The 57,671-nt window shown below is 41.4% G+C and carries 50 protein-coding genes; 36 read left to right on the forward strand and 14 right to left on the reverse strand.

What is annotated here, in order from left to right:
• Nucleotides 1-53: 53 nt before the first annotated feature.
• Complete coding sequence (locus Q0785_RS03165; protein ID WP_298825333.1) at nt 54-326, reverse strand: hypothetical protein; 273 nt, start codon at nt 324-326, stop codon at nt 54-56.
• Nucleotides 327-493: 167 nt separating this feature from the next.
• Here Q0785_RS03165 and Q0785_RS03170 point away from each other — a divergent pair, with 167 nt between their 5' ends.
• The 5 genes from Q0785_RS03170 to Q0785_RS03190 are packed head-to-tail and all read left to right on the forward strand — an operon-like array spanning nt 494 to nt 7,530.
• Entirely contained in the window at nt 494-3,253 is a 2,760-nt protein-coding gene (locus Q0785_RS03170; protein WP_298825336.1) for a type I restriction endonuclease subunit R, read from the forward strand.
• An 18-nt stretch (nt 3,254-3,271) separates the two neighbouring features.
• Nucleotides 3,272-4,855, forward strand: coding sequence for a type I restriction-modification system subunit M (locus tag Q0785_RS03175; RefSeq protein WP_298825338.1), 1,584 nt, complete (start codon nt 3,272-3,274; stop codon nt 4,853-4,855).
• A complete protein-coding gene (locus tag Q0785_RS03180; protein ID WP_298825341.1) occupies nt 4,830-5,987 on the forward strand; it encodes a restriction endonuclease subunit S in 1,158 nt (385 codons plus the stop codon). The genes Q0785_RS03175 and Q0785_RS03180 overlap by 26 nt, the downstream gene beginning before the upstream one ends.
• 35 nt (nt 5,988-6,022) lie before the next feature.
• Nucleotides 6,023-6,928, forward strand: a complete 906-nt coding sequence (locus Q0785_RS03185) for a nucleotidyltransferase (RefSeq protein ID WP_298825344.1) — start codon at nt 6,023-6,025, stop codon at nt 6,926-6,928.
• Nucleotides 6,928-7,530, forward strand: coding sequence for a hypothetical protein (locus tag Q0785_RS03190; RefSeq protein ID WP_298825346.1), 603 nt, complete (start codon nt 6,928-6,930; stop codon nt 7,528-7,530). The genes Q0785_RS03185 and Q0785_RS03190 overlap by 1 nt, the downstream gene beginning before the upstream one ends.
• A 358-nt stretch (nt 7,531-7,888) precedes the next feature.
• Here Q0785_RS03190 and Q0785_RS03195 read toward each other — a convergent pair whose 3' ends face one another.
• Complete coding sequence (locus Q0785_RS03195) at nt 7,889-8,620, reverse strand: hypothetical protein (RefSeq protein ID WP_298825348.1); 732 nt, start codon at nt 8,618-8,620, stop codon at nt 7,889-7,891.
• A gap of 658 nt (nt 8,621-9,278) precedes the next feature.
• Between Q0785_RS03195 and Q0785_RS03200 the strand changes: the two genes are divergently transcribed.
• From Q0785_RS03200 to Q0785_RS03230, 7 genes are all read left to right on the forward strand, one after another.
• The gene (locus Q0785_RS03200) at nt 9,279-10,277 is read left to right on the forward strand and encodes a macro domain-containing protein (protein ID WP_298825350.1); all 999 of its coding nucleotides are present in this window, start codon (nt 9,279-9,281) and stop codon (nt 10,275-10,277) included.
• Nucleotides 10,278-10,528: 251 nt separating this feature from the next.
• Nucleotides 10,529-11,650, forward strand: a complete 1,122-nt coding sequence (locus tag Q0785_RS03205) for a hypothetical protein (RefSeq protein WP_298825353.1) — start codon at nt 10,529-10,531, stop codon at nt 11,648-11,650.
• Nucleotides 11,651-11,800: 150 nt separating this feature from the next.
• Complete coding sequence (locus Q0785_RS03210) at nt 11,801-12,640, forward strand: DUF4839 domain-containing protein (protein ID WP_298825356.1); 840 nt, start codon at nt 11,801-11,803, stop codon at nt 12,638-12,640.
• Between the two features lie 651 nt (nt 12,641-13,291).
• Nucleotides 13,292-14,959, forward strand: coding sequence for an endonuclease NucS domain-containing protein (locus Q0785_RS03215; RefSeq protein ID WP_298825359.1), 1,668 nt, complete (start codon nt 13,292-13,294; stop codon nt 14,957-14,959).
• 132 nt (nt 14,960-15,091) lie between these two features.
• Nucleotides 15,092-16,630 (forward strand): DarT ssDNA thymidine ADP-ribosyltransferase family protein, encoded by a 1,539-nt coding sequence (locus Q0785_RS03220; RefSeq protein WP_298825362.1) that lies wholly within the window; start codon nt 15,092-15,094, stop codon nt 16,628-16,630.
• Nucleotides 16,631-16,654: 24 nt separating this feature from the next.
• Nucleotides 16,655-17,350: a hypothetical protein gene (locus tag Q0785_RS03225; protein ID WP_298825364.1), complete on the forward strand. Its 696-nt coding sequence runs from the start codon at nt 16,655-16,657 to the stop codon at nt 17,348-17,350.
• 865 nt (nt 17,351-18,215) lie between these two features.
• Nucleotides 18,216-18,542, forward strand: a complete 327-nt coding sequence (locus Q0785_RS03230) for a hypothetical protein (RefSeq protein WP_298825367.1) — start codon at nt 18,216-18,218, stop codon at nt 18,540-18,542.
• A gap of 76 nt (nt 18,543-18,618) precedes the next feature.
• Here the strand turns inward: Q0785_RS03230 and Q0785_RS03235 are convergent, their stop codons facing one another.
• Nucleotides 18,619-20,148 carry an FAD-dependent monooxygenase gene (locus tag Q0785_RS03235; RefSeq protein ID WP_298825372.1) on the reverse strand — a complete coding sequence of 510 codons (1,530 nt, stop codon included), beginning with the start codon at nt 20,146-20,148 and terminating at the stop codon, nt 18,619-18,621.
• A 330-nt stretch (nt 20,149-20,478) separates the two neighbouring features.
• On the opposite strand from Q0785_RS03235, the gene Q0785_RS03240 reads away from it, so the two are divergent.
• The 7 genes from Q0785_RS03240 to Q0785_RS03270 all read left to right on the forward strand — a co-directional run bounded on the left by Q0785_RS03240 (nt 20,479) and on the right by Q0785_RS03270 (nt 29,277).
• Complete coding sequence (locus Q0785_RS03240; RefSeq protein WP_298825375.1) at nt 20,479-20,934, forward strand: hypothetical protein; 456 nt, start codon at nt 20,479-20,481, stop codon at nt 20,932-20,934.
• A 609-nt stretch (nt 20,935-21,543) separates the two neighbouring features.
• Nucleotides 21,544-24,081, forward strand: a complete 2,538-nt coding sequence (locus Q0785_RS03245; RefSeq protein ID WP_298825378.1) for a dynamin family protein — start codon at nt 21,544-21,546, stop codon at nt 24,079-24,081.
• Complete coding sequence (locus Q0785_RS03250; protein WP_298825381.1) at nt 24,078-24,938, forward strand: hypothetical protein; 861 nt, start codon at nt 24,078-24,080, stop codon at nt 24,936-24,938. The genes Q0785_RS03245 and Q0785_RS03250 overlap by 4 nt, the downstream gene beginning before the upstream one ends.
• Nucleotides 24,935-26,719 carry a dynamin family protein gene (locus tag Q0785_RS03255; RefSeq protein WP_298825384.1) on the forward strand — a complete coding sequence of 595 codons (1,785 nt, stop codon included), beginning with the start codon at nt 24,935-24,937 and terminating at the stop codon, nt 26,717-26,719. Before Q0785_RS03250 ends, Q0785_RS03255 begins: the two co-directional genes overlap by 4 nt.
• Entirely contained in the window at nt 26,716-28,524 is a 1,809-nt protein-coding gene (locus tag Q0785_RS03260) for a dynamin family protein (RefSeq protein ID WP_298825387.1), read from the forward strand. The genes Q0785_RS03255 and Q0785_RS03260 overlap by 4 nt, the downstream gene beginning before the upstream one ends.
• The gene (locus Q0785_RS03265) at nt 28,521-28,961 is read left to right on the forward strand and encodes a hypothetical protein (RefSeq protein WP_298825390.1); all 441 of its coding nucleotides are present in this window, start codon (nt 28,521-28,523) and stop codon (nt 28,959-28,961) included. Before Q0785_RS03260 ends, Q0785_RS03265 begins: the two co-directional genes overlap by 4 nt.
• A complete protein-coding gene (locus Q0785_RS03270; protein ID WP_298825394.1) occupies nt 28,954-29,277 on the forward strand; it encodes a hypothetical protein in 324 nt (107 codons plus the stop codon). Before Q0785_RS03265 ends, Q0785_RS03270 begins: the two co-directional genes overlap by 8 nt.
• Nucleotides 29,278-29,517: 240 nt before the next feature.
• Here Q0785_RS03270 and Q0785_RS03275 read toward each other — a convergent pair whose 3' ends face one another.
• From Q0785_RS03275 to Q0785_RS03285, 3 genes are all read right to left on the reverse strand, one after another.
• Nucleotides 29,518-30,384, reverse strand: coding sequence for an alpha/beta hydrolase (locus tag Q0785_RS03275; RefSeq protein WP_298825397.1), 867 nt, complete (start codon nt 30,382-30,384; stop codon nt 29,518-29,520).
• 25 nt (nt 30,385-30,409) lie between these two features.
• Nucleotides 30,410-30,802 carry a hypothetical protein gene (locus Q0785_RS03280; protein WP_298825400.1) on the reverse strand — a complete coding sequence of 131 codons (393 nt, stop codon included), beginning with the start codon at nt 30,800-30,802 and terminating at the stop codon, nt 30,410-30,412.
• Between the two features lie 324 nt (nt 30,803-31,126).
• A complete protein-coding gene (locus Q0785_RS03285) occupies nt 31,127-32,170 on the reverse strand; it encodes an aromatic acid exporter family protein (RefSeq protein WP_298825405.1) in 1,044 nt (347 codons plus the stop codon).
• Between the two features lie 426 nt (nt 32,171-32,596).
• Here Q0785_RS03285 and Q0785_RS03290 point away from each other — a divergent pair, with 426 nt between their 5' ends.
• On the forward strand, nt 32,597-33,355 hold the full coding sequence (locus Q0785_RS03290) for a polysaccharide deacetylase family protein (RefSeq protein WP_298825407.1): 759 nt from the start codon (nt 32,597-32,599) through the stop codon (nt 33,353-33,355).
• Nucleotides 33,356-33,416: 61 nt separating this feature from the next.
• Here Q0785_RS03290 and Q0785_RS03295 read toward each other — a convergent pair whose 3' ends face one another.
• Nucleotides 33,417-34,898, reverse strand: coding sequence for an amidase family protein (locus Q0785_RS03295; RefSeq protein ID WP_298825409.1), 1,482 nt, complete (start codon nt 34,896-34,898; stop codon nt 33,417-33,419).
• 195 nt (nt 34,899-35,093) lie between these two features.
• On the opposite strand from Q0785_RS03295, the gene Q0785_RS03300 reads away from it, so the two are divergent.
• From Q0785_RS03300 to glpK, 3 genes are all read left to right on the forward strand, one after another.
• Nucleotides 35,094-35,936 carry an aldo/keto reductase gene (locus Q0785_RS03300; RefSeq protein ID WP_298825411.1) on the forward strand — a complete coding sequence of 281 codons (843 nt, stop codon included), beginning with the start codon at nt 35,094-35,096 and terminating at the stop codon, nt 35,934-35,936.
• A gap of 333 nt (nt 35,937-36,269) precedes the next feature.
• The gene (locus Q0785_RS03305; protein ID WP_298825413.1) at nt 36,270-37,130 is read left to right on the forward strand and encodes an MIP/aquaporin family protein; all 861 of its coding nucleotides are present in this window, start codon (nt 36,270-36,272) and stop codon (nt 37,128-37,130) included.
• 24 nt (nt 37,131-37,154) lie between these two features.
• Nucleotides 37,155-38,678, forward strand: a complete 1,524-nt coding sequence (glpK, locus tag Q0785_RS03310) for a glycerol kinase GlpK (protein ID WP_298825414.1) — start codon at nt 37,155-37,157, stop codon at nt 38,676-38,678.
• Nucleotides 38,679-38,837: 159 nt separating this feature from the next.
• Here the strand turns inward: glpK and Q0785_RS03315 are convergent, their stop codons facing one another.
• Nucleotides 38,838-39,479, reverse strand: coding sequence for a peptidoglycan-binding protein (locus Q0785_RS03315; protein ID WP_298825416.1), 642 nt, complete (start codon nt 39,477-39,479; stop codon nt 38,838-38,840).
• Nucleotides 39,480-39,618: 139 nt separating this feature from the next.
• Nucleotides 39,619-40,527 carry a DNA/RNA non-specific endonuclease gene (locus Q0785_RS03320; RefSeq protein WP_238943267.1) on the reverse strand — a complete coding sequence of 303 codons (909 nt, stop codon included), beginning with the start codon at nt 40,525-40,527 and terminating at the stop codon, nt 39,619-39,621.
• A gap of 842 nt (nt 40,528-41,369) precedes the next feature.
• Here Q0785_RS03320 and Q0785_RS03325 point away from each other — a divergent pair.
• The 5 genes from Q0785_RS03325 (at nt 41,370) to Q0785_RS03345 (ending at nt 47,219) form a co-directional block, all read left to right on the forward strand.
• The gene (locus tag Q0785_RS03325; protein WP_298825419.1) at nt 41,370-42,305 is read left to right on the forward strand and encodes a LytTR family transcriptional regulator DNA-binding domain-containing protein; all 936 of its coding nucleotides are present in this window, start codon (nt 41,370-41,372) and stop codon (nt 42,303-42,305) included.
• 139 nt (nt 42,306-42,444) lie between these two features.
• Entirely contained in the window at nt 42,445-43,290 is an 846-nt protein-coding gene (locus tag Q0785_RS03330; RefSeq protein WP_290215325.1) for an ABC transporter ATP-binding protein, read from the forward strand.
• Nucleotides 43,287-43,997, forward strand: a complete 711-nt coding sequence (locus Q0785_RS03335) for an ABC transporter permease (protein WP_298825435.1) — start codon at nt 43,287-43,289, stop codon at nt 43,995-43,997. Before Q0785_RS03330 ends, Q0785_RS03335 begins: the two co-directional genes overlap by 4 nt.
• Before the next feature lie 192 nt (nt 43,998-44,189).
• The gene (locus tag Q0785_RS03340; RefSeq protein WP_298825437.1) at nt 44,190-46,460 is read left to right on the forward strand and encodes an ATP-binding cassette domain-containing protein; all 2,271 of its coding nucleotides are present in this window, start codon (nt 44,190-44,192) and stop codon (nt 46,458-46,460) included.
• 90 nt (nt 46,461-46,550) lie between these two features.
• A complete protein-coding gene (locus Q0785_RS03345; RefSeq protein WP_298825439.1) occupies nt 46,551-47,219 on the forward strand; it encodes a type 1 glutamine amidotransferase domain-containing protein in 669 nt (222 codons plus the stop codon).
• Nucleotides 47,220-47,367: 148 nt separating this feature from the next.
• Here the strand turns inward: Q0785_RS03345 and Q0785_RS03350 are convergent, their stop codons facing one another.
• Genes Q0785_RS03350 through Q0785_RS03360 form a run of 3 tightly spaced genes read right to left on the reverse strand, consistent with a single transcriptional unit; the run spans nt 47,368 to nt 49,890 of the window.
• On the reverse strand, nt 47,368-47,817 hold the full coding sequence (locus tag Q0785_RS03350; RefSeq protein ID WP_298825441.1) for a biotin/lipoyl-containing protein: 450 nt from the start codon (nt 47,815-47,817) through the stop codon (nt 47,368-47,370).
• A 19-nt stretch (nt 47,818-47,836) separates the two neighbouring features.
• Nucleotides 47,837-48,859: an alpha-ketoacid dehydrogenase subunit beta gene (locus tag Q0785_RS03355; RefSeq protein ID WP_298825444.1), complete on the reverse strand. Its 1,023-nt coding sequence runs from the start codon at nt 48,857-48,859 to the stop codon at nt 47,837-47,839.
• 23 nt (nt 48,860-48,882) lie between these two features.
• Entirely contained in the window at nt 48,883-49,890 is a 1,008-nt protein-coding gene (locus Q0785_RS03360) for a thiamine pyrophosphate-dependent dehydrogenase E1 component subunit alpha (protein ID WP_298826128.1), read from the reverse strand.
• A gap of 294 nt (nt 49,891-50,184) precedes the next feature.
• On the opposite strand from Q0785_RS03360, the gene Q0785_RS03365 reads away from it, so the two are divergent.
• The 3 genes from Q0785_RS03365 to Q0785_RS03375 all read left to right on the forward strand — a co-directional run bounded on the left by Q0785_RS03365 (nt 50,185) and on the right by Q0785_RS03375 (nt 53,253).
• Nucleotides 50,185-50,499 (forward strand): hypothetical protein, encoded by a 315-nt coding sequence (locus tag Q0785_RS03365; RefSeq protein ID WP_298825447.1) that lies wholly within the window; start codon nt 50,185-50,187, stop codon nt 50,497-50,499.
• A 459-nt stretch (nt 50,500-50,958) separates the two neighbouring features.
• On the forward strand, nt 50,959-51,753 hold the full coding sequence (locus Q0785_RS03370) for a hypothetical protein (protein WP_298825450.1): 795 nt from the start codon (nt 50,959-50,961) through the stop codon (nt 51,751-51,753).
• Nucleotides 51,754-52,023: 270 nt separating this feature from the next.
• On the forward strand, nt 52,024-53,253 hold the full coding sequence (locus Q0785_RS03375) for a DUF1572 domain-containing protein (protein ID WP_298825453.1): 1,230 nt from the start codon (nt 52,024-52,026) through the stop codon (nt 53,251-53,253).
• A gap of 231 nt (nt 53,254-53,484) precedes the next feature.
• On the opposite strand, the gene Q0785_RS03380 is transcribed toward Q0785_RS03375, so the two are convergent.
• On the reverse strand, nt 53,485-53,874 hold the full coding sequence (locus Q0785_RS03380; protein ID WP_298825456.1) for a VOC family protein: 390 nt from the start codon (nt 53,872-53,874) through the stop codon (nt 53,485-53,487).
• 224 nt (nt 53,875-54,098) lie between these two features.
• On the opposite strand from Q0785_RS03380, the gene Q0785_RS03385 reads away from it, so the two are divergent.
• The 5 genes from Q0785_RS03385 (at nt 54,099) to Q0785_RS03400 (ending at nt 56,457) form a co-directional block, all read left to right on the forward strand.
• Entirely contained in the window at nt 54,099-54,608 is a 510-nt protein-coding gene (locus tag Q0785_RS03385; protein ID WP_298825458.1) for a YfiT family bacillithiol transferase, read from the forward strand.
• A 340-nt stretch (nt 54,609-54,948) separates the two neighbouring features.
• Nucleotides 54,949-55,617 (forward strand): DUF1643 domain-containing protein, encoded by a 669-nt coding sequence (locus Q0785_RS03390; protein WP_298825461.1) that lies wholly within the window; start codon nt 54,949-54,951, stop codon nt 55,615-55,617.
• 125 nt (nt 55,618-55,742) lie between these two features.
• Nucleotides 55,743-56,000 carry an AbrB/MazE/SpoVT family DNA-binding domain-containing protein gene (locus Q0785_RS03395; protein ID WP_298825464.1) on the forward strand — a complete coding sequence of 86 codons (258 nt, stop codon included), beginning with the start codon at nt 55,743-55,745 and terminating at the stop codon, nt 55,998-56,000.
• A gap of 11 nt (nt 56,001-56,011) precedes the next feature.
• Nucleotides 56,012-56,233: a type II toxin-antitoxin system PemK/MazF family toxin gene (locus Q0785_RS20360; protein WP_366522824.1), complete on the forward strand. Its 222-nt coding sequence runs from the start codon at nt 56,012-56,014 to the stop codon at nt 56,231-56,233.
• A complete protein-coding gene (locus Q0785_RS03400; protein ID WP_366522825.1) occupies nt 56,131-56,457 on the forward strand; it encodes a hypothetical protein in 327 nt (108 codons plus the stop codon). Before Q0785_RS20360 ends, Q0785_RS03400 begins: the two co-directional genes overlap by 103 nt.
• Nucleotides 56,458-56,601: 144 nt before the next feature.
• Here the strand turns inward: Q0785_RS03400 and Q0785_RS03405 are convergent, their stop codons facing one another.
• Nucleotides 56,602-57,423, reverse strand: coding sequence for a type II CAAX endopeptidase family protein (locus tag Q0785_RS03405; protein ID WP_298825470.1), 822 nt, complete (start codon nt 57,421-57,423; stop codon nt 56,602-56,604).
• Nucleotides 57,424-57,671 lie beyond the last annotated feature (248 nt).

Here is a 57,671-nt window from a genome sequence, read left to right on the forward strand (position 1 = left end):
CCTTTAAGCAGATTGAATGCTTGGAGGTTTCTTTAGTTTGAAGACGGAAACCATCAGCAAATCGTCCTCTCACCCATTTCAATCTCACCACTCTGTCCATCCACGTAATCAACGCCCCATTCGCAATTCCCTTCGTTCTCCCATTCAACCACATACCGGCCGCGCTCATAGCTGATCGAAATGATTTCTACTGTTCCAAACGAATTCGTATGGCGTTGCTCGACAATCGTTTCTGCCTCTGATTCTGTAATCTCCGGCTCGGCGTTAGAGCAGCCGCTGAAGAGGAGAAAGAATATAAGTAGGATGCCGATAGTAGCTTTTTTCATGTGGTTCACCTCTTGTTAGGTAGACGGGCATCAATAGAGAAAGTTACTTAAATAAAGCGAAATAGAAACGAATCTAAATTCTCACTTATTCTTTTACTCAGTTACATACACCCTGAATTGTGGTAAAATTATGTAAATTACTGCGGAAATTTGAAAGGGGCAGGCACATGGTTTATCAATCCCAAACACAGTCCGAAGCACAGCTGGAAAAAGAGATGATTGAGCAGCTTGCTCAAATGGGATACGAGAAAGTCCCGATTCCTTCCATCAAAAAACTACAAGAAAACTTCCGTGTACAAATGAACCGGTTAAACAAAGAAAACCTCAAAGGCATCAATTTATCCGATAAGGAATTCGAACGCCTGCTCCTAACTATCGAAGGAAAGAGCGTATACGAATCCGCGAAGCTACTGCGTGATAAACAGACGATAGCACGAGATGACGACAGCACGCTTTATCTCCAATTGATGGATACGCAAAACTATAAAAACAACCACCTTCAAGTCACTCACCAAACCACGGTCGTCGGCCGCTACACCAACCGCTACGACGTGACGTTGCTGGTCAATGGCTTGCCGCTCGTGCAGGTCGAATTGAAGAAACGTGGCCTCCATTTCGAAGAGAGCTTCAACCAGATCATGCGCTACCGTAAAGATTCATACGGTGGTCTATTTAACTTTCTTCAGGTTTTCGTTGCATCCAACGGTGTGGACAGCAAGTACTTTGCCAACTCCGACCGGGAACCGATGAAGAGCCTGATGTTCTTCTGGTCGGATGATGCCAATAAGCGAATCACCAAGCTGGATGCTTTTACGGCGTCGTTCCTGGAACCGCAGATGATCCAAAACGTCATCACCAAATACATGGTCATCAACGATACCGACAAGCACCTGATGGTCATGCGCCCTTACCAGATTTTCGCCGTGGAGCGGATCTTGAAGCAAGTGATCCACAGCAGCGACAACGGTTATGTCTGGCACACGACCGGGAGTGGCAAGACGCTGACTTCCTTTAAGGCCAGTGAACTGCTGACGCAGGAACAAGACATCAAGAAAGTTATTTTCCTCGTCGATCGGGTGGACCTGGATGACCAAACGATGAAAGAATTCAATAAATTCCAGGAAGGCTCAGTCGACCGGACCACGAAAACCAGCGTCTTAGTCGAGCAGCTGAAGAACACCCAACAGAAGCTGATCATCACCACCATCCAAAAGATGGCGTATGCCGTGAAGAATGAGCGCTACAAAGACATCATGGCGCTTTATGAAAATGAAAAAGTCGTTTTCGTCATCGATGAATGCCATCGTTCCCAATTCGGCGACATGAACCTGCTCATCAAAAAACATTTTAAGAAAGCCCAATACATCGGCTTTACCGGAACACCGCTATTTGTCGCGAACAAAAGCCAGGATGGCCGCACGACTTCCGACTTGTTCCAGGAATGCCTGCATTCCTATTTGATCAAAGACGCTATCCATGACGGCAACGTCCTTGGCTTCTCCGTCGAATACATCAGCACCATCAAAGAAAAAGAGCTGGGTGATGATGTCACGAAAGTACCGGGCATCGACCGGCAGGAACTTTGGATGGCGGACGAACGGATCGGTATGATTGCCGGACATATCGCAAGCATCCATCACAATAAAACCCATAACAGGAAATACACAGGCATGCTGGCAGTGGAAAGCATCCCGGCAGCCATCAAGTATTACGACGCTTTCAAGAAGCTCGATACCGGCTTGAAAATCACCACCATCTACAGCTATGGCACGAATGAAGACAGCGACGATAACCAGGAACATTCCCGCCATGCACTCGAACGCGTCATGGGCGATTTCAATAAAGAATTCGGTACCAACCATAAGACCGATAACACGTCATCTTATTTTGCCGATGTATCGAAAAAAGTGAAGGCTGCACAAATCGATCTGCTCATCGTCGTCAATATGTTCCTAACCGGTTTTGACGCCAAAACCTTGAGTACGCTATATGTCGATCGGCCCTTGCAGTATCATGGATTGATCCAAGCCTATTCCCGGACCAACCGTGTCGAAGGGCCGAAAAAAATGTACGGCAATATTGTCTGTTACCGCAATTTGAAAGACAAAACAGATGAAGCAGTCCGGCTATTTTCTCAGACGGGCGACACTGGCGCCGTGCTGATGAAAGAGTATAATGAGTACTTGGCGGACTTTAAAGATCAGCTCGGTGCTTTACTGGAAATTGCGGCTACACCGGAAGCAGTCGATGAGCTGGAAGGCGAGACGAAAGAGAAAGAATTCGTCATCGCATTCCGAGATCTGACAAAAGTGCTGACCAAGCTGAAAACATTCGTTGAATATGAGTTCAATCTCGAAGACATGGGGATGGATGAACAAACCTATAACGATTTCAAAAGCAAGTTCCTTCATTTATACGACAACACCCGAGAAGATAAAGAAAAAGTCTCTGTCATCCACGACGTCGACTTCGAAATCGAATTGATTCAGACCGACCGTATCAATGTCGATTATATACTGGAACTGCTGCGCAATATCAATTACGAAAATAAGCAGGAACGCGATACTGCCGTACGCCGTGCCATCAAAGAAGTTAATGAAGCTTCAAGTGATGACATGCGCCTGAAACGGGAACTGTTGCTTGAGTTCCTGAAAGGAGTCGCACCGACATTGACGAATAGTGATTCGGTCGACCAGAAATACCGCGACTTTGAAAGTGAGCGGCGCAAAAATGAAATCCAGGCGATGTCTGAGAAGGTGCAAGTCGCTGAAGAAAAGCTGGAGTATTTCATGAAGGAATACGAGTTCAGCGGTGTGTCACCTGACCAGGAGATTAATGATGCCATCAAAGCGCCTTTCAAAGAAAAGCGCAAACGTGTCCAGGCATTAAAGGATTTCATCTATGACAACGTAAGGAAATATTCATAACAAGAGGAGCAAGATAAAATGACAACTTCAGAAAAACAACGTCAGCAACAGGCTGAATTGCATAAGAAACTATGGACGATGGCTAATGACCTGCGTGGCCAGATGGAAGCGTATGATTTCAAGAACTATATCTTGGGCTTGATCTTTTACCGCTACCTATCAGAGAAGACAGAAGCACGGATTGCGAAGCTATTGGAAGAAGACAATATCTCGTATGAAGACGCGTGGAAAGACGAAGAGTACCGTGAAGGCTTGATTGAAACTTTGCTTGAAGAAATCGGCTTTGTCATCGAACCGGAATACCTATTTTCGTCGATGGTGACGGAAATTCCAAAAGGCGATAAAGGGACGTTTGATGTAGAGCTTTTGCATAAAGCCATCAAGGCGATTGAAGAATCGACATTGGGCACGAACAGCCAGCAGGACTTTGAGCATCTTTTTGATGATATGGACCTGACGTCTACGAAACTTGGCCGTGATGTGAAATCACGTTCGAAGCTAATCGCTAAAATCATTCTCAGCATTAACGATATTCCGTTCCTGCATGATGATGTGGATATCGATGTATTGGGCGATGCCTATGAATACTTGATTTCGCAATTTGCAGCAAATGCCGGCAAAAAAGCGGGCGAGTTCTATACGCCGCAGCAAGTATCTAAAATCCTGGCAAAAATCGTCACACACGACAAGCCAAACTTAAAGAATGTGTATGATCCAACTTGTGGGTCAGGTTCATTGATGCTGCGCGTTGCTAAAGAATCGAATGTTCGCTTGTTCTACGGACAGGAGCTGACAACGACAACGTTCAACTTGGCACGCATGAACATGCTGCTGCATGACTTGCGCTATACCGATTTTGATATCAAGAATGACAATACATTGGAAAACCCGAAACATGTGGATATGCGTTTTGAAGCAGTCGTAGCCAATCCACCATACTCCGCCAACTGGAGTGCAGATGCCAAGTACTTGGACGACGAACGCTTCAGCGATTATGGCCGTCTGGCACCGAAATCCAAAGCTGATTTTGCCTTTGTCCAGCATATGATTCATCAACTAGATGACAACGGCACGATGGCAGTTGTCTTGCCACATGGTGTGTTGTTCCGTGGAGCGGCAGAGGGGATCATCCGCCAGTTCCTAATTGAAGAAAAGAACTATTTGGATGCAGTCATCGGCTTGCCGGCCAATGTCTTTTTCGGTACGTCTATTCCAACTTGTGTCCTGGTCTTCAAAAAGACTCGCAAAGCAGACGATAATGTCATCTTTATCGATGCTTCAAACGAGTTCGAAAAAGGCAAGAATCAGAACAACTTAACTGATGAAAATGTCGATAAGATTGTTGATACGTATAAATCACGCGTAACGATTGAGCGGTATTCATATGCTGCGAATTTGGAAGAAATCAAAGAGAATGATTTTAACCTGAACATCCCGCGTTATGTTGATACTTTCATTGAAGAAGAGCCAGTGGATCTGGAAGCTGTGCAGGTGAGATTGACTGAAATTGACCAGGAGATTGAAGAAATCGATCGGGAACTGGAGAAGTATTTTAAGGAATTGGGGGTTGGTTTAGGTGAACGTACCTCACTTGAGATTTGATGGGTTTGATGGGGAGTGGGAAAAGAAAAAAGTGAAAGAGATTGCTCCTCTACAAAGAGGTTTTGATTTAGTGAAAGACGCCATTATACCTGGCGAATACCCGATTGGTTATTCAAACGGTATTTTAGGATTCCATAATGAGTTTAAAGCTAAAGGGCCAGGAGTTTTTACAGGACGCTCTGGTACTATTGGGAATATTCATTTTACTGAATCAGATTATTGGCCGCATAATACTTCTTTATGGGTAACTGACTTTAAAGGGAATAACGAAAAATTCATTTATTATTTTTATAAGAAGTTAGACTTAAAAAAATACAATGCAGGTTCTACAGTACCTACTTTAAATAGAAATGATGTGCATGACCTAGTCCGCTTTGTGCCAAAACAAAAAGAACAAGATAAGATTGCTTCATTCCTTACTTTATTAGACAAAAAGATTGAAAAACAGCAAGAGAAAATTGAGAAGTTGGAGCAGTTTAAAAAAGGAATGATGCAGAAGATTTTCTCGCAGGAGTTGCGGTTTAAGGATGAGGATGGTAAGGAGTTTGAGGAGTGGAAGAAATTTAGGCTAGGCGATATAGCGATTATAAAAGGAAGACTTGGTTGGAAAGGTTTAAAGCAAGAAGAGTATGTAGAAAATGGCGCCTATTTAGTAGCAGGAAAACACATAAAAAAAGGGATTATTCAATGGGGAAAATGTGATCAAATTACAGATTTCCGCTATAGAGAATCTATTGAAATTGCATTAGAAGAAAATGATATTATTTTCTCGAAAGACGGTTCTTTAGGAAATCCTGCATTAATTAAAAAATTACCAAAAGAAGCCACAATTAATTCAACTATGATGCTTGTAAGAATGACTGATTCTATTCTTCCAGATTACCTATATCAAGTAATGCTTGGACGGGAATTTAAGCAACTTATACATTTGAAAGTTTCAGGAAGTTCAATTCCACACCTTTTTCAAGCAGATATGAAAGAATTTGAGTTTTTAGCGCCTATGTCAGTTATAGAGCAGAGGAAAATTAGCTGCATTTTAAATAATTTGGATACAAAGTTAAGAAAAGAAAATGAAAAGTTATTAGCTTTAGAAGAACAGAAGAAAGGGTTTATGCAGGGGATGTTTGTATAAGCATATACAAGAAGAAAAAGAAAGTAGGCATATAAATGACCATTGCGAGAAGTATATTAGAAAGCTGGGCTAAGCAAGGGGCAATTGCAACTCCTAAAGCATTAAGAGAGAAAATAGAGCGGAAACTAATTGGTGAAAATTCAAAAGTGCGAAATACGTATGGTTTAGAGATATATTTGCAAGGCTCATATAGAAACAATACTAATATCTACGGAAGCAGCGATGTAGATATTGTGGTACAGCATGATTCTACGTTTTTTAGTGATGTATCAGATTTAAATGTTTTTGAAAAAAGTATTTATAATAATACCTTCTCAGATTCTACCTATACTTGGTCTACATTTAAAAATGAAGTAGTTGAAACATTAAAAGAAGCTTTTGGACATAATAAAATTGAGATTGGCAACAAGTCCATTAGAATCAACGATGGCAATTATGAGGCGGATGTAATTCCATGCTTTCAGTATAGAAAGTATGTCAATTTCGGGCATAGTGAAAATGAAAGAGAATATATACCAGGGATTAAATTCTATACAACTAACGAAAACAGATCAGTTGTTAATTTTCCAAAAGAACATTATAAAAATGGAGCAGCGAAAAATCAAAGGACATCTGGATATTTCAAACCTAATGTTCGAGTCTTTAAAAATATGAAAAAGAGAATGATAGAAAAAGGCATGATATCAAAAGAAGAGGTTCCTTCATATTTTTTAGAGAACTTGCTTTATAATGTGCCTGATAGTCTATTTGATGAAAATTACTTAGAAAAGAGAGTATTTAATGTTTTAAAATGGATGGGGGACAATCGACATTCTTTATCAGAATTGATTTGTCAAAATGAACAGATAATGTTATTTGGCTACAGTCAAGAACAGTGGAATGAAACCGATGCTCGTAAATTCATTAATCAAATAATAAACTTTTGGAATGAGTGGGAATAATGCATGAATATAGTATAGATGTCGACCAAAAAAATATAATCTTTTATATTGCGGCTTTTTCAATAGCATTGTCATCATTATTGACAGCTTTAATTGGCTATCTTACTGAAAGTTTTCCTATCGTTAGTTTTTGGGGACCTGTGACTGCTATTTCTATTTTCGGTCTGCTTTATACAGTTTTTGATAAAAAGATGTGGCGATGGAAGGCATTGAAAAAGATAGGTCTAGTTAAAGTGCCAGATTTAGATGGAGAATGGGAGGGGACTTTTAACTCGTCATTTCACGAATTTAATGAATCATTTCCTGCACAATTTAAAATTGAACAAACTTGGACAAGAATATGTATCATGGGAAGATTTAACGACTCTAAGTCAAGTAGTTATACCTCTGCAATTAAAGTGAACGCAGGTGGTGGGATACAAGTTTTTTATTCCTATCAAAATGAAAAAAATGCTGAAAAAGCTGATGAACCTTTTTCAGATCATAAAGGGTACGGGTCGTTATTATTGAATAAGGAAGAAAATAAAATAGAAGGGACATATTTCAATAATCCTTCTAATAATAGGAATCATGGGAGGTTGAAACTGCAAAGAAAGCCATAATTTTTTATATAAAGAACAAAAAGGGGTGTTTATATGGAACAATTTATTTCTTTAATCATCTTTACTTTATATCAGTTGGTAGCTTGGTTGTCACATTTTAAACATATACATCCCAAAACCAATTGGCCAGTTAAAAAACGCGCCCCTGTGCAAGACTCAATTTAAGACATACAGTAATACTGCATACGAAAACTGACAAACTCAGCAGTAGATATAATTCCCGTTGGATTTATATTATGACGGATAAATATTCATAATTGAGCGGCGCACAGGGACCAAATGGGAACTGCTGGAAAAAATAATAAAAAACTCTTGCACGTACCTTCCGAAGTCTTGCTTATTCGTTCCAGTTACTCCCTCACCATTCAAAGTCTTCCGGGTATTCTTCTTTAAAACGGATTTCCGATTCATGCACATTTAATTCAGCGGCGGCATTTCGAATAGCTTCTCTGGCCTCCATATAATTGTGGTCCAGTTGGCCGAGGCGCTTTGCCATGATGCTGATATTGGTTAGCCGCTTTTCAGGTTTCATTTTCAGGAACTTGATATTCAGTTGATCCACATATTGGGTGGGGTAGTTGTTGTACAATCCGTAGCTATAATTCATCCAGGGGCGGATGTATTTTTTGATATGGCCGAATTTTGATTCGGACAGGGTTTCCTGCAGACATCGGACAACGGCACCCTGGAATTTGCGGACGGCAATAATGGTCGGGTCCCAAGGGTGTGTATTGGTCCGCTTTTCATAGAGCTGGATAAAATCGTTCAGTGAAAAGGAAACGAATAATAATTCGGGCCACATCACTTCGAACGTCAGATAAATATTGGTTTCAGGACCGATAATCGGCATGGAGCGTGCCCGTTCCCTGTCGAAACCGTTCGGTACAACTATTGCGCCGCGGCCGCCCATCAGCGAGTGGCGAATATCGTAACAGACGCCAAGCACACGCAGCCTGACTGAATCGTAAGAAGGCAATTCACCTTCTTCTCCAACAATCAGGTGCAGCGCTTCGTATAATTCGTCAAGATCCTGGTAGTCTCCGGCAACGGTAACGCCAGCGTAATGTGGGGTGTTGTTGATTTTCAGCATGTTGGATCTCCTTTAAGTTTTCTTTAATTGTAGCAAAAACCATATATTATTGCTGCAGCAGCAATATATCTTAGGACATTACGTATCTGAGAATGCATTCATCCAAAGTGAAACAAACAGATGTAAACACAAACCGCCATTCCTTTTTCAGAATAAAACCGAGTCCCTGTGTTGAACACAATTCAAGATATACATTAGTACTGCATACGAAAATCGACAAACTCAGCATTAGGAATAATCCCCTTGGATTTATATGGTAATAGGTAATTATTCATAATTGAGCGGCGCACAGGGACCAAATGGGAACCGTTGGTGAAATGTTAAATGATGTAACTTGGCTTGTAGGGTGAGCGGGGAAAATCGGCTCAACTCCTTTGTTTAAAATAAACAGGATCACTTCCCAGGTGATGACACAATCCTAAGCGATTTTGTCAGTACACAATAATTTATACTGCACGCATCGCCGCTCTGAGAAAATCAACTTTCCTCAAGCGGTTTTCTTGTTCTTATGAGTGGTTCTCTGCTGTCCGATATGGCTCTAATACATGTCCGCACTGGTTCAATTTTATGGCACGACTGGTTCTCGAATTTGTCCTTCTTCAGCCAAAAAATGAATGAATTCATAAACGATCAAAACCAACAAAAAGGGGATAGCCACATGCCGCTGGAAATCGTACGAAATGACATCACAAAAATGAAAAGCGATGCCATTGTTAATGCTGCGAACTCCAGCTTGAAAATGGGTGGCGGTGTCTGCGGTGCCATATTCCACGCAGCGGGACCTCAAGCATTACAAGAGGCATGCGACCGCATCGGCCATTGTGCTGTTGGTGAAGCGGTGTATACGGAGGCGTTTTCGCTGGCTGCTGACTTCATCATCCACACGGTTGGACCTGTCTGGGAAGGTAAGTTCAATAATGAAGAAGCCCTGTTGCGGAACTGTTACCGCAACTCCCTGGAACTTACACATCGCCTCGAATGTGAATCGATCGCGTTTCCGCTTATCTCGACCGGAATCTTCGGCTATCCGAAAGAAGCGGCTTTGCGGATTGCCATCTCAGAAATCGAAGCCTTTCTGATCGATCACGAAATGCATGTTTATCTGGTCGTATTCGACAAGCAGTCTTTCGGAATCAGTGAAAAGCTCTACCAGTCGATTTCCGCTTTTATTGATGAAAACGAAGTAACGGAACTGGAGAAAAGGGACAGCCGGTATCGCAAGGAAGCCAAGACAGAAATCATATCGGAGTATCAAGAAGAGGAATTCATGGTGGAAGCGCCAATCGATATCAGTCTGGAAGATTTCTTTGAAGATATGGATGAATCGTTTTCAGAACGCCTGCTCCGTTTTATTGACGAAAAAGGCATGACCGACACAGAAACGTATAAAAAAGCGAATATCGACCGGAAGTTGTTTTCTAAGATTCGCACTTCCCCTGGATACATGCCTATGAAAAAGACCGTTGTCGCTTTTGCAGTGGCGCTTGAACTGGATCTTCACGAAACGGATGAACTGCTTGGAAATGCGGGGTATAAATTATCGCGGAGCCACAAATTTGATTTGATTATAATCTATTTTATTAAGCGGAAGAATTACAATGTCCATGAAATCAACGAGGCATTGTTCGCGTTTAACCAAATGCTCTTGGGTGCTTGAAAGTTTACTTTTATAGCGGCTATCTCTTTTTAAAAAAAAGATGAAGATTTAAAAAAAATCGCAATTTATTAATGCGCTGAAAGCTATTGAACAAGAAAAACATGTGAAGAAACTTAATAAAAGAAGCTATAGTACTTTATAAATTAGTGCTTGTTGAATTGAAGCTTAAGCGGATCCGCCCTTTATGGACTTATGCTATTATCAAGTTGGTTGTATAATATATCCATTTAAGTGCAGAGAGGAACGTTGTTATGGATTTTAAATCAAAAATCATAAAAACTGTTATTGCAGCAGAAGCAGAAATTAATCGGTTAATATCCAATTACGAAGCAACCATTAAAAACCAACAAAAAGAGATAGCAGAGCTTCAAAAATATAAAAATCAAAAAGAAGAAATAGAGAAGCAGCAAAAAGAAATTAATGAGTTAAAAGAAAAGCTCAATTTAAGTGAGACAGAAAGGTTATTGCTTCAAGGTCGATTAGATTTAGAGGTATCAAAAAATAACAAACAATCCTCGTTTAAGACTAAGGTGGACGCAAAACCTTTAGCTAGCAGTTCGTTGAATTTAAATAAAGATGGTATTGAAGAAAATGAATGGGAAAAGACATTGATGCAAGTCAGAAATGATTTGAAAGCGGCAACTGAAAAGAAAAAACGAGAAAAGTCTTATTATGAAAATTCAACTTATCCTATTCCATCAGCTATCACTGACCTTGCTACTTTAAACGATTCTTTAAAACCGTCTATTTATCGATACAAAGTAAATGTTGTGGATCGATCAAATCTTGAACAATTTATCAGTAAATATAATTTGGTCGAGCGAGAAGCTATATTGCCTCTTTATGAAACGAAACACTCACGGGAGATTTATTTGTATACTGAGGTGGAAACAATCTTTGTTGATTTATTGAATAAAGAAATATATATGGTTAATGAAGAATTTGAAAAGTTGCTGAAAAGATATTCTCCACTGGTAATTAAGTATCGACAGTTTTCGAATATCATCCATAATGATCTCAAAAAGAAAAATGTTGAAAAAGCTAATGTTCAAAGCAATTCAGACGATGTGAAGCAACCATCTTTATATGCCCCGACCAAGGATACTTTATTTAGTGAACAAAGTGAATTGAATAAAATGGGCTACCGAATCAGTGGTTCTACGAGAGGTGAAAGGTGGAAAGTGCTTGAAAGAGCAGTTCCGGAGCTAGGACTCAGGAAAGTAGTCACTATTATCAGCGCGAATATAAGAATAAGAAAAAGACAATTATCCGATGAACAAAAATATCAACATGCTATTACAGAATGGGAATATGACCTTAACCGACTCAATGAAAAATATTACCGTGGAGAATTCAAATGGCCCAAAACCTAAATTGCAAAAGAATAACACTAAGTAAATAATTCTGGATTATAAAAGTCTAGAGCTGTTCTGCTAGTAAATATTTAATAAATAAGTAAATAAATATGTTATAGTAGTTCGAAATTTAAATGTTAATTTTATACATATTATTTGGAGGTTATTATGAAAAAAATATTAGTAATCCTGTGCTCAATAGTTGCAATTACTAGCATTTCAGCTTGTTCTGACGAAAAGGATCCTAATGTGCTAAAAGTGAGCAAATCTTCAGATGAAATAGTTGGAGAAAATTATCAGACAGTCGTTTCAGAATTAGAAGAAAGTGGGTTTACCGATATAGAAACAAAGGTACTGGACGATTTGATTACTGGTTGGCTAACAAAAGATGGAGAAATTGAAAAAGTAGAGATTAATGGAGCTACAGATTTTAGCGCAAATGATAGCTTCCAAAAAGATTCTGAAATAGTCATTACATATCATACATTTCTAGAAGAAAAGAAAAGTGATACTGAAACTACTAATGAAAAGAATTCTGATGCAGTTGAAAAATCAACTGAAGAAGAGAGTTCTGAGGCAGTTGATCAATCAACAAATGATACATCTGTGGAAAACGATCAAGAAATATTAACGGAGAAAAATAATGAAGATCTTGCAGCTGTCTTGGCCGTTAACGATACTAACGATCCAAGTGTCGATGAATTTACAAAGAAATATGCGGGTAGAACCATTAAATTTGATGGATATATTGCACACATGATGCCACATGATAAATATACAACAAGATACGACATTTTAATTAATACTGGTGACTATGGGGAAACAACTTTTAATGGCCCTGATTTTAAGTTCGAAGACGTTAGTGTTTTTGATTTAAATCTCACTGGTTCTGAAATACCTGAAACTATTGGTATGGGACAAAATCTACGTATTACCGCTGTAGTTGAAGAATACAACGAAAATCCCGGACTATTCTTTCTCGAGCCAATTTCTTCTGAAATAAGATAAAAGTCGTTGCTCTTATGTGGGAATTAACCGAATCACAAATAGGGAAAGGTGAGGGGAAACTAACAACTAGTTTTTATCTTATAAAGTCCTGAACGTTATCAAATCGGTACATGCGGTGTCACGAAGCAACAACTTTTATAGCAATCATCTTTGAGCGGGGCACAGGGACCAAGTGGGATCTGCTAGTAATTGACGTATGAACCATGTGCTGAAAATGGTATCGGAAGAAGTCGGGAATGAAGAGGTATACAGCACCCCCGATTTACCGCTGCCGGATAGGTTGATGGAGGGTATACTGCGATTTTTAGAATAAAATAGCTATCCTCTGTCAAATCCAATTCAGTTTAATAACATTAATAATTGTGTCATTCCTTGGTAAACATAGTTACTGAAAAGACATATAAATTCTTAAAAAGCCGTATACCACTTTCATAGGGTATACGGCTTTTTGGTGAGCTAAAAATAATTTGGAAAATTGATTATCAAAATCACTTTCAATAAATGAGAATTATTACTTAGAACTGGAAAATTTATGTATTTCAAACTACCTTTTATGATAAGATTTACTCATAGAAAAGAGAAAGAAAATTCTTACAAAATTAGGCGTATATTGTCTGGCTTTTATTAAAATAAAGGAACGGAGGAACAAACGTGGTTAATTATCTAATACCTTATGTAGATCCCAAGCGAAACGATGGCGAGGAAGATCCGATGTTCCGTGAGTTTACTTATGGAGACAAAGGATTTAGAGGGCTTAAGTTGCTTGAATCAGTTAATAAAGATGATTACTTATTTTTTCATACAAGTATCAATTGGAAGCGATATATTACTGCGTTTTATAAAGTGGTGAGAGTTATGCCAATTAATGAGGCACGTGCTAACCCCTTAATTATGCAAAAATATCAGAATCCTCATTTAGCCAACAAGCACTCGCATGTAAATGAGGTAATTGTTTTCGGACATCCTATTGAATCCTTTGAGTTAGTAAACTCAATAGAAATGAATGAGGAACTTCTCGGTCAATTAGGAATCACCTTTGATCCTTATACAAATTTTACGGTATTTGGATCACTCACATCCAAGTTTCGAAACTGGTATACGCTTAATGATGAACAAGTTCAGTTATTGATGAAACTTATTTTCGATAAAACGCAACAAAAAATGTCTTCTCCCAACTTACAACTTTCAAGTAATGAAATTCCTCAATTGCTTGAGCGTGATATTGAAAATCTCATTGCCAATTCACCGCACTTGATTGGGCAAAACCTGTTTTTAAAAGAACAGCAGTATGTGTTCGAAACTACCAATAAACGCTTGGATCTTTTATTGGAGAATAAGGTGACTGGGGAACTGACCATAGTTGAAATAAAAAAAGACGCTATTGATCTTAAAGCTCTCACTCAATTAGGGGAGTACATAGAAGAGTATAAGAAATTAGAAGGAAATAAAACTATTAATGGAGTGCTAATTGGTAATGGGGTACTTCCATATTTTGAAGAACAAATTATTGAGAAGCTCCGGGCAAAAAATTGGAGATTACTGAATTATGGATGGCTATTCTCACTACAAGAGCCTTATGAAAGCTATCTTTCCGGGAAAACTGAAGAAAGCAGTGGCTTTAAACTTCTGATTGCTGAGTCATCGGAAAACAATTTTCAACTCCTAATTTCCAATGACACTGACCAGGATTTCAGTAAAGTGCATATTAATATTAGTGAATTTATGAGCGAAGACGAAGAAGTTTTTACTTATCAAGATACCCATTATATAAAGAATGTTTCAAAGCATAACTCCTTTAAAGTGATGGATATGACCCCCGCTGATTTAGATTTTATTACAGAATATAAAATAACGGGATATACGGCGAAATCTGTAGTCTGTATAAAATTTGAAAATAGAAAATTGAGGAATGTTTTGGATTTTATTGATCCTTACAGCAATAAAAAGAGCTGGTTAATACCTTTAATCAAAAGCAATACAATTCCGATTGAAAAAATTGTGCGTGTGATTTTTAAAGGTCAGTTCGAGACGACTCCATCAAGTCAAAACAAATATTATATGGCACTGATAAAAGGTCATCCGCAAATTAAAGGGGTAATGGAGGACTTATACAAGTTGGTGGAGACGTATTATCGGGGGAGCAAAAGTGAAAGTAGAGATAAGTGGGAAATAGCGAGTGAGTTGGAAAGGAATCATCATGTACAGTTTCAACAGTCAGAAGGAACTGAGATTTTGCTATCCTACTGTGTAGCTTGTCAAGAATTCTTCAATCTATCACAAGAGGATATTATTAAATTATTTTTGAAGTATGCTCTATAAGATTTCTTAAGAATCACTTTCTGGAAAAAAAACGCTTGTTATTTATGCTGAAACCGAAATTTACATTAATTGCAAAGCTTCTAGGCAAGTAGAATAGAGGGGTATTTATTAACTTCTAGGTAGGAGGGAATTATGAAATTATGGGAAAAAGTAAAGAACATCTTTTTTACTCATAAAAAAGGAAAATATTCTTCAGAACGCGAGGAGAATATCGTTTCAGAAGAATTACAAGTACAAGCAAAAATAAGAGAAACTAAATTAAAAGAGCCTAGTGATATTATAAGTATAGAAACAAAGGAATTATCAATTCTCAAAAAACTTCATAATGTTCCTCAAGAAATCAGAAGTAGTACTGAAGAAGTTTATAAATTAAGTGACCAGAATAAAACTGTATCCGAGGTTGAAGATTTAAATATAATAAATATGGTAGATAAATTAGTAATAATAGAAAACAATATGCGATTAGATATTTCCAATGAAGTTACAAGAAATTATGGGAAGAAAAGTATTGGCATAAAGAACTTTAAAAAACCTTCAACCCATTTGCCAAATCATAATGTGAAAGTAGATTTTAAAAGATATAAAGAGCATTATCAGTATTATTTGGTTAAGGGTTCAGAATATGAACAAATTAGAGCAATACAAAGCATTAAGAAAGCAGTTAGAGAAGAAGACAGCAACCATGAAGAATGGTTAGATATTTTATTATATGTTTATCTACTATCTACTGAAAAAATTCAAAAATATATTCTGGATACTCTTAAATCTTTTTCTCTTAATACTGAGGAAAGAAATAGAATCAATGAACTTAACCCTCCAGAAAAACCTGTGGAAGATATAAAAAAGTCAGATTATAAATTAGATAAGCCACGAATTGTAGGGAGTAGAACAGTAGAAGAAAAAGTCACAGAGCTAATTCAATCTGTTGTCAATACAGAGGAAAAGAAACCTTTTTTTGAAAAATCGAAAAATATTAGTGTGGATGAGAGTATTAACAAGAAAGAAAAGGTAAGTGGTCATCAGAATACTCTTAGTCTACAAGATAATTTACCTAAAAAAGTAAACCAATTGAAGCTTTCCGAGAAAGAGTATATAAAAGAAGAGTGTTTAAAAAGAAATATTACATCAATCTATCACTTTACGAATGCGAGAAACGTAAAGAAAATTCTTCAATATGGAATCTTGTCTGTAGATGAGTTGAGAAAAAAGAATATAGATTTTGAATCAAATGATAATGAACGAAGAGATGGAATGGAAAATTCTACTTGTTGGTCAGTTAGTTTTCCCAACAATAAATATTTCTATAGAGTCAGGGAAAGACATCCGGAAATGAAATGGTGTGTTATTGAAGCCGATGCCTCACTACTATTTGACCTGGATTGCTATTTCTATGAGACTAACGCAGCTTCAAATGCGGTTAGAATGCAATCAACTAGCCGTAAAGGACATGCCTCTTTCATGAAAATGTTTGTAAGAAGAAGTTTTGAAGATGAGATATTGCCATCTAAATACCCTACGGACGTCCAAGCAGAAGTAATGATAACTGAAACTATAAAACCTAGTAGAATTAAGGCTATCCATACAAAAGATGTAAAAGTGTTCGATTACTACTATAATAATTATCCCCATTTAGTAAAAAGTACACCCTCATTATTTAGAATTCGACAATAAATACAATGAGAAAGGAGGTAAGATATGGCGAAACGTCCTGTTTTCATATCTGGAAAAAATAAAGTTCTTTTAAAAGAAGTTGAATTTAATTGGCATGCAGGTTTTGCTCCTTCACAGAAGAAAAAGTCTATAAAAGAATTGCATAAAAATTTTTTAGAAGTAGCTCCGTCTAGAAAAGTATTAGAAATATCAAGTAAAAGTGATATAGCGATAGGTGTATCCTTAAGTGCATTTAATTTATTAATCGAAGATAATGGAGAAATGACCTCATTCGAGTCGATCTTTCAAGGGAGTAAAAGATTTGAAAATGGCGGTCCTTATTCAGATTTGATAGAAGTTTCTCCAAGGCTAGCTAAGAGGGATCCACGACTTAAAAATTCTGGTGACATTATTGGCTTTTCTTATAAGAAAGAAGAGTGGCCAAATGAACCTAAAACATTTTTTTATGATTATATGTATATCAAGGCAGTTGCCGCTCAGCCCCAGCTTTTAGAAGAGTTAGTAACCTATGATGCATTTACAGATATTGAATTTAATCCTAAGAAATCGATAAATTGTCAGGCAAAAGCCGCTGCTTTGTTAGTGACTTTATATCGGAAGGAAATATTATATGAAATAATAGAAAATCGTGAGATGTTACTTAGCTTTTATGAAGTGGAAAATACAAAAGTGAATAATATAAAAGAAGAGGACAGTTCTGAGCAGATGAAATTATTTTGATTTAAACCGCCTCCCTGTGTTGAGCGCAATTCAAGACATGCAACAATTCTGCATAAGAGAAATAACAAAATCAGCAGTAGAAAGAATCTCATTTAAAATTGCGCCCCTGTGTCAAATCCAATTCAGTTTATTAACTACAACTGCATAAAGAATAAGCCGTATCTCGTAGCCTTAAAGGTTAACAGATACGGCTTTAGTATTTTTATCTAAGAAGTAATTGACTTTGATGAAGAACTTAATGCTGTTGAGACTTTCATAAGCAGTATATCTGGGATTATAGATAAGGTTTCCGCCGACTCATATAAACAGGATAGACATTATTCAATCGTGGATTAACTATACCTAATTCTTTAATACCTTCAAACTCATAGTGTATAGAACGAAGTCTCAACAAATAATAGACCAGTAATTGCAGCGTATTTTTTTAGTTGGTGGTGATTTAGAAACTTTTAAATCCCACATTCCTGTTTCGGTTAAAAAATCACCGTCGCATGAGGTAATGATGTAAGGGCTGGTTTTAACGCTGGAGAAGTTGCCTCACAGGGAAAGAAATTATTTTAAACGATTTTAACAAAGCACGACAATTTATAACATATACACCGACTGATCAATAAAATTAGCGTATCTCTCGGCGCTTGTTGCGCTTTATTCAAGCTCATATTTTGTTTGGGAGTTGTGTCGTCTCGTTCCCTTAGAAGTGGGATTTTCAAGTACTAACATGCAAAAAAGTATGTGAGCTATCCTAAATCATCACCTTAGTCACTAGACAAACTAAATATTCTAATATTTTTAATCTTTTGACTGGAAATCGAACGTAAGTTCTGTTATATTAAATGCATACCACTATGGAATGAGGTGTATTTCGATGGTGCTTGCAATCAAAGAAGTGAACGGATTTGAAAAAGGAAAGAAATATACTAAGGAACTTGAGTTTGTTTCTTGCTTTGAAAACGACGAATATCGAGTAATCGCTTTAATAGATAGAGATGACCATGTTTTTTATTGGACAACTACAGAAGATTCGCTTGAATATCGAAACTTCCGCAAAAAAGCTACTTACACATTTAAAGTTAGCTATATTTCTACAATAGTCGGTCCTTCCAGACCTAAAGTCATTATTGCAGAATTGAATGATGTAACAGCTGAAAACGGCATGTATGGTAAGGCAGAGCAATATAAATTAAATGCTTAATATATATTTGTAAGAAGAGGCTAGAAGAATGATCCCATCACGGATCTATTCCTCCAGCCTCCTTTTTATTTCTACCTCACTCCGCTCCAAAAGCCACAATCCCATAAGTCTCCAAATACATTTTCAACACACGCAGCCACTGCTTTTCAGTCGCAAGCCCTACATGCCCATCCGGTCGAATCAGGTACAGCGCATCCTGCTTGAATCCTGCGTCTTTCATCCGCGCTTCCCATGCAAACTCATGGATCTGGAGCGACTGCGAACGGGCAAAGTCGATCAGCTCCGGCTGCGCTTTGCCGTATATGTGAATTTGCCAATCGACTGAGCGCAGCGGCGTGAAATTATCGCCCATGTCAGTTTCGATCCACGGCAAGCGCATGCCGCCGTAGACTTTGCCGGCTTTGCCTTTGCTCAAGAGGCTGTTGCGGTAATTGATATGGATTTGAGACAAGATCTTAAACGCATTTTTTGAGGGGAAGGAAAATTTGAATACCGACGGCAAGACGTAAGGTACGGCATACTCCCGCAGCAACGTGCCGGGCAGTTTTTGATTGACAATCGTTTGGAACGCTTTGTCGGTCGTCGCAATCAACCGGCGCGCAAAGGCGATGCGCTCTTGTTCGTAGGTGCTCAATATTTTAGGAGCGGCTTTTCCTTGAACCACCGCTGCGAGTTTCCACCCCAAATTGATGGCGTCCCCAATGCCGGTGTTCATGCCTTGTCCGCCGGTCGGACTGTGCAGGTGGCCGGCATCGCCCAGGATAAAGACGCGCCCTTTGGCAAATCGCTCGCTGACGCGGTTATGGACGCGATAGGTCGAAAACCAATTGACCTTGGCCGCGCTCACGCGGATTTTGTTTTCAATGTAATTGGTGATTTCATGGTACTCGACATCGGTGCGCTCGTTGAATTCCTCGGGCACAATGCCAAGGATTCGTTTAGTGTTGGCGTTGCGGACGTTCATATACAGCATAAAGCCGTCATTGTCCATGTACATGTCCATCTTTTCCATATCGTCTACCGGCTGCTCCGTTTCGATATCAGCGACAAAGAATAATTGCTTGTACGTACCGCCGGGAAAGTCGAATCCCAGTCCTTTTCGGACCATGCTGCCGGCCCCGTCGCATCCGCATAAATAGGCGAATTCCGCTGTTTCTTCTGGCTGTCCTTGTTGCTGCATCACGGCGTTCACGCCAACTCCTGTGTCTTCAAACGAAAGCAACGAGGTGTTCCATTCGACTTCGATGCCGATTTTACTTAATTCGTCCACGAGAATTTCTTCGTGCTCGTCCTGCGGCAAACTCAAGATAAACGGAAACGGGCTCAGCCCTTTGCCCAACTCATGGAATTTCACTGTGGCTCTCACTCGTTTGCCGTCGCTGACATCCAGCGACAAAATCGGATGCCCCCGCTTGATGTTGCGTTCGGCCAGGCCCAGTTGCTCGTACTGCTCCAATATGCGCGCATGCACGGCGAGCGCCCGTGACGCTGTGCCGGTTCCTGCGTTTTTATCGATGATCCGAAACGGCACGCCTTGACGCGCCAGGCTATAGGCAAGAGCCAGTCCAGTGGGGCCAGCTCCGACGATTAAGATTTGTGGGTTCATCCTAGAGACCTCCTAATGAATAACACGCCTGCTGATCGATTCAGTTTCAAGTGTCGTGTAAAGCTAAAAAATCGAGTATAGGAAAAGTTCTTATAAGAAAAAAGCAGGTGATACCGAATCGAAAAGATCTTGTACAGCTACTATATCCTTAATCGACCCATTTCAAGCAAGGGACACTTAAAAATAATCGTGCCCTTTAAACACAGAGCAATCAGCGGGACGTGATAGAATAACAGGTAGTGGAACAGAAAAATAAACGGTATGGCCTTGTCTAGCAGAAAGTGCAGCATTCATGGTTGATAGATGAGTTGAAAGGAATGGGATAGCAAAATGAACAAAATGGTAGAACAAAAAATGAACGAGATGACAGAAGTGTTTAACAGTTTGCCGAATTGCCGGATTGAAACCGATGAGGCCGGCCGGATTTTGATCGTGAGCGACAACCCGGTTCCGTGGAGTGAGACGCTTGAGAAGAAGGACGCGCACTCGGCGTATAAAATTGGGTCCATTACGCCTCATAAAGCGGCGCTCGGACTGTATATTGATTTCCCGCATAATTATATAGAGATTGATCGGCTAGATGATATCATCGATCCCGAATTCACATTGACTTATTATGAGCCAGGCACCAAGACGTCAACAGTGAAAAGCTGGTGGCGGTTCCGGTCGGACGAGAAATTCGACAGCATCCACCTGGTTCTGAGAAAAACAGAGCTGGAATTGTATGATTTCAAGAGAGAAGAATGGGTTCGATTGATGGAAGAGATCACTAATGTTCATGCATAATTGGTAACATAGTCGAATGGCGGGACTTGCGGGAACTGAATCGGCTCTCTGTATCAAACACAATTCGATTTCTTAACTACGATTGCATCAATAAAAAGCCGTATCCACTAACCTCAAGGGTTAATGGGTACGGCTTTTGTATTTTTATCTAAAACAGCTTCCCTGTGTTGAATACAATTCAATACATACAACAATACTGTATAAGAAAGCCGAGAAAATCAGTAGTAAAAAAATTCGCATTGGATTTATATAGTCATGGGTATGTATTCATAATTAAGCGACGCACAGGGATCAAAAACTAATGCGTTCCTGAAAACTTAGAGCATCTCACAAATATCCTACAAAACAAAAAAGTTATTATTATAAGGTTGGAAGAAATATTTAGAAAACCAATATATTTCCACTAAGAGGAAATGATATGATATGAAAGATACTATAAAACAAAATAATAAGTCTAACAGTCTTTTATATTCAAAAAATGTAATTGTATTTACCGGTATATGATATAGAAAACTAGGTAATCACATTTTTGTCCTCTATAAAATTTAGAATACTCAATAAACAAAAATGGTCTTTATGAAACAACATATCAATAAAGTGGGGATAAATATGAATGAACTTGAATACGGGCAACAAATTCAAGAGTTACTGAATTTTGATTCAGTTTCAAAAAAATACTTTAAGAAAAATAATTTAAAAATCGAATCCATGTTGAAACGTTGGAATGATAAAACAATTCGAATTGGTCTAGTCGGAGTAACTAGTAGTGGCAAGTCTACGTTATTAAATGCTCTATTAGGAGAAAACATACTACCAACGGCCGTTCGACCAAGTTCAGGTTCGATTATTATTTGTTCCAAAGGCGAAACTACTCGAGCAGAAATTATTTTTGAAGATGGCACATCTGAGCTGATTGATGAAAAAAATATTGTCGCAGCTTTAGAAAAATATGGAGACGAAGAAAACAATGCTAATAATCAATTTGGTGTAAAAGAAATTCATTTGCAATCAAAGAATTTTTTGTTAGCGAAAAATATTCAAATTATTGATAGTCCCGGATTAGACGCATATGGATTAGAACGTCATGAAGAACTTACTTTATCCACGTTACTACCCACAATTGATTTGTGTTTATACGTAGTCACCTTTAAAACAAACTCAGATGAAACCACGAAACGTATTTTGGAACAAGTATACCAGTACAATAAACCAATGATTATTGTACAAAATATGTTGGATTCAATTGTCCCGAAGCTAGGAAAAAATGGTCATGTGGAGAAATCTCGTGAAGTCATTGCTTCAGAACATTTCCAACGAACGAAAAGAATTTTAGATGCAATCAATCCAAAGCTGCATGAAATTGTTCAAGTGGTGCAATTATCAGCAAAACGAGCGGTAGATGGACGACGAGAAGCGGATAATGAAAAGTTGATTATGTCGCAAATAAACGATTTATTAAATTTAATTAGTGCTTACAATCAAAAAATGGGACCGCAATTATTCCGTACACGGGGAAGTCAATTGCAAAACGAATTAACCGACATTCTTGAAGAAGAAGGAAAGCTTCGCGGAAACAAAAAAACCTTTGACCGAGAAATTCGAATGATTGAAGAAGAATTAAAACGACAAATAACTAGTACTGAGACTGCCCAACAACAGATAAGAGATAGGAAAGAAGAACTGGAACAAATGTTAAATCAATTTGAAAGAGAAATGGCTAGTTATCAACTTGTTATTTTTAATTTATCGATTAGAGATTTGGCATCGGCGAAAGAAATATTACTTCGCATGAAAAAATCATCAAGAGAAATAGAAAAAAAGTTTTTAGATCAAATTAAAATTTCTACTGTGGAAGTAAACGATTTCTTCAAAACACTTGGTTATGATCTTTCAGAAATAATCCGTTCTACATCATTAGAGGTAAAGCGTAGTTCTACAAAGGACTATTTTGAATTGAAATCTGCTTCAAGAACTTTGTCAAAACAAGTAGAATCACCTGGTGTTATGAATAAGGCCAAAAGAATTCTAGGTTCACTCTTCGATAGTGGGTGGGGATATGAATCTATTGAAGAAAATATTGAAGAACTTGATAAACAAGCTATATGCCATAATATTGAGCATTTCGAACGAAATTTTAACGGTATTATGTCCAATAAAGTTAACGAGTGGGAACAACAATTACAACTCGCTATGACAAATGTATACGACATGCAGGAGCAGCAAATGATTGCCTTGGATGAAAAGAAAACTACTCGCAATGAAATGAAACATGTATTTACCATTACGTCTCAACTAGCCAATATAGAACAAGCGTTAGACAAAGATATTCTAGCTAACGAAAAAACTATTTATAAAGAAGCAATTAAAATGAAACATGAAAAGTCTATTGTCTTATCTGGTAAAACAACAAATATATCTATCCAGACATCTACTTTCCATCTGTATGAACTAAGTAGGCAGATTTCGCAAACTATTTTTTTAAAATGCATCCAACACATTGAACAGAGGAATGCAGACCTAAGAGTACATAATAAAACGATTATTGTAGGTTGGGATGATTTAAGTTTGGTCCAGTTTGCATATCGCTATTTTAATGTACATATTTCGAACGAAGACCAGAAGAAATTATCTGAAATCGGATTAATCGTCGAAAATAATGTCTTTATTGTTAATGATTTAGTCTTCAATCACGATCATCCTGAATTTGAAAAAGCAATAAAGTCAGAGGATTTTAATACGTATATATTGGCAGACGTTGCGCAATCTGGACAAGCGAAAAAACAGATTGTACGAAGCCGCTTTCTCCAACATCCTGTTTTCAATCAAGTTGTATGTAACATTGTAATGCAGTCCTTTAAAGAATTCACAGAAAATGGAGCATATCGCGAAGCTTTAGAAATGCTAGACGACTTAAAGACGCTTCCTATTTTCGACAAAGGGGAAATACTTATTAATGATGCAAGCCCATTATTCACTCTCATGCATATTGAGTTAGACCAGTCACGCACAATTATTTATGACGCAACCCAGTTGACGCAGTTTATTCAAGGGAAAATGTCTTATCTTATCAATTCAGGTTTGATGCACCGGGCATTTCATGAGTACTTACATGCATTAACTAATAGAAATGGCGGGAGACACCTATGACAAATTCAATAATGATTGAAATTGATGAAGCAACAAAGGGAATTATGGAAGATCTTCAATCCAGTCTTACTACTAATATTGAAGATAGCATTTCTGCTGGACTCCAGCAAAAAAATGATGAACAGTCTGGCTACTTAACTAGTTTACAAACAACACTTACAAATAAAATTAATCAAATTGAGTCAGACATAGCTTCGTCAAAGAAGCCTATCAGTCGTATCGCTCGCGATTTAGAAGATATGTTGATTTTGATTAATAAATTAGAAAATGGGTTAAACGAAAAAATTAGAAATGCTGAACAAGTTCAAACCGAAATTGCATTGCAGTTAAGTAGAAACTTAACAAACAGTATAGAAGAATTCGGAAATAATCAGCAAAAAGGGTTAAATGAATCGATACAGCAATTTTCTTCTTATGCAGATACTAGAATACTCGAAATTTTAAAAGAAGTTAACGAGTGCAAGCATTCACTCACTCAATATTTAAATGAAGCGAAGGAAAAACTAGATGGACAATGCACAATGGTGGAAAAAATCCAGGTAGAAATAAACGCAAATGCGAAAGAAATATCGATTATTAAAGGGAATATTGATGAGGGTATGAAAAATATCACCCAAGTATTGAGACAAGTTATGGATGAAGCTAAAAGCGTTCACGCTGAGGATATCAATAGAATGAGCACATTACAGCAACAAAACGCCGAAAATATTGTTGCTAGATTACTCGAAGCAAATGCCACATTATCAGAGCAACTTTTAAAAACAAATAATAGATTAGAAGCACTGCAGGAAGAAGTTGAGTACAGCAATTTACCATTCTATAAAAAATGGTTTACACAAAAGGGAAGTGCACAATGACATTGACGTTGATGAGCCAAGAGCGGACAATCGATATTTTTAATCGGTATTTAGGAAACAAAGATCCGGTAACGAACTTATCTTATATAGAAACTCTGCAACATAAAGTGAAAAATAGTACTCATGCAGAGTTTTACATCCCTGTACTCGGTATTCAAGGGACGGGAAAAAGTAGTTTTTTAAATGCCTTACTTATGGACGATCTTATTTTGCCTGTAGATGCTGACGAAACAACATGTGTTCCAGTTGAAATTCGTTATGGAAAGAAGGATACAGCTTTTATTGTAAACTTCGACGATCAAGCGCCATTGTCTATTAAGAACCCAAAAGATTTGGAGCAATACATCCATAACACTTACAACCCTGGAAACGAAAAAAAGGTATCATTTATTCAAGCATTTAAAGAACATCCTTTATTAGAAAACGGTGTAGTATTTGTTGATTTACCTGGTGTAGGAAGTTTAACTACAGGCAATGTAAAAACAACTCTAAAATACATTCAGAAATTATCTGCAGCCATATTTATGTTACGCACAGTACCGCCCATCACCCGCCAAGAAGCTGCATTCATTAAAAGTGTTTGGTCTAAGTTATCGAAAGCTTGGTTTATTCAAAATCAATGGAACGAAGAATCTATTACAGAAGTTCAAGACGGGAAAGAGCATAATATTAACGTATTAGAAAAAATTCGTGATGCTAATCAGACCAGCGATCCAATTGATCTCCGGGTTATTAATGTATATGAAGCGTTAAATGGCCAACTGCAAAATAATGATGAAATGAAGGAAAAGGCGGGAATGACAGATTTTGTGCAATTTTTACAATCTGTCACAAATTCGTGGTCAATAATGTTAGAAGATGAAATTACTCACTTACAAGGTCAAGCGTATAAAGACATCACCGATGTTTTACTTAGAGAAATCACACTTTATAAAAAAGGACCTGCAGAACATTATGAGCAGTTGCGAGTGGAAGAGGAAAAGTTGAACAACGTAATTGAAGAGAACAATAGAATCTTACGCTCTATTGAAGATTTTTTGACGGAAAAACAAGTTGAAATCCATTACAAACTTCGTAATGAAGTTACCCGTGGAAAAAAGAATTTACGCACTGATATGCAGCGCATAGTAAAATCTGATGTAGTTGACGGCGATAATTTAACAAGAGCTTTCAAGGAATGTCAGGAAGATGTAGCCAACACAATTGTAGAGGTATTTATTGAGTCATTAACAGATACAAAAATTGAGTTGGAACAATTATCAAATCAATTGATAATGCGTAATCCAAACGGTTCCTTCTCATCATATGAAGAATTTTCAAAAACTGCATCATTTAAATTTGAGAAAGCTTTACCAAACGTTTTATCGGTTGGCGGAGGGTTTGCAGCGGCTGCTGCACTGACCTTTTTAGTATCAAATCCAGCAGGATGGGTGGTTTCTGGAGTATTTATAGTCGGTGGTCTTATTGGTAATTTCTTAGGTTCAGCAACGAAAAAACTTACGCAAGAAAGCCGCCAACGTAGCACATTAAACCAATTGGAACAATCAATTGATGAATTTACAAAAACACTTGAACATTCATTATCTAAACAAGTCGATGATTTTATTATGTCGGTACGCTCAAGTGCTCAGAAAGTAAAAGAAGAGCAAGTTGCATTACAAGAAGTTGAGTATGACAAACAGCGAAAAATTCGTTTTGTTGAAATTGAAGAGTACAATAAGCAACTTCAGCAATTACAAGATGATTTACAATACATTCAATCACTGAGGAGTATAAAATGAACATCCAACATACAATGGATCGGATAAAACCTGTCATCCATCAACTCGGTAGTGAAGAGTTACATTCAGTCTTCACGCTACTTCAAGAGCGTATCGACTATCCAGAGAGTTTTGTCACATTACTAGGGGAAACAAGTTCCGGGAAATCATCTTTAGTGAACGGTTTACTTGGACAAGACGTCTTACATGTATCTTCTAAACCTACAACAGGCACAATAGTGGAGCTGAATGAATTTGATGGTGAAACAGCTATTACCCCTTATGCCTTATTAAAAAATGCGAAATTACGCCGTTTATCACCAGAAGCTTTTTTACAAGAAACGATACAACCTTCTGAAGGTGTTTTACGTGTTCGTTTAAACATTCCTAAAATGCCCCTTGGACTTCAAGGAATGCGTTTATTCGATACTCCAGGCTACGGCTCGATTCATCAAGAACATGAAGAAGTCTTAAAAGAGTTTATTCCGAATAGTGATGTCATTATTTATGTCGTCAATTACCGTGTGGGTATTGGCAATAATGATGCCGAGTTTCTACAGTATATTGAACGGTTTTTACAAGACAATATTAAATTCTTTTTAGTAATTAATCGTGTGCCCTCTGATTTAAATTCAAGTGATGTTCGTATTAAAGAAATTTTGAACTATGCACAGGATCTATTGCATTCAGAAATAGAGCATTTTATTGTTTCTGCTATCACAGGGGATGGTTTGAAAATGCCCCAAGCAGATGATTTGTGGGCGGCTGTCCGTCATGAAGTGCAATCAGAATCACGTAAAAAGCATATAGAAGAAGTCTTACAAGATTATCAAGTTCAATTGCTTCAAGAAGCAATTATTCCTTGGCAAAAGCAATTGACACTAATGAAAGTTAGTGAAGAAGAAGTTGCTTTATTACAACAAACAATCTTTGAGTTTAAAAATAAAAAAATTAAAGCAAATGACTTAATTGATCAAACATTTGAACGTTTAAATCGTCAGGTCCCCCAAATGTTTGAACAAGCAAAAGAGAATATGGATAGTTTTCTAGAAACAGAAATATTGGAAACGAATAAATGGACTTCTTCTCAAGAAACTGTAGGGTTAATTCATTCGCATATACTTCCACGTCGGGAACGAATTCAACGTGAAGTCATAACGGATTTCCTAGAAGTTGAACTTGATAAGCTGAATAACCAACTAGAAGAATTAGTCAATGAAGCAATTATTGACTTCCAAACTAAGATTGTAAGTATTAGTGGCCAATTCAATCCCATTATGAAAAATATATCAAAACTCGTCCTTCAAAAAACAACAGATGGCGCGCTCCAAACATTTTTATCCATATATGGTGGTCGAGGTGGGGCTGGTGCTGGTGTAGCGAATCTCGCGAAAAAGGGCTTAAAAAAAGCTGGAGAAGTAGTTGGTAAAAAGTTTTCTAGAGAAACTCATAATGCTCTTGCTTCATTTTTAAAGCGGATTGGCGCTACATCGACACGTAACATTACTATCGTGGCAACAATCTTGATAGATAGTATATTTTATGTTATCGAAGCAAAGCGTTGGCAAGGACGCCTTATTAAAGAAACGAAAAAAGGAACAAATCAATGGCAACAAGATACTTGTGCATTTGTAATAGCCAATTTAGAAACATTAAAGAAAACTAATAATGAAAATATGGATAATTACTTTGATGATTTTATTAATATCATCAATACAGAAGATTTTAATCCGGCGTCTAAATTAGAAATTGGTGAAATAGAACATCGTATATCCGAAATCGAAGAACTTATTTTACAAATAAAAAAAGATAAGGTGAGCATATGACAAGAAAAAAATCTTTAGAATTTGAAGATATCATTTATACAGGTGAAGTAATTGATGGAACAAATCAAACAAAAAACTATGAAGTACAGGGACAAGACAATGAGCACACAATTGCATTAAGAAAAATGGATGCTGTAAGTGAAGTTCTCCAAATTGGACAGAAAATTCTCGATATTGTTGAAATCCGTGCTAATAGTGAAACGAAAATAAATGAAATCGATGCCCAAATCCGTGTACTAGAAGCTATGACAGAACGCGAAGTCCAGGCGAGGCAACAAGCTACTGTGCAGTTACAAGAAAAAGGGAAGGTTATAAGAGATATTTTAAGAGAGCTGACCCCAGTTTTAATTAGCAGCAACCTGAAAACAGAAGAGCGGACAGCGGCAATGCAATTATATAACGATGTCATCAATCAGGTTTTAAAGAATAATGAATAAGTTTGAAGTTATTAATCACATTCTTCAATATATCGAAATAGAAGAACTTGAAAAAGCAAATGATGTAATAAAGACCAAACAAAGAGAACTTGCAACAAGCGAGTTGAACTCTCGTCGCTTAGAAATAAATGAAATTATTAAAATGATGCAGCAAATTGACATTGAACTGATGCGGTTTGAGCTAAAAAAAATGCAGTTAACACGACTTTGTCCGGACTCAATAATGACAAGTCTTGAGAACTATATGCTGGACCTGATAAACCAACGTAAACAGTTAGCGGAAGAGAAAAAGATGTTTTCAAAGTTAGTAAAATAATCACGTGTGGTGATTAGCCAGAATCATTCAAACCAATACAAAAAGAGACACTTTTCTAAAAAACGTGTCCTTGTGTCAAACTCAAATCAGTTTATTAACTACAATTATATCTAGAAGAAGCCGTATCCACTAACCTCGAAGGTTAGCGGGTACGGCATTTTTATTTTATATGGAAAGCTCTTTTCACATTTAAGTGATTAGGAGTAACGGGAGTGTGAACCTGACATTTAAAACACATTGTTAAGCTTTTGAAGTAGTGGATTCCCCTATATAGCTCAGGGCTTCTTTTAAGTAGTTTCGGAACACTTCATGGTTTTCACTCATTGGGAAATGTCCGATGTCGGTCATCTCAATGAATTTCGCATTTTTTATTTGATCAGCTGTACGTTTTCCATCTTCAGGGGTGGTCAAGTAGTCGTACGTTCCTGTCATCATGACGACTTTGATTTTATCGCCTTGGATTTGGTCAAGTTTTCCACGCAAGTCATGATCGACAGAATAGAAGTAAAGGTCTCCTTTGAATGCTTCAGACCCTTGAGTGTAATAAAACCATGTGGCCCAGCGGTATTTGTCCGGCGATTGGGGAGCCATCAAATCCCATACTCCACTTGCGCAGACTTGTGCTGCGTTTGCATGTGGATGGTGCCACCAGTCCAGATAAAAGCCAGGCGCATAATCAGCAGCTTCTACGGGGATGACGGCTTCAAAGCGATCTGGGTAGTGAAGAGCCAGCTGCAATGCTACATTTCCTCCGAAAGATGATCCCATAAAAATCGGTTTCTCCAGCTCAAGCGCATCGCAAAAGGCTACGATGAATTTTGTGAAAAAGTCCGCAGTTAGTTTATATTCTTCCTTCCACCACTCACTATTCAGCGGAGGATCTGATTTCCCATGACGCGGCAGGTCATAGGCAATAATACGGTAGTTTTGTGTGAATTCTTCATCTTCAAGAAGTCCTGTCCACTGATGATTGTGGCATCCTGCTGTGTGTTGGCATACTATTGGTTGTCCCGTTCCATTCTCTAAGTAAAAGACTCTGTATTCTTCTCCTTCAACTTCAAAGGTGACATAACGACCCGTTACTGGTGAAATCTTCGAATTAGCCACTAGTATTTCCTCCTCTTGATTTAGTTTAAACTGGTGATCCGACTTCTCTAAGCAACTCTAACTGCGTCGTGATGCAACGAAGATTTTGCATTAACACAATCAAATCTCCTTCAAGTTTCATGTCGCCTTGAAAGCTGGCTGCCCAAATCCCATGATACATAGGAGGTGGTGTAGGCATGGAGAATTTCTTCCATGTATCTGCACTGGCACGGATGGCAAATTGATACGAGTCGAGAGGACCTGGGTCCACTGTGATTTTTTCAACCTTTCCAGCGTGCATTTGAAGAAGAATCTTTTTGGTTTCCATGTCCAATAAATACGTACAAGTGAAAAACTTTCCATGCGCAGATAATTCTTCATTAGTGTCATTAACTTCTTGAAAACTAGTTGCCCATTGTTGTTCTTTAGCGACTGCCATAAGTTATTTCCTCCTTATATTTTTAGTAACACCTCTTTGTCACCAGTTCCAAAGCTAGTAAAGTCATCGTTTCATGTAATGGTTTAAGAATAAGGAGCATATAAAACCTCCCCTCAAATAGATATAGTATATTTAAATCTGAATATTCAGTTTATATTGTAACATATGCTTTCAATAAATTGGAGTGAGGAACGTTAATATAGTCAAGTTCTTTATCGAGCTGGAATTTGCTTTTTCATTTCGCAAAACTCACAGTTTATCCGCCAACAAAAAAAGGCCGTACCAGAAACAATTCAGTTTCCGGCACGGCCTTTTTTAAATCAATCACTTCTCCGCCTCCCGCGCAGCCTTCACACTATTCGGGTCAAAGAAATTATCGACCAAATCATAAATGGTGATGAGTTCGTAAAGGATCTTGAACTCTGGCGGAAATAGAGTAGGGTGCATGGCGTCGCTTGTCGAGATGCCTTTGCTGTCTTCCCAAAAGAAGTCGGTGATGATTTTTAGTTGGTGCTGATGCTTTTCGTGATCGTATTCATTGGAATGCTGCAAGTCGTCCGCAAGCTCTGCAACGGCACGCATGATGACATTCCGCTCAGCTGGTGACCACTTAATGCTATGCAGCGGAATGCGGAGCAGCGCGTTTAAATGGAATTCCAGGTTATGCAAAAACAGCAATTGCCTTTCCGCCATGCGAAGCTCGGCTTCCCGATTCCGGACCCGGGGGTATAAACTGAAATCATCCCGGTGGAAATGGATTAATTTCTCCGTCTTTCTGATTTCCGTCGTTAGCCGTTTCACTAGATCCTTATCTTGCTGGAGGTTCGCATCTCCCTCGAAGAGAATCGTATGGAAGGTGTGTTCCAGCATCGTTCCTGCACGTTCACTGATGTTTTGAATGCTCTTTAGAATTTCTGTCCGGTAGTTTGGCGGGAAAACGAGCATGTTTACCGCGACGGACACAAGCAAACCAACAGTCGTTGTACCGAGTCGGATGAAAAACGAGATCAGGAAGTGATCATGGATGACTTCGACCATCGCGACAGATGTCAGTGTGGCAACGAGCAGGCCGGCATGCAGATTAAGCTTATAACAGACTAAAATAGTAAAAACAGCAGCGAATGTATAGGTGATCGGGGCATTGCCGAAGAGTGTAATAAACAGAACAGCGAATGCCGAACCGATCGCAGATGCCGGGAACCGTACAAGTCCCTTTTTAATCGAATCGCTGACTGTCGGCTCAATCGACACAATGGCCGTGATGACCGCAAAGACAGGGGGCCAGTCGAACCATAAGCAAATAGTGGCTGTTATAAAGATCGCTATACCTGTTTTTAAAATTCGGCTGCCCTGGAAGGATCGCTTCATGTGTTAGCACCACTCTTTTATGTAGTATTTTTTCTGTAATTCAGTATATCATTCCTGTCTATAGGTACTCCAAGGCAATTATCATCTATAAACACTAATCTAGCCCTTTTCAAAATCAGTTGATTTTATTGAAGAGGAAATTTTTTCTTTGTGCATTTCTTTAATCAATTAAATTTTTCCAGACACAGTGCCTCCACAAGACGCTCTTTAACTTAATTGATTAGAAAAATCAGAAAATTATCATTTTTAACGTTAAATCACCTATTAAAGATGATATAATGAACGCGCATAAAGACTCAATGTAGTTTGTATTCTTTTTACTTCTCCGAACAGGTCTGCAGATGAGAGTGGGAAAGGAGGCAAAGCAAAAGGAAGTTTATCTCTATTTACAGTGAAAACAACATCAAATTGGAAAGGATGATTTTTGTGAAAAAATTACTGATAGTTTCCCTGTTTCTTGTTTCCCTGATCTTAATGGGGTTCAGCATTCACCCGTCCGCAGCTGAAAGATCAACTGACATTGAAATTCCCGTCGTGAATTATCATGTTATTTCTCATAATCCCGATCCGAATAACCTTTATCAGTACAGCGTAGAAGATTTTGAGGAACAAATGGTTTATTTGAAGGAAAACGGCTATCGTTCATTGACCCTCAGACAATACTTCAGAATTTTGGATGGAAAAGCGCCTATGCCGGCTAAACCGATCCTGATTACATTTGATGACAGTACCAGCGATTTTTATCCGAACGCCTACCCAATCCTGGATAAATACGATTTGAAAGCAACTCAGTTTGTGGTTTCTGATTGGGTAAACGACAGATGGAGCATGACTGCAGAAGAAATCACAACGGTCATGAAGAATGGCATCGATATCCAAAACCATACAGTCAGTCATCCGTCTCTCGACGCACTGAGCTACGACCAGCAATATGACGAAATTTATGATGCGTCGGTGGCACTCAATTCTCTTACCGGCAAAAGGATCAATGTTTTCGCTTATCCATATGGAGCTTACAATGACGACACACTTGCAGTCGTTGAAAATCTTGGATTTAAAGGAGCATTCACAATAGAGGGAGGCATAAGTACGGACGAGGACAACCGCTATGAGCTTCCCCGATTCATGATCCTGAACGGTGATACCTTAGATGACTTTGTGCGAAAACTTGCGACGGGTCATTGATCGTGTGAACAAAAAACAGCAGCTGGGACTCTCCAGCTGCTGTTTTTACATGTATTCAGCTTTACGAATTGTGCAGCATTGAAGAACCAAATTTATGAAGATCTGGTGCCTGCCGTTTTCGGGTGGCTTGTTCATAGGAGTAGGCCAGTTCGATTAAGCGCGGTTCGCTGAAAGCCTGGGCGCTGAATGTGACACCGACGGGATGCCCGCTGCTGGTGTAGCCGGCAGGAACCGTGATGGATGGATAGCCCGCTCTTGCGGGCTTGGCGGCACCGCGGTTGTTTTGGAACAGCAGCGCATCCAGCTGGTGTTCGTTCATGACGAGATCGAGCCCTTCAGAAGTGGAGCAGCGCACATCGATTTCTCGGTGTTCCATGTACGTCGGGTCAGCCGGATCGTCACTTAAGGACTGTGATTTTTCCAGTTCCTCCTGGCCGAATTTCATGCGGCGCTCGGGATCTTGTTTATTGAACGCGATGACATCCGCCAGTGATTTAACCGACACCTCTTCAGGCACGGTTTCAAGATACGCGTTGAGGCCACGCTTGAATTCATACCACAACACGTCCGATTCGAATGACTGCTGGGGAATCGTCACTTCTTCGACGGTGGCGCCGAGCGATTTCATTTGGTCGATGGCATCCATCATGATGGCACGTTCTTCTGGTTCTTCATTGTTCAGGAAAGTTAGGTCGACACCGATGCGGGCGCCTTTCAAGCCGTCTGTTTTCAAGTGCGGTGTGTAATCGGCCAATGCTCGCCCGGCACTCGCGTGTGTCGCCGAATCCTGTTCGTCGACACCGGTCAATGCGCCGAGCAGGATTGCGGCGTCCGCAACCGTGCGCGCCATCGGTCCTGCGGTATCCTGGCTTTCGGAAATCGGGATGATGCGCGAGCGGCTGACGAGTCCGACTGTCGGCTTGATGCCGACGATGGAGTTGGCACTCGCCGGGCTCAAAATCGATCCCGAAGTTTCGGTGCCGACGCCGATAACAGCGAAATTCGATGCGATGGCAGCACCGGTCCCTGAACTCGACCCGCCGACATCCTCAGCTTTAAAGGTATCGATTCCATAAGGGTTCAGCACTTGGCCGCCGAGTGAACTGTAGCCGCTCACGCCTTCTTTCGACATGAAATAAGCCCATTCGCTCAGATTCACTTTGCCGAGAATGATGGCACCTGCATTCCGCAGCTGCGCAGCGACAAAGGAATCCTGCTTGGCGAAATTCTGTTCCAAGGCGATGGCGCCGGCTGTCGTCGGCATCGGGTCTGCCGTTTCGATATTGTCTTTCAGCAACACGGGAATGCCGTATAGCGGCCCCTGACCTTCCTGTCCACGCAACTCATCCAGCTGGGCTGCAATTTTCAGTGCGTCGGGATTGATGGTTAAGACGGAATTGATCCTCGGGCCATTCCGGTCGAATGTCTCGATGCGGTCGAGGTAGGCCTGCACCAATTCCACGGAAGTCAGCCTGTTTTCCTGAAAAGCCTGTTGAATGTCTTCGATTGTCGCTTCGTTTAATGTGAATGAGGTTGTCTCCATCTGAGGGCTCCTAACTATAATTAATGAAAATATCTTTAAGTGTACACCAATTCTTAATTTTAGATAAAGTGTAAATTTCATTCAGAGACCATTCTATTCTATTGGAGATTGGAGCATGATCTCAAGGGTCGAATAGTTTGAGTTTGAGGTAAGGTAAGAGTAATCTGAAAATAGAAATGAGAGGAGTGAAAGCAGATGGAAAAAGCAATACCAGAAGTGGCCTTGAACGACGGAACAATGTTGCCGGTTACGGGACTCGGTACATATGGACTGTGGGGCAATGCAGGGGCGAACGCAGTCAGCAGTGGGATCAATGCCGGTTATCGGCTGATTGACACGGCATATAATTATGAGAACGAAGGAGCGGTGGGTGAAGGCATCAAGCGCAGCGGCATTTCCAGTGAAGATTTGTGGGTTACGTCCAAGCTGCCGGGGCGTTATCATAGTTACGAAAAAGCATTGGTTGCGATTCAGGAATCGCTGTATCGCTCTAATTTGGATTACTTTGATCTATACGTCATCCACTGGCCGCTTCCGAATCAAGACCTCTACGTAGAAGCGTGGCAGGCATTGATTGATGCGAAGAAATGGGGGCTCGTCCGGTCGATCGGCGTGAGCAACTTCCTGCCTGAGCACCTGGAGCGCATTATTCAGGAGACGGGGGTGACGCCGAGTATAAACCAAGTGGAATTGCATCCGTTCTTTAATCAGGAAGAACAGCGGAGAGTGCACGCGGAACACAGCATCCAAACGCAATCGTGGAGCCCAATTGCAAGAGCGGCAGATATTCTGTCGAATGAAACAATGCGCAAAATTGCCGATACGCACAATAAGACCATCCCCCAGGTTGTACTGCGCTGGCAATACCAGATCGGCTCTGTTTCGATTCCGCGCTCCACATCTCCTCAGCGGCAGCGGGAAAACCTGGCTATTTTTGATTTCGCCTTAAGTGAAACCGAAATGAGCGCGATTGCACAACTAACCCGTCCAGATGGCAGGCTGTTTGATATGGATCCGGCTACGCATGAAGAATTTTAATCTAAGCAGGGACTGAACATCATTCCCGGTGTGTGTTTTTAATCCCTTTTCAACAGATTATAAAGATACGATTAGGTCAACTAACAATCAGCAAAAGCTTAAAAACAACTTATAAATCAACTTCTTACTATTTTCCTGAAAATTCTAAAATTGGTATTGACAGCGCTTTCTTTTAAGTATACCTTATAGATAACAAGTTAAGAGCTGTGTTGGAGCCCAAGAGATTCGCACATCAATGAGTACTTCTACCAAGGAGGACTTTCATTGAGTGCGAATTTTTTTATTGGCCGGCTGCACGGTTTTTACTTTAAAAAAGAAAAGGAGTGATATTGGATGTCGGAGTTTTTAGCAGAAGTGATCGGTACCATGATCCTGATTATTTTTGGGGCGGGTGTAGTCGCTGGGGTGGTATTGAAAGATTCCAAAGCCGAAAATAGCGGCTGGATAGTCATTACGATTGCTTGGGGATTGGCAGTGACGATGGGGGTTTATGCAGTAGGCGGTTTTTCGGGAGCACATTTAAATCCGGCGGTGACGCTTGGGTTTGCAGCAGTAGGCGATTTCCCTTGGGCGCAAGTGCCGGTTTACATAGCAGCACAGATTTTGGGGGCTATCATCGGGGCAGCTATCGTCTTTTTAAATTACTTGCCGCATTGGAAACGCACAGAAGACCAAGGAGCAAAACTGGGTGTGTTCGCTACGATACCTGCTGTGCGAAGCCCATTTTCGAACTTGGTGAGTGAAATCATCGGAACCGCCGTTCTTGTGATGGGCTTGCTGTTCATCGGTGCCAACCAATTCACGGAAGGTTTGAATCCATTGATTGTCGGTGCATTGATCATTGCCATCGGCATGTCGCTCGGCGGTCCTACAGGATATGCCATCAACCCTGCGCGTGACCTCGGCCCCCGGATTGCACATGCTTTGCTGCCGATTCCAGGCAAAGGCAGTTCAGACTGGAGCTATGCCTGGGTTCCTGTAGTCGGGCCGATTTTCGGGGGTATCTATGGAGCTGTTTTCTACAAGGCCATGTTTACAGGCGACTTTAGCCTACTCTTCTGGGGGCTCAGTGCAATCATGGCGTTAATTTTATTCGGAGCGGCGAATGCTGAACTGAAGAAAGGCTACACAGTGGCCAATGAAATTGAAGCGAACTTAGTGGAAGACAGCGAAATGACAAAAGCACGTCCATAAAAAACATACGAGGAGGAATAGAAAATGAGCAAAGATTATATACTATCGATCGACCAAGGAACAACAAGTTCACGTGCGGTATTGTTTAACCATAAAGGGGAAATTGTTGAAACAGCGCAGCAGGAGTTTGAACAATTTTTCCCGAAACCGGGCTGGGTGGAACATGACGCCAATGAAATCTGGACTTCTGTTTTAGCTTGTATGGCGGGTGTATTACGGAAAGCGGATGTCGATCCAGGAGAGGTTGCAGGAATCGGAATTACGAACCAGCGTGAGACAGCTGTCGTTTGGGATCGCAACACCGGAAAGCCGATTTACAAAGCGATTGTCTGGCAGTCGCGCCAGACAGGCGACATCTGCAAAGAGTTGAAGGAACAAGGACATGAAGAACTCTTCCGCAAGAAAACAGGCCTTCTGATTGATGCCTATTTTTCCGGTACGAAAGTCAAATGGATTTTGGACAATGTGGAAGGGGCGCGCGAAAAAGCGGACAACGGCGATTTGATGTTTGGGACGGTTGATTCCTGGCTCGTCTACAAGTTGTCGGGCGGAAAAACCCATGTCACCGATTACAGCAACGCTTCGCGTACCTTAATGTACAATATCTACGATTTGGAATGGGATCAGGAGCTTTTGGATATCCTGACCGTGCCGAAAAGCATGCTGCCGGAAGTTCGCCAGTCTTCTGAAGTCTATGCCAATACAGTTGATTACCATTTCTTCGGGCATGAAGTGCCGATCGCAGGTATCGCCGGGGATCAGCAGGCTGCTTTGTTCGGGCAGGCATGCTTCGAAAAAGGGATGGCAAAAAATACGTACGGAACAGGGTGCTTCATGCTGATGAACACCGGCGAAGAAGGTGTGGTTTCTGAGCATGGCCTATTGACGACTTTGGCTTGGGGTGTTGACGGCAAAGTGGAATATGCGTTAGAAGGCAGTATCTTCGTTGCGGGTTCCGCCGTTCAATGGCTGCGTGATGGCTTGAAGATTCTGGATAGTGCGCCGGAAAGTGAAGCGTATGCAACGTCAGTCGAATCGACGGACGGCGTCTACATGGTACCGGCATTTGTCGGCCTTGGTACCCCTTATTGGGACACGGATGCCCGCGGCGCAATTTTCGGCTTGACGCGCGGCACGACGAAAGCGCATTTTATCCGGGCGACACTTGAATCTCTCGCCTACCAGACAAAAGATGTCGTGGATGTCATGATCAAAGATGCCGGCATTGAATTGAAAACCTTGCGTGTAGACGGCGGTGCGGTATCAAATGATTTCCTGATGCAATTCCAAAGCGACATTTTGGATGTTCCGGTTGAGCGTCCCGTCATCCAGGAAACGACAGCACTGGGTGCAGCTTACCTAGCAGGACTCGCAGTTGGATTCTGGAAAGACAAAGAAGAAATCGCCAAGCAATGGCAAATCGACAAGACCTTTACACGCGATATGCCAACTGAACAAAGCGAGCATCTATACGATGGCTGGACACAAGCAGTAGCGGCGACAAGAACATTCAAACAAGAAGCGAAGAAAGCGCCGATTGTCCTGTAACGGCTAGAGTATTCACGTCGTTTTGCGTTACCTATAAAGTGCTATGTTAAATGAAAAATGCCCATCCGATTTTCCGGATGGGTATTTCTTGTTGGAGCACACAGTGCCTAAGTTTTAAACGTATTTCTTATATAAGCGATGCTACGAAAATAAGGTTTTCTAATATTCCCCGTATAACGCCGTCCACGTATTCGTGCCGACAATGCCGTCGACTTTCAAGCCTTTGTCTGTCTGGTATTGGCGGACGTTCTTATTGGTTTCGGGTCCAAAGATTCCATCAACCGTTGTTGTTAGTCCATATTCATTCAATGTCCATTGGAGAAGTTCCACTTCAATGCGTGCACTTCCCTGACGCAGGATAAACTGATGCTCCGGTGCAATATCCATTAAGTTCCGGAGTTCGGCGGGCAGTTCTCCTTCTGGGTCTGCAGGTTTATCATGTTCTCCGTACAGTGCGGCCCACGTGTTCGTACCGGCAACGCCATCAACTCTCAAGCCTTTATCTGCCTGATATTGGCGGACGTTTTTTTCTGTTTGAGGCCCAAAGATGCCATCAACCGCGGTTTCGAGTCCGTAATGATCCAATGTCCACTGGAGAAGTTCCACTTCAATGCGTTCACTTCCGTTGCGCAAAATAAACTGATGTTCCGGGGCGATGTCCATTAAATTCGCAAGGCGGGCTGGCAGCTTATCTTCGGTGACTGCAGATGGATGATTTGTAGCTTCCACCGGTTGGAAAGTGAGGGGAGAGGCAACCAATAAACCAAATGCCAGCAACGTTGGAATCCATTTCTTCTTCACGGCTGATTCCTCCAGAATTTGTATTTGCCTCCTGTGTACCCAGTTTATTTTTAAAGAAAACCAGTATTCAGTCCGTTAAGGAAATAAATCTATTGGTGCCCTGTGAAAATTTTGGCTTCGTCATTGTTCTCATATAAACTTACTCTCCGACCATTCCATCGTGATCATTGTCCCGCATGTATGGATATAGCCAATGATCACTCATGATGGGCATGCTAAAACCGGCTGCTTTTGCTTCTTTGATCGTCACTTGTCCATTGCCATTCGTATCAACGCTGGATACATCTCCGCCTGTGTCTGCAGCGGCTGACTCGGCAGGTTCACTGTTTGTGGCCGCACTGAATGAAGCATCTGGCTCACTGTCTGTTAAACCGAGTGAGGCGTTTACTTCATCCGGGTTCACGTTGTCAAATGCATCGACGACTTGGTTTCCTTTTATCGTATAGCTGTACTGATAACTGGAAGGGATTTGCGTTTCCGTATCCGGATAGGTGATGATGGCTTCAAAATTCGTCGCTCCGCCTGCGTCACGGATACTGTCTTCCATATAAGCTTGATCACCGTGCCGGTTGAGCGTACTTTCCTGGGGGGTAATATTATAGGCATTCGATACCCCTCCAAGAGAATCGGCGATGACATGCCCTTCATCTAAAACGTCGCTTTCGACGCCCGGAACCTTTGCTTCATCCGAATAATACCTGCCGGACGACAAGACAGATTCGCTGCTGTCGTCCTGTACAATGATTTCGTCAGCAACGACACGCTCCAGTTGCCCGTGTTCATTCGTAAAGGCCCAATATTCACGGTCCCCGTATCCAATGTCAACGACGATGTTGGCTTCACGGTATCCAGATACATCGCCGCCATCCACTTCAATCAGTTTATATCCTGCGAACAGTTCATTTTTTTGCCGGGCTTCTTCTTCAGCTTTTTTCTTTTTCGCTGCCAGTTCCTGTGCTTCTTTCTCTTTCACAAGTTTCTCGGCCGCTGCTTTTTCTTCAGCTTCTTTCTTCGCTGCCAGTTCCTGCGCTTCTTTCTCTTTCGCCAGCTCCTCAGCTGCCGCTTTTTCTTCGGCTTCTTTTTCAGCTGCCAGGCGTGCTTCTTCCTTTTCTTCTGCAGCCTGGATCTCGGCTTCTTCCAGGGCGATGCGTTGTTCTTCAGCTTCTTTTTCTTTCTGTGCTTCCATTTGTTCACTTTCGACGCCAGCCGCCGTATCGACTTCGTCTGCTGTAAAGGCGACTCCAACGCCAGAACCAATTATTACTGCCAATGAAAGAGCAGCCGCAAGACCAGCCTGCTTAACAGTTAACCCTTTTTTGAACAAAGCACTGACGAGCAGCAAAACAATACTCGCAGCGAAAGCCAATAAGGCAACCAATATCAATAAAACAAATACCACATCCATTTAATATGTCCCCCTGATTTGTCTCTTTCTAGATCTATATTGCTATTTTCCAAAGATGAATATAACACGATTCAGAAGGTAAATACTAGGGGATGATAATTTCCTGTCTGGAAATATTTAGTTTTATTAATTCATTCTTGAATTTGCTCTAACAAAACCCGACGTTCTCTTTGAGTTTCTTTATTTTTAAGTTGTTGGAACAGAAATAGTACACTAACGCAACCGGATAGTTTTAACTCGGAAAATTAAGTGACGTTAGCTGGAAATTACTGATAGGAGAGATTGCTTGGAGATTTTGGATTGAAGGGATTTATATTTGGAAGGAATCAGAGAAGAAGTCATGAATACTGAACCATCAAAACATGCACCCAGTCCTTAATTAAACTGGGTGCATGTTTTGAATTGAAATGGGCTGTTCTACTCGCCCTATTTAGCGATACAATAAATGGTAGAATCGATATCTTTTTTACATGCGGGAGGCAGCTATGAAAATTCAAGCAGTGGTTGTAAATGGTCAAAAAATAATTCCATCCATAGAAGTCGGCCTTCAAAAGCAGAAAGTCATCGGCATTCAGACGAATGTTCAGCGCAAGAAAATCCTGCTGGCTGAACTGGCTGAGCAGCCGGATACGTACGTGTCGCTTGTTCAGCAGGGAGAGTACAAGCGCCTTACGGTGGAAGAGTTGCTGCGTTTTATGAAAAACATCAGTGGACATGACAAACCGGTTGGCACGATGCTCCGCCTGTTTCAGCTGGAGGATTTAAGGAAGATGAAAATCAGCCATTTGCCTTCGTCGAAACAAATCTATTTGTCATTGCTTCGCATTTATTACGCACATCAGCAAACAATTGTATTGGAAGAACCGTATTTCCAGCTGGAAGAACAGGAGAGGCTCGTCTTTGCACGATTGCTGCAGGAGCTTTCAGCAGAAAAACGAATCATTATCCTTACATCCAATCTGGAAGATGCGCTCATCAGCTGCGATGAAATTTTCCGCTTGGACAATGCCGGACTGCATCAGCTGGATTTTGCTGATTCAGACAGTGAGCCGCCAGTGCAGGAAGAGATTGAGGAAGCGGAATTCAAGGTTCAAAAGATCCCGACAAAAAAGAACGACAAAGTTATTTTGTTCAATCCTCCGGAAATTGATTACATTGAAAGCATCAACAGTATGGCTGTAGTACATGTCGGAGGCGAAACCTATAGTTGCGCACTGACTTTGGCCGAGTTGGAAGAGCGTCTTCAGCATTACGGCTTTTTCCGTTGCCACCGGTCGTATATCGTCAATCTGCAAAAAGTGCGGGAATTGATCACTTGGACGAAAAACAGCTATAGCCTGCGCCTGACAACTGGCCAGGATTCGGTCGTGCCGCTGTCACGGACTAAATTAGTGGAGTTGAAAAAGCTTCTGAACATTTAAATTTCCCAGGAAATAATTGGTCAAACCGGCGCTTTCGGGGTACAGTTCAGCCGGAATAGGGTACATTTTAGCCTGATTTGGAGGTGTTCTTCTCTTTTTCTTTATATGCTTATGCTATCAACGAAAGGGAGTGGAACACATGAACACAATTTCCGTCCAAAACATTCAAAAATCATTCGCTGGCAAACCGGCATTAAAAGATGTCTCATTTGATATTCCGAAAGGAGAGATTTTTGGTTTCCTGGGGCCGAGTGGTTCCGGCAAAACGACCCTGCTGAAAATTTTGACTGCACAACTGGATCCGACAAGTGGAAGTGCAACCGTGCTGGATAAGCCAGCCAAACTGATGCAAAAAACCGATCAAAAAAGACGCTTCGGCATTTTGACCGATAACAGTGGATTATATGAACGGCTAACGATTGAGGAAAACCTGGAACTGTTTCGCGGCTTGTACGACTTGCCGAAATCATCCATTGATAAAGTACTCAATTTCGTCAATTTGACTGCCGACCGCAAGAAGCGGATCAGTGTCCTGTCAAAAGGGATGCGCCAACGCGTCACCTTGGCCTGTGCCATCATCCACGAACCAGAAATGCTGTTCTTGGATGAACCGACGTCTGCGCTGGATCCGGTGAATACAGCACATATCCATAAAGGGTTGCGCTATTTGAATGAAAACGGCACAACTATCTTTTTGACGACACATGACATGACCGAAGCGGAAACGCTGTGTGAACGGGTAGCGATTTTACACAAAGGCGAAATCCGCGCAATCGGTGCGCCCGCTGAACTTAAAAAGACCCATCGCGATGGCACGCTGACAGTGGAATTGACGTCTGGCCAGAGCGAGCGGTTGCCGATGAACGAAAATTCGGCAACCCAGGTTGCCAACTGGATGAGCCAAGGCCAAATTGATCGCATCTATACAAATGAGCTAAGTTTAGGCGATATTTTCATTAAACTGACAGGGAGTGAATTGGTATGAACGTGTCATTGAAACGGATCCAAGCCATAATAGTCAAAGATTATAAAGAGTTTTCCAGAAACTACGCAATTTCAGTGATGATCTTATTCCCATTGCTTTTCGCCTTTATGTACCGTTCAGATGGTGCTGAACAAGCCACTATGTATGCGTTTGTCATAAACTTTTCGTTGGCGATGCTCACCAGTTTTGTCCAGGCTTGTTTGATTGCTGAGGAGAAAGAACGCAACACGCTGCGTTCGCTGATGATGACACCGGCTTCTATGCTGGATGTGCTGATTGGGAAAAGCGCATTGGTATTCATCATTTCCGCGGCCGTGCTGGCGCTTTCGACGTACACCTTCGGTTACGATACATCGAATATGATGGTGCTAGTGGCGGCGATAGGCATTTCCATTCTGCTTTATACGGCAGTCGGGACCATTTGCGGTTTGTATTCAAAAACTTTGATTGAAGCGTCCCTTTCGATTTTCCCGGTATTGATCATCTTTACCATGGGGCCATTCGCTTTGGTATTTGAAGAAGATTACCCGTTTGTGAAAGTCCTGCGCTATTTACCGAGCAGCCAATTGAGTGAATTGCTGAATGCTTTGGAAATCGGAGCGACGACCAATGAACTGATCATTAATTTGGTTATTATTTCCATGTGGGCGATTGTGTTGACTGTGATTTCGTTTGTCCTGTATAAAAAACGTTTGATGGATCGTTAAAGAAATGAAGAGAGCCACTATCTGAGTTTTTTCTTTTATAGTCTCACACCCGCAACCTTCTTGTTGCGGGTGTGTTTTTTATATTCGCCTTCCTCATAACCAGAGAGACAGTTGTGTGAACCCATCCAAAATAGGGAAAGCTTTTAGTAGTAGGGTAATTCCTGGATTTGATTGAAAAAGGAGAATGTTAGTGTGACAGAAAAAAGAGACGAAATCATTTTAAGAGGGCTACAAGAAAATAACTTAAAAAACATTGATTTAAATATCCCGAAAGAGAAAATCAATGTCTTTACCGGTCTGTCGGGTTCAGGGAAAAGTTCCGTCGTCTTTGATACTTTGGCAACCGAGAGCAGAAGGCAAATGACTTTGAACTACCCGTTGTATGTCAGACACCAGATGCCGAGGTACGAAAGGCCGCATGCCGATTTGATGCAGCATTTGAGCCCGGTCGTTGTCGTGGAACAGAAACCGGTAAGAGGCAATGTGCGTTCAACGGTTGGCACGTACATGGACATTGATCCGTTGATTCGGCTGCTGTTTTCACGGATCGGCAGCCCATCGATTGGTTCAGCAACGGAGTTTTCCAGTGACAGTTCTTTTGGAAAATGTCCGGAATGCAGCGGATACGGAGAAATCGTTGCGCCGGATATCACCAAACTCATCGATCACACGAAGTCGCTCAGGGATTCCGCAGTGAGATTCAAGCCGTTGGCGCCGCCTGGCTGGCAAGGCAGATGGATGGTGGATGGCGGGTTGTTCGATCCTGATCTCCCCATCAAAGATTTCTCGGAAGAAAAATACAATCTTTTAGTCTACGGACCGCCGGAAGGCGAGCGGGCATTCAGCACTTATTATTACAAAGTAGGCAATAGAGACATCGAATGGGACGGCATCCTTCCCCGGTTTATTCGCCTGTACATTAACCGGGACCTCACGAAATTGAAAATAACGTCTCAGGAAGATGTCTTGGCAATGACCACGCACACAGCGTGTCCAACGTGCGAAGGTTCAGGATTGAATCCAAAAGTGCTGGAATGCAAAATCAACGGGTTGAATATCGCCCATTATGACCATTTGGAACTGACGGATTTGCTGGAGGAACTGAAGAAAATCCAAGACCCGGTCGGAAAATCAATTGCCCAGCAAGTATTGCCTAACGTCAAACAACTGGTGGACTTGGGCTTGGGTTATTTGAGCTTGAAACGAAAAATGGGCACACTTTCCGGCGGAGAAGCACAGCGCGTGAAAATTGCCCGCCATTTAGGAAGCAGTTTAAACAACATCACGTATATTTTCGATGAACCCAGCGCAGGGCTGCATCCGGAAGAAATCGACATGCTGACGCATATGTTGAAAAATTTGAGAGACAATTACAATACCGTCGTCGTCATCGAACACAATTTAGCGGTCATCAAAACGGCAGATGAAATCATCGAAATGGGTCCGGGAGCGGGCGTGAACGGAGGCGAAGTGGTGTATCAAGGCGCACAGGCAGGGTTAAAGAAAGCTTCAGCCATCACGGACTTGGATCATAAAGTGAGCGTGAATAAAACCCCGCGGCAGGCAGAAAACAGTTTTTCGATCAAAAATGCTTCGGCCAATAACTTGAAAAATGTCAGTGTCGACATTCCGAAAAACGTCCTCGTGTCGGTATGCGGCGTTTCAGGATCCGGCAAGAGTTCGTTGCTGTTCGGCGCATTTATGGAGAACTATCCCGAAACCATCGCGGTCAGCCAAGGCAGCATAGGCACTTCCAGCCGTTCGACACTTGCGACTTACATGGGAATCATGGACGACATCCGGTCGATTCTGGCCAAAGAAACGGGACAGCCGGTGGGCTTGTTCAGCTTTAATTCGACAGGAGCCTGTCCGGTCTGCGAGGGCAAAGGCGTCACCACGCCGGACGTAGCTTTTGCGGATCCCGTGACCGTCACGTGTGAAGCCTGCAGAGGCACGCGGTATTCGGATGAAGCGCTGTCGTATCGACACTTAGGAAAAAATATTGTGGAGATATTGGAACTGTCGATCGACGAAACCAATCGGTATTTGAAAATGCCGAAAATCGTCAAAAAAGTAGATACCTTAAAGGATGTCGGATTGGGGTACCTGACACTCGGACAGACGACCAGTTCGTTGAGCGGTGGAGAAGTGCAGCGCCTCAAACTTGCCAGCCACCTGAAAAAAGAAGGGCAAATCTATTTGTTGGATGAACCTTCATTGGGCCTGCACACAAAAGACAATGATCATCTATTGGACGTTTTCCAAAGCCTCGTAAACAAAGGGAATTCGGTCATCCTCGTTGAACACAATTTAAACTTTATCGCGGCGAGCGACTGGGTCATCGAAATGGGTCCAGGCGGAGGCAAAAAAGGCGGCGAAGTGTTGTTTGAAGGGACTCCGGAAAAGATGCTCCAGTCGGACACCTTGACGGCGAAGTGGCTGAGAAAAGGTGTGGAGGAGTAATCTTAATTCACAGGCGTTGTCAGTTTGTTTAAGCGGGAAAATATTCGGGAAAACTTAGTGTTCAGGATGATTTAAAGGAGGAAACTTAAAATGGCTAAAGTATTAGCAGTGTTATCAAGTGGACATAAAGATACAGAAAATAATTACGAAACCGGCTGGTGGGCCGAAGAATTGTTTGCGCCGATGGAGATAGTGGAGAATGCGGGACATCAAATGGACCTGGCTTCACCAAAAGGTGGAAAACCTACTCTTGATCAGGCCAGCATCAGCGAAGATTATGATCCAGAAGGCAAATACAAAAAAATGTATGAATCCGGATTAGCGGACAACACCAAAAAGCTTTCGGAAGTCACTCCGGAAGAGTATGACGCGGTGTTTATCGTGGGTGGCCACGGAGCAATGTATGACCTGGCTAAAGATGAAACCTTGCATAAAATCATCAATGCCATTTACGACAATGGAAACATTGTTTCAGCCGTATGCCACGGACCCGCTCCATTGCTTTGGACAACACGTCCGGATGGCAAAAGCATCATTTCCGGCTTAGACGTAACCGGATATCCGGAAGCGGTTGAACCTGAAGGGCTTCCGGCAATTCTGCCATTCAGCTTGGAAGGTGAAATGAGCAAAGTGGCCAATTATTCCGCTGAGCAAAAAGTGGTTTGGGGCAATGACCAATTAGTGACCGGGCGTGACCCGTTCTCTTCTGAAGCATTGGCCGAAGAATTGGTGAAAGCTTTGGATAAAAGAAACAACTAGGCAAACGGAGTGATGGAACCCCATCATAATACACAGCAATCCTAAAGCCGATAGATTTTTATGAATGCCAAATGCCGAACTCCGCGAAGAAACATCGCGAAGTTCGGCATTTTTTTATAGCATATTTTCGGACAGTGCTTCTACAAGCTCAAAGCCCCGCTTCATCCCGGATATCTTCTTCTGTGATGCTGCCATTTTTCCCTGTTCCTTTAACCGTATCCAGATTGACTCCCAGATCTTTTGCAAGCCGCCTAAGCCTCGGTGATACCCGTACGAAACTACTGGATGGCTGGCTATCAGAGTTTGTTTCGGTTTTCGCTTCCTTCGGGGGTTCATCCTGGGCTGCTCCTGTTCCGGGAGTCCCATCAGGATCGATGGTTGCCAGTACATCTCCAACTTTTGCGGAATCGCCTCTTTTGACAGCAATTTCTTGTATGGTTCCGCTGCTTTCGGCGGTTATTTCGGAAACGGCTTTTTCCGTCTGGACTTCTACCAATGGCTGTCCTTTTTCCACGAAATCGCCAACTGACACAAACCAGAGAACCATCAAACTTTCCTCTACATCTTCATCCAATTGCGGCAATCGGATTTCAATCATTTCACCACCTCCAGGGGCGTTAAGCTTCATCCATCATCTTTTTCACTTGCTCGTAGATTTTATTCGGTCCCGGAATGACGAAGTCTTCCAACACGCCGCTGTATGGAATCGGCACATCCGGAATCGCCAACCGGCTGATCGGTGCTTCCATCTCAAAAAATGCTTCTTCTGCGACAATCGCTGAGACTTCCGCCGTCATGCCGTAGGACAGGTAATCTTCATCGACCACGAGAAGGCGATGGGTTTTCTTCACGGACTCAATGATGGTGTCTTTATCGATCGGTGCCAGTGACCGCAAATCGATGACTTCCGCTTCAATGCCGTCTTTGGCAAGGCGCTCCGCTGCTTCGACCGCGTAGTGGGTCATCATTTGGATGCCAACGATCGTCACGTCTTTGCCTTCCCGGACGACTTTTGCTTTATTCAACGGAACGGTATAGGATTCTTCCGGCACATTATCAACGGCGACATCCAACTGCTCCATCCAGCCGAGACCTTGGAGTGATTTATGGAACATGAAGACGACCGGATTGTCATCGCGGATCGCTGACACCATCATCCCTTTCAAGTCATACGGATTGGAGGGGGCGACCACTTTCATGCCCGGCATATGGGCAAAGGTCGCATAAAGTGTCTGCGAATGCTGGGCAGCATCCCGGTAGCCGCCGCCGACCGAGGTCATCAGCACCATCGGCAGTTTGACGTTGCCGCCCGACATATAAGGGATTTTCGCCATATGGTTATAGATCTGGTCCATGCAGACGCCAAAAAAGTCGACGAACATCAATTCCGCGATCGGCCGCATGCCTTCAGCGGCAGCACCAATGGCAGCACCGATAAAAGCGGTTTCGGAAATTGGGGTATCCAGTACCCGCTCTGGTCCGAATTTCTCGATCAATCCTTGCGTCGAACCAAAGATGCCTCCATATTTTCCGATATCCTCACCCAACACAAAGACATTCGGATCGCGTTCCATTTCCTGTGAAATGGCTTCAGCCATCGCTTTATTGCCGTTCAATATCCGTTTTTTCGCTGTTTCCACAATAGATCGGCTCCTTTCCTGTTTTATGAATGGAAGACATCTTTCAATGCAGATTCCGGATCAGGGTAGCTGCTGTCTCTTGCAAACTGGTAGGCTTCATCCACTTCTTGTTTGGCGCGCTTTTCCATGGTTTCCAAATCGTCTTCGCTGATGTTCTCGGATTCGGCCAACATCTTTCTCAGTTTGTTGATCGGATCCAGTTGGCGAAGCCCCGGCACTTCCGTTTGATCCCGGTACAGTTCTGGATCTCCCTGGAAATGGCCCAGGTAGCGGTAGGTTTCGATTTCAATGATGGTCGGTCCTTGGCCGTTGCGCGCTCTGGCCACTGCTTCCTCAGCTGCTTTATACATGGCGATCGGGTCGTTGTCTTTTACGTAGGCACCTGCAATGCCATAAGCAGACGCCCGTAAATCATTCGACTCGACGGACGTGGACGCTTTTTTCGCCACGGAAATGCCGTACGAATTGTCTTCCACGACGACAATGAGCGGCAAATTCCAAACTGCTGCCAGATTCAGCGATTCGTGGAAAGCCCCAGCGTTCGCTGCGCCTTCTCCGATGAAAGCGACAGCTACCCAGTCTTTTCCCTTCATTTTGCTGGTCATCGCTGCGCCGACTGCATGGGGGATGCCGGCACCGACAATGCCTCCGCAAGAAAATTTCACTTCCGGGTCGAACAAGTGCATATGTCCGCCTTTTCCTTTGCCAAGCCCCGTTTCCTTCCCAAAAATCTCAGCGGTCATTTTCTTCAAATCGACGCCTTTGGCAATAGCATGGTGATGGGGGCGGTGGGGAGCCGTCACCGTATCGTCTTTTGTCAGGTGCACACAGATACCCACTGCGGCTGGTTCCTGCCCGGTGGCCAAGTGCATTTCACCCGGCACAGTCCCGGCTCCGATATTGAATACCGGCGTTTTGCCTTCCATGTACGCTTCCGCCATCTGGTCTTCGTAGTAACGGATCTTCACCATCTGTTCGTACATCCATTCCATCTTCTCCATAGATACTGCGGGTTGCTTTTCTTCAAACATAGTCACTGCTTTTCCTCCTTTCAACTAGATAAAGACGTGCATCCAATGGCGGGCAACATTTTTGAATGTATATAAACATCTTCATAATAACACCTTTTTCTTAATTTATGTCAATATTCAGATTATTTAAGTGGTAATCTAAAAATCATGCCACTGGTCGCAAAATGCTTCAGTTTACATTATGGGTTTAGAGTGGCACAGGCTTCTTTGAATCAACTCGTAGAGGAAGAGAGTTGATATTTTCCTCTCTTTTGTTACGCTTGAGTTCATAAGCTTGGGAAGGGAGTTCTTCAAATGGAGTCGTTGATGGACATCATACTCATAGTCTTGCCAATTGCCATCGTAGGGGCGATTGCTATATTTGTCATTACCCGGCTTAAAGCCAAACAAGAGCGGGGCACACTCGGAAAGAAAGAAACAACAGAAGCCCAAACGCTGTTAGACAGTTTGATTCCGCTTGGCATGATTTTCGGAAGTGCACTCGGTGTAGTTGTGGGTATCATTTTCAGTATTTCATTGGGCAACGCCATTGTATTAGGATCAGGAATCGGGATGTTGATCGGCTATTTGGCTTACGAATTTTACAGTAAAGAAGAGAGCCATTCATAATGGGTGCTCTTGATGAGCTGATGAAACTTTTTAATTTCAACTACGTATTAGAATCAACAAGTCTAATGAAACCAGGAGGTAATTTCATGACTGCAGTCATTCCAGCATTGTTGGTTATCTTTTTAGGCGCTTACACTTTTTCATCCAAAAAGAACAAACAACATCGTTAAATCACTTTCTTGTTTCAACACGACTTCTATATTACTCAGTAAAATTGCAAGTAAAGAAAGCCGTATCCTGGAACTGTAAAGTTTTCGGGATACGGTTTTTTTATATAGAGCTATAAGAACATGGAGAAATTTACTTGCAGAAAAATCCTTCTTACAGCTTCCTGTTAAATAGTTGAATCTTTTTAAGCATGGCTTCCGTATAATTAAAGCAGTTCTTTAAAGACCTCACCTTATTCACTAACTTTTAAAGGTTCGTTTCTCACTTATTTTTCACGAAAGGCATGATTTAATGGGCACCGTTTCACTTGTCATCTTCCTCTTTATTCTTCCGTGCGCCTGGTTTTTCTGGACCAGCATGAGTTTGAAAAGGGGCAAAAAGAATAAAGTACATTGGAAAATCTCTCTGTCGGCACTCATTGCAGTAATCTTTATCAGTGTTATCGCAAACTACTATTTTTCCGATACATACAAGCTTTCTTTTTTTCAGAATGGATCTGAAAGCATAGTTGCACTTATTGTTTGTGCAGCATTTCTGCTGGTGATAGTCATCATCAATCTGATTGTCAGCCGCATGTTTAAAGGTGCACCCAAATCATTCCATAACCCTAAGGTAGTATGGGTTTTCACAGCGGTGTTCTGTACCACTATTCTATTTTTCATCATGTGGGTGTATCCATTAGCGGAGAAAGCCTCGTACATCCATAAAGTTGAAAATGCGCTGGCTATATCTGAACAGCAACAAGCCCCCGAGGAAATCACCGTGCTGTTTATGAGTTCCGAAAGAAAATGCTTCCGGACGAATACATCAAACTGCCATTCCCAACCGTACCAAAACTCATTTTTCCTCAAAAACAATTTAGATACACAAAAAGAAGTTCAATTGCGTATTCGAGCGCTGGATTCCGAACAACAAGAACTAAAGGTAATCGAGTCGGATATCATGACGCTGGAAGCGGGGGAATTGAAGTTGGTAGAGACAGAGGAATCTTTTGATGAAGCAAGCATCTGGAGCCGCTCTTCTTTTGAAACGGATCGACGAGTCCAGTCCTATGAATCTGTGTACAGGTATCGCGATCGGAAGTAGCTCGTACTTTCTAAGCTTAATGAAAATTGAGCAGGAGAAAAATTAGGTTAGGACATACAACCACGTTTCTCTGAAATCTGGTAAACTTAGCGATATTGATAAGTAATTGCCATAGAACCGCACATAAAGAACATGTAAGGAATGCTAAAAGTAAATAGCTAATAAAAAAGAGCTTTTCAGGAAACTGGAAAGCTCTTTAAAAAACTTGATGTCTAACATCAGGATTGAATAACCGGATTCAAAAAGCTTAAAAGAAATGAGGGATAAACTGTGGAAAATATCTTTCTAATAGCAGCCGTTTTGGTGATTTTGTTAGGGGTTATTTTTATTTATCTTCGCAGGAAAAATATGATAAGTTCAGATGTCGAACAAATCCCAACCCCAGAAAGTAGAGCGGTCATTACAAACGTTGAAGCGGATGTGGAAGAAGACGCAAATGAACAGTTCATGCCTCAAATTACGGAAGTTCAAAACGAAGAAACCATAAAAACCAAATACAAAAAAATTGAAATTCCGGCAGTTTTGAAGATGGATATCCAACAAACCCTTGCAGCTGGATCGATGATTATTGAAGATTATAAAACGTACAAGGTGGAATTCAGCCCTGAAGTTGTAAAAGGATTGAAGGATAAAAGCATGACGCTGATTGAAAAGGCAAATGGCAAAGGTTATCTTCCTGCGGTAAATAAACAAGGTGTGAAAGGAATTTATAAGCAGGGGGTATTGGTGAAAAAGATCAATCCAGGATTAGTGGTACATGCAAGTTATGGACTGCTAGCTGCTGTTGTCGGCCAACAACAATTGGTTGAAATCCAAAGTTCCCTAAAAAGTATTGAAAGAAAATTAGATGTTCTCGTTCAAAACAGGGATAATGATTTTACCGGAAAAATCGAATCGAGATTTGGCTATTTTAAAGAAGTAATAGAACGTTTCCGAAGAAACGGGATTACCCTTGGCGGAGTGGAAGACCATAAAATAGAAGGATTTTACGCAGACACTCTCCAAGATTTAAAAGTTCTAATGAAAGATCTAAAAGCGATCGGCGCGCGTATTGAAGGCTTAAAGGAATATGAAAACATTCGCAAATGGGGTGGAGCCCCGGTGAAAAAAGAGTATGAAAACCTCGTTGAACAGTTTGAGAAGAAACAAGAACTGGTTCGATTAAATGTGAAGTTCATTGAAGAGTGTTACGAGCCATATCTCAGCACCATAAGGAATTACGGAGAAGTAAATGTGAAATCCCAAACCTTGGCTGATTTGATTGTTGAGAACAATTCAATAATCAATAACATTGAAGATAAAGTCAGAAGTATCGAAGAAAATTACACAGTAAAGATCAACTTAGGCATAAAAGCTTTGAAATACCGTGATTTGGAGAGCTTAAAAGAACTTGTCCCGGCGAGAATCGATCAGCAAAAAACAACTGCTCAGGAAGTTCCTTCAGAGATATTAGTTGAGATGGCTGATGAAGGTAAGCTATATGCGTATGTTCCGAAGTAAGGTGGGGAACTTGTACTAGAAAAACCGCTTGCTTTGCAAGACACAATATATGCCATGAATTTAGAAGTATAATATACGAGCACTAAGAGAAGATATAGATTTTCTGAAAGTGGATACGAAAATGATGATAGGATTTTAAAGGAATAACCAGGTTGTCCATACTCGCCCATATGACAAAGAAAATCCGTAAAGTAAAAGTACTTCTTTACTTTACGGATTTTACTGTCTGTCTCATTTATTAACCCTCTCCATCACCGCAAAATAATTTCCTTCGTCATCCGCAAAGTTGAAGCTTCTGCCGGTTCCCATGTTCACCAGTTCGCCGGTCATGACGCCTCTTTTCTTGAAATCAGCGTACAGCTCTTCCACGCCGTCGGTATAGAACATGAGAGAAGGCGTGCCGAGTTCCAATTCGGGCGACAGTTTTGAAACCACTTCTTTGTCATGCAGCACGATTGTCGTCTCCGCGTCTTCGGTAGGGGCGATTTCGATCCACCTCAAGCCTTGTTCTTTCGAGCCTTCATCGGCGACCACAGTAAACCCCGCTTTTTCCGTCCAGAACTTCACTGCTTTGTCCTGATCTTCCACATAGACCATCACTTGCCCAAGCTTGTTGATCAACTGGACCACTCCCTCGCAAATTTGGTTTATTGAAGCTCGTTATATTCCCTACATTTCCCGTAAGGTAATTTCTTCAAACTGTAAGATCAACTGCTGACGAAATGAAATTAAGTCCTGCCGAAGTTTACGCTACAGCCTTCCAGTTTACAAAATCCGGTCCCATTGGTATATTGAGCGTTAATACAATGGTACACAAATACGGATAAGGAAAAGAGGTTGTGAAAATGGATGTAAAATTTCCTATTGGACAATTACAGGTTCCTGATAACGTGAAAACTGAACATATCCAGGAATGGCTTGGAAAAATCGAAACATACAGCACACGGTTAAGAGAAGCTGTCGATTCATTGGATGAAGAACAATTGGGCAAGAAGTACAGAGAAGGCAGCTGGACGGTTCGTCAGCTTGTGCATCATACTGCGGATTCACAATTGAACATGTATCAGCGCCTGAAGCTGGCTTTGACGACTGACAATCCAACAGTTCCTGCTTTTGACCAGGAAAAATGGGTGGCACTTCCGGACAACGAGCTGCCGGTGGAAAGTTCAATCCGAGTGCTTGAAGGGCTGAATGAGCGGATCGTCGCACTTGGCCAGCATGTGACTGAAGAGCAATTGGACCGCGTTTTCACCCACGAAACGAATGGTGAAATCAGCGTTGCGACCAAACTGGCGAAACTGTGCTGGCACGAAGAACATCATTTGGAACATATCAAGATTGCTTTGGGGAACTGAATAGTGCCAGTGTGTTAAACGAAAGTTAAAAAGAGTCTTTGCTTCAGAAAAAATTTCATCTATTCAAAGTAAATGCATGAAGAAACCGACATATCCAGAAATGGAACGGATTCTTCATGCATTTTTATTTATTACAATAAACAACCTTAAGTTTTTATGACACAGAAGCATGTGAGGAATTCTGGAAATTTATTTCTCGAACAATTGAATTGCCTGTTGCAAACATACGTTCTATTTTGTTAAGATAAAATTACATAAAAATGGAATGGCGGGTTGTTTTGCCGCTCATTCAACGGATGCCTCTTCAATAAAGACAGTAAAAATTTGAAGGAGGAAAAGTATGTTTCAATCAGGCAAGGAATTGGAAAACCTTTTTTACACAGAGGCAGCTTTCTATAAACTGCAGACGCATGGGGAAAATCAGATTTGCCGAAGTCTTGTTTCCATCAGCCGAATAGGCGCAGAAAGTGAAGGAGTCGATGCGTTATTCGTGCTCTTGAATCCAGGGAAATGTCTTCCATTGGCTGGAGAAGATTCGATTCCTTTGCTCTCGGGTGAAGTTGCAGATCTGCCGCTCACACCCGCCACTCCCGATAATACGCTGTACCAATTGATGCGCCTCATGGAGCGGATGAACTGGAATTCAGTCCAGGTCATCAACCTTACTGACCTAAGGACGAGGAAATTTGAAGAGTATAAAGAAGGGCAAAGGTTCATGAAACAATATGGAGATAACCGGCATACGATCTTTTCAATGGATCGGTACGTTGAACTTTTGGGTTGCGTGGAACAGGCAGATACGGTTATCGCGGGATGGGGCACTAAAGCGCCGATTATTCCGGCTGCGGAAAATGCGCATATCCTTTTATGGGAGGTGGCAGACATCAAGGGTCTCGCCTATAAAACACACCCACTGTACTATCATCCATTTCCTTGGCTGCAGAACAAATGTATCAAGTGGCTGGATGATATGGAAGCACAGCTAAAAAGAACGGCAGAAGTGGTTTAGAAAGGATTTCTAAGAAAGGGATATATAAGTTAGAAACACGCTTGAATGTAAGGATGAAAGGTGTATAAACATTTTTTAAACTTATTGGGCGTGATAAAATGATAGCATGAAGGAAGGTGGAAATCATGGCAAAAGTCGTTGTTCACCAGCAAGCCATAGTAAAAAAATGGGGCAATAATCTGGGGATTCGATTTAATGCGTCCATCATCGATAAAACGATAATAGAAGTCGATACAAAAGTAGAGATTTCCGTATTGGATAATGGGACAATCATGATTAAGCCTTTGAAAAAACGTAAATCACTCAATGAAATTATTGAAGGTCTGACAAGTGATAACCAGGGTGAAGAGCTGATTAAAGGTACAGTTGGAGAAGAGTTATAATGGATACTTATATGCCGGCACAAGGAGATTTGGTCTACTTGAACTTTGACCCAAGCACAGGCATGGAAATACAAAAACGAAGACCAGCTATTGTATTAAGCAACACTGAGTACAATAAAAATCAACGTTCATTTTCGTCTGTCCAATCACTTCTAAATCTACGGACCACCCTATGGAAGTCGAAGTGCCATCCGGTCTTAAAGTGTCCGGTTTTGCCCTTCCTCATCAGATGAAGAGCGTGGATTATACGGAACGGGATTTAGAGTATGAAGATACTCCTGTGACAGAAGATTTTCTCGATGAATGCGTGTATTATGTTAAGTTGCTCATAGAAAAAACTTTTGAATTCAATTACTTAAGAGTAATCACCTACTTTCCGAGGAGGAAAGTGGGCGGTTGCTTCTTTTTATTTTCTGCAGTTTCAGTTCTGCCAAGCAAGCGAGACAGCGCTGGGTAGATGGCTTTAAAATCGCTTCCCAGTGTAAAAATTCTAAGTAAATTCTGCGGCATACAGGGATGGAGTGGGAAATTGTCCTTTTGGAACAGCTCCTTGATTATCATTTTAATGCAGGGAATGTTCCCATCAGCATTCCCTTAGAATTCAATTCCAGAAAACACGCGTTTCTTTCACCTTATTCTCCAACCCCCGAGCCATCCGCGCAATGATGAACAGCAGCAATGCCAGACTGGCAATCAGCATGACGAGATTCGGTACGCTTTTCGTGTACAAGTCATTGATGCTCGATACCATCAGCCATTGTGGAAAAGATGGATTGACGAAACTTTGGTAAACAGCGATCAGGTTATTGGCGATGTGCAACAGAATCGGTACAAGCAAATTTCCGGTCTTCAGGTACAGGAGCGATGCCACCACTGCGAACAGGAAGGCACCGAAAAAGTTGACGTGGAAAATGCCGAAAATCAGACTCGACAAGCCGAGGCCATTCCAGAAGCCGAATGTTGCGATCAGCCGGTTCAGCAGCAACCCGCGGAACACGAACTCTTCTGCAATCGGCGCGATGATCGCTAAAATGAAACTGGTCGCCACCATGTACCATAGCGCGTCGGGGAATGGCTGCGGCGTGAGCGCAAAATCGACTACAGCTGGGGCGATGGGCATGAGCGCCCGCAATAGCAGCCAATAGATGCTCATGGAAAACATGAGCACCAGCACGGTGAGCCCGGATAACGGCAATAGCCAGCGTGCGGTGCCGCGGAAGAATACGACTTGACGCAGTTTTACATCACGTTTTTTGAACTGGTAGCTCAGAAGCCATACCGGCAGGACGGTATAGAAAATCAATTGCATCATCACACTGGTGATGAGTACATTTTGAGTGGCCTGCAGCAGGATGAAAACCGCCACGATGATCGCGGCCGCCATCCAGCCATGTACAAAACGCGTTCTCTTTTCCTCGAACATCCTCAACGCCGCCTTTCGTTTCAGATTAAAGCACAGAAACATCGTTAAAGACATATAAGTTTATTTAGAGGAAATATGATAAAAAATAACGTTAATTTAAGATGCGGATAATATTTTGCTTTTATGATAGCATGACTTTTAATTTTTAAAAATGTTTGGAGATCTATTAATAAATGAAGAAATCAAGTCTAGGTAAAAAATCTAGATTTTTTGAGCAGGCAACAGCCTACTCTCCAATGTGCAGGCAG

The sequence above is a fragment of the uncultured Planococcus sp. genome (assembly GCF_947501725.1).
GTDB classification, from domain to species: domain Bacteria; phylum Bacillota; class Bacilli; order Bacillales_A; family Planococcaceae; genus Planococcus; species Planococcus donghaensis_C.

What these genes read in the sequence shown, in the direction of transcription:
- Q0785_RS03165 (WP_298825333.1), bottom strand. Translation starts at nt 326, where the DNA reads ATGAAAAAAGCTACTATCGGCATCCTACTTATATTCTTTCTCCTCTTC.
- Q0785_RS03170 (WP_298825336.1), top strand. Translation starts at nt 494, where the DNA reads ATGGTTTATCAATCCCAAACACAGTCCGAAGCACAGCTGGAAAAAGAG.
- Q0785_RS03175 (WP_298825338.1), top strand. Translation starts at nt 3,272, where the DNA reads ATGACAACTTCAGAAAAACAACGTCAGCAACAGGCTGAATTGCATAAG.
- Q0785_RS03185 (WP_298825344.1), top strand. Translation starts at nt 6,023, where the DNA reads ATGACCATTGCGAGAAGTATATTAGAAAGCTGGGCTAAGCAAGGGGCA.
- Q0785_RS03190 (WP_298825346.1), top strand. Translation starts at nt 6,928, where the DNA reads ATGCATGAATATAGTATAGATGTCGACCAAAAAAATATAATCTTTTAT.
- Q0785_RS03195 (WP_298825348.1), bottom strand. Translation starts at nt 8,620, where the DNA reads ATGCTGAAAATCAACAACACCCCACATTACGCTGGCGTTACCGTTGCC.
- Q0785_RS03200 (WP_298825350.1), top strand. Translation starts at nt 9,279, where the DNA reads ATGCCGCTGGAAATCGTACGAAATGACATCACAAAAATGAAAAGCGAT.
- Q0785_RS03205 (WP_298825353.1), top strand. Translation starts at nt 10,529, where the DNA reads ATGGATTTTAAATCAAAAATCATAAAAACTGTTATTGCAGCAGAAGCA.
- Q0785_RS03210 (WP_298825356.1), top strand. Translation starts at nt 11,801, where the DNA reads ATGAAAAAAATATTAGTAATCCTGTGCTCAATAGTTGCAATTACTAGC.
- Q0785_RS03220 (WP_298825362.1), top strand. Translation starts at nt 15,092, where the DNA reads ATGAAATTATGGGAAAAAGTAAAGAACATCTTTTTTACTCATAAAAAA.
- Q0785_RS03225 (WP_298825364.1), top strand. Translation starts at nt 16,655, where the DNA reads ATGGCGAAACGTCCTGTTTTCATATCTGGAAAAAATAAAGTTCTTTTA.
- Q0785_RS03230 (WP_298825367.1), top strand. Translation starts at nt 18,216, where the DNA reads ATGGTGCTTGCAATCAAAGAAGTGAACGGATTTGAAAAAGGAAAGAAA.
- Q0785_RS03235 (WP_298825372.1), bottom strand. Translation starts at nt 20,148, where the DNA reads ATGAACCCACAAATCTTAATCGTCGGAGCTGGCCCCACTGGACTGGCT.
- Q0785_RS03240 (WP_298825375.1), top strand. Translation starts at nt 20,479, where the DNA reads ATGAACAAAATGGTAGAACAAAAAATGAACGAGATGACAGAAGTGTTT.
- Q0785_RS03245 (WP_298825378.1), top strand. Translation starts at nt 21,544, where the DNA reads ATGAATGAACTTGAATACGGGCAACAAATTCAAGAGTTACTGAATTTT.
- Q0785_RS03250 (WP_298825381.1), top strand. Translation starts at nt 24,078, where the DNA reads ATGACAAATTCAATAATGATTGAAATTGATGAAGCAACAAAGGGAATT.
- Q0785_RS03255 (WP_298825384.1), top strand. Translation starts at nt 24,935, where the DNA reads ATGACATTGACGTTGATGAGCCAAGAGCGGACAATCGATATTTTTAAT.
- Q0785_RS03260 (WP_298825387.1), top strand. Translation starts at nt 26,716, where the DNA reads ATGAACATCCAACATACAATGGATCGGATAAAACCTGTCATCCATCAA.
- Q0785_RS03265 (WP_298825390.1), top strand. Translation starts at nt 28,521, where the DNA reads ATGACAAGAAAAAAATCTTTAGAATTTGAAGATATCATTTATACAGGT.
- Q0785_RS03270 (WP_298825394.1), top strand. Translation starts at nt 28,954, where the DNA reads ATGAATAAGTTTGAAGTTATTAATCACATTCTTCAATATATCGAAATA.
- Q0785_RS03280 (WP_298825400.1), bottom strand. Translation starts at nt 30,802, where the DNA reads ATGGCAGTCGCTAAAGAACAACAATGGGCAACTAGTTTTCAAGAAGTT.
- Q0785_RS03285 (WP_298825405.1), bottom strand. Translation starts at nt 32,170, where the DNA reads ATGAAGCGATCCTTCCAGGGCAGCCGAATTTTAAAAACAGGTATAGCG.
- Q0785_RS03295 (WP_298825409.1), bottom strand. Translation starts at nt 34,898, where the DNA reads ATGGAGACAACCTCATTCACATTAAACGAAGCGACAATCGAAGACATT.
- Q0785_RS03300 (WP_298825411.1), top strand. Translation starts at nt 35,094, where the DNA reads ATGGAAAAAGCAATACCAGAAGTGGCCTTGAACGACGGAACAATGTTG.
- Q0785_RS03305 (WP_298825413.1), top strand. Translation starts at nt 36,270, where the DNA reads ATGTCGGAGTTTTTAGCAGAAGTGATCGGTACCATGATCCTGATTATT.
- glpK (WP_298825414.1), top strand. Translation starts at nt 37,155, where the DNA reads ATGAGCAAAGATTATATACTATCGATCGACCAAGGAACAACAAGTTCA.
- Q0785_RS03325 (WP_298825419.1), top strand. Translation starts at nt 41,370, where the DNA reads ATGAAAATTCAAGCAGTGGTTGTAAATGGTCAAAAAATAATTCCATCC.
- Q0785_RS03330 (WP_290215325.1), top strand. Translation starts at nt 42,445, where the DNA reads ATGAACACAATTTCCGTCCAAAACATTCAAAAATCATTCGCTGGCAAA.
- Q0785_RS03335 (WP_298825435.1), top strand. Translation starts at nt 43,287, where the DNA reads ATGAACGTGTCATTGAAACGGATCCAAGCCATAATAGTCAAAGATTAT.
- Q0785_RS03345 (WP_298825439.1), top strand. Translation starts at nt 46,551, where the DNA reads ATGGCTAAAGTATTAGCAGTGTTATCAAGTGGACATAAAGATACAGAA.
- Q0785_RS03350 (WP_298825441.1), bottom strand. Translation starts at nt 47,817, where the DNA reads ATGATTGAAATCCGATTGCCGCAATTGGATGAAGATGTAGAGGAAAGT.
- Q0785_RS03360 (WP_298826128.1), bottom strand. Translation starts at nt 49,890, where the DNA reads ATGTTTGAAGAAAAGCAACCCGCAGTATCTATGGAGAAGATGGAATGG.
- Q0785_RS03365 (WP_298825447.1), top strand. Translation starts at nt 50,185, where the DNA reads ATGGAGTCGTTGATGGACATCATACTCATAGTCTTGCCAATTGCCATC.
- Q0785_RS03370 (WP_298825450.1), top strand. Translation starts at nt 50,959, where the DNA reads ATGGGCACCGTTTCACTTGTCATCTTCCTCTTTATTCTTCCGTGCGCC.
- Q0785_RS03385 (WP_298825458.1), top strand. Translation starts at nt 54,099, where the DNA reads ATGGATGTAAAATTTCCTATTGGACAATTACAGGTTCCTGATAACGTG.
- Q0785_RS03390 (WP_298825461.1), top strand. Translation starts at nt 54,949, where the DNA reads ATGTTTCAATCAGGCAAGGAATTGGAAAACCTTTTTTACACAGAGGCA.
- Q0785_RS03395 (WP_298825464.1), top strand. Translation starts at nt 55,743, where the DNA reads ATGGCAAAAGTCGTTGTTCACCAGCAAGCCATAGTAAAAAAATGGGGC.
- Q0785_RS20360 (WP_366522824.1), top strand. Translation starts at nt 56,012, where the DNA reads ATGCCGGCACAAGGAGATTTGGTCTACTTGAACTTTGACCCAAGCACA.
- Q0785_RS03405 (WP_298825470.1), bottom strand. Translation starts at nt 57,423, where the DNA reads ATGTTCGAGGAAAAGAGAACGCGTTTTGTACATGGCTGGATGGCGGCC.